We start from the raw sequence: 52,312 nt of genomic DNA on the forward strand, positions 1-52,312 counted from the left end.
CTCGCCGGCTCCCGGCACGCTGCCGAGACGGAAGACGTGCAGGTGTGAGTGGAGCCGATCCACGGCATCGGCGAGCAGCGGACGGCGCGCCGCCTGAGTGATCGCCGCGTGGAAGCGCTGGTCGAGTGCCGCGAAGTCCCGGTAGGTGGCGTACCGGCCGGTCGGCCCCGGGTGGGCCTGCATCTCGTCCACGATCCGCTCCATGGCGTCGAGCTGCGCGTCGTCGGCGTGCGACGCCGCGAACGCTGTGGCCGGGGGCTCCAGCAGCATCCGCATCTCGAACAACTCCTCGAGCGCCTCCCGCGTGAGGAGTTCCGTCGCGCGGTACCCGGACAGCGACCGCTTGACCACGAGCCCGTCCGACTCGAGCCGGGCGAGCGCCTCGCGAACCGGAGTGGGTGAGACACCGAGCCGACGCGCCAGACCGTCGATGCTCACACGGGCGCCAGGAGCGATCTCGTGGTCCATGACCATGGCCTTGATGTGCTCGTACACGCTCTCGGAGAGCATCTGACGCCCCGGACCGGCGTCCGGCAGCCCGTGCTCCGGCGCAGGTGCAGACCCGAAGGCATCCCGCGGCGGCATCCGCCTGTCCTCCACTCCCGTGACAACGTCCACAAGTCTGCCTCGTCCCCGCCGACCGGTGCGACCCCCGTGCGCTCTCGCTGGGTATGTGCCCGCCGCGGGGTGGTTCGCCCTTCCTGGCGCCGACGTGCTCCGTCGGGTGAACGAGCGGCATCGGCCGCCGCCGGGGCCGTTGACCAGCCCATCTCGGGGCGCCCCCGGCAGGACTCGAACCTGCGGCCAAGCGCTTAGAAGGCGCCTGCTCTATCCGCTGAGCTACGGGGGCCGGACGGTGGCCGCAGTGGCATCCGCCCCCGGCGGTGGTGACGGTGCCGACCGAGCGGGCCGTGGGCTGGCGGGCGCGGCGGTTCCGTGACCTTGCCGGGGACAAGGATAAGGGCCGGCGGTACCGATACCGGTTGCTTCACCTCCATGTCACGATGTGGAGGTTCCGTGAAGCGGTCCGATAATCGCAGGTGCGTACGAGACGTGCAGCGTTTTTTGCCGAGCCGGACGCGGGCGTTGTGGACTCGTTATGCCTGGAGTGACAAAGCGGACTCATCCGGGCGGGTCGATCGGGTGTCGGTTGCCCGGCAAAGGCATGTGAAGCTTTCATAATGTCTCAAGAGTGGGCATTCTTCGTATGTGTCGATCATGGAAGTGGAGCCCTGGCTGCTCGAGGCGTTGTCCGCGCTGAGGGACCGCGTTGCCACCGCACGCTTCCCGCTCGCCGTGCCCGACGCGCCCCGGGCCCAGCGCACCCGACAGGAGCTGATCGCGCAGTTCGACGACTACCTCCTGCCTCGACTGCGCGCCCCGCACGCCCCCCTGCTCGCGGTCGTCGCCGGATGCACCGGGGCGGGCAAGTCCACCCTGGTGAACTCCCTGGTCGGCGGCGAGGTGTCGCCGGCCGGGTTCCTTCGTCCCACCACCAGGAGACCGGTGCTGGTGTGCCACCCCAACGACCGCGGGTGGTTCTCCGGACGGTGGGTGCTGCCCCGGCTGCCCCGCGGCGACGTACTGCGGGTGGTTGACGCCGCGGCGCTGCCCAGCGGCCTCGCCCTGCTGGACGCCCCCGACCTGGACTCCCTCGAGCCGTCGGGGAGGGAGCTCGCCGCCGAGCTGGTGTGCGCCGCGGACATCTGGCTCTTCGTCACCAGCGCCGCCCGCTACGCCGACGCCGTCCCCTGGTGCCTGCTGCGGACCGCCAGGGAGTACGACGTCACCCTGGCCACCGTGCTGGACCGGGTGCCGCACCGGGTGGTGCGCGAGCTGTCCGACCACCACGCGTCGCTGCTCGCCGCCGCCGGACTCGGAGACGTCCCCCGGTTCACCGTCCCCGAGCTGCCCGAGTCGGTGGCCCACGGCGGGCTGCTGCCGATGACCGCCGTCGCCGGGGTCCGGGAGTGGCTGTGGCGGCGGGCGCAACGGCCGATGGCCCGTGCCGCTGCCGCGCGGACCGCGCACGGGGTGCTGCGGTCGCTGCGGTCCCGGGTCCCGGAGCTCGCCGCGGCGTCGGCCGCGCAGCACGCGGCGGTGCTCCGGCTGGTCCGGGGGGTGGACGCGGCCTACGACCGGGCGGCCGAGCGGATCGACCGGGGAATCCGGGGCGGCCACCTGGTCGGCGGCGAGATGCTCGGGCGCTGGCGGCAGTACTGCGCGACCGGGGATGACGAGGGGCTGTGGCAGGCCCTGCGGGAGGGCCTGGTGGTGCTGTTGCGTGCGGAGCTCGAGGACGCGGCGGACGCCACCGTCCGCGCCTGGCGGGCCGACCCGGCGGGGCGGGCGCCCGCCGACTCCTTCGATCCCGGCTGGCACGCCGGGCGGCTCCGCCGGCGGGTGGCCATGCTGGTGGAGCGGTGGCTGGACCACGCCGCGGCCCTCGCGGGCGAACCCGGGGCGGTCGTGGGCCTGGTGGCGGGGGTGCTGGGGGCGCCGGAGGCGGGGCGGCACCGCGGGCTGGTCGAGGCGGCGTGCTCGCTGCACGAGCGGGTCGCCGAGTTGGTGCGCGACGAACGCGAGTGGTGGCTGGCCGCCCTGGACGACCTCGAGGTGACGCCGGGCCAGCAGATGGCGTTGATCGCGGCACTGTCCACGGTGTGCCGGGACCTGGAGCGCTGGGCCACGGCGGGGCCGGGGGAGTGGGACCGGGTGGACCGGGACGCGGACGGGGCACGGGGGGCCGGGCGCCGGACGGCGGCGTCCCCCGCGGCCAGGGCCCCTGGTCCCGGCGCCCCTGGTGCCCAGGCCACGGGGACCCCAGCAACGGGGACCGCGGCAACGGGAACAGGAACGGGGTCGGCGGACGACGCGGGGCGCGGCGTGGGGAGCGACCCCGTGGACGGGGACGGCGCCGACCGGGCCGTGGCGGGCGTCGCCCTGGCCGGTGGGGTCGTCGCAGGTACGGGGGATCGCGCGAGGGAGAGGTGAACGTCGGTGGAGGCCCTGGACGAACGGTTGTCCGCGTTCGAGGAACTGCTGCGGCTGTCCGCGCCGCGGGTGCCGGGGGAGACCCTGAGCCCCGCCCGTGACGTGCTGCGCCGGGCCGGTGAACGGCGACGCATGTCCCTGGCGCACACCGTGGTGGCGCTCGCCGGGACCACCGGCAGCGGCAAGTCGTCGCTGTTCAACGCGGTCTGTGGACTCGACCTTTCGGTGACCGGCGTGCGCCGGCCGACGACCAGCACGCCGGTGGCGTGTGTGTGGCGGTCCCAGGGAGCCGGGGAGCTGCTGGACCGGCTCGGGGTGCCGGAACGTTCACGGTTCTCCGGGCACGGGGCGCTGGACACCGGGCGGTTGGCCCCGCCGGACGGTCTGCCCGGCCTGGTCCTGCTGGACCTGCCGGACCTGGACTCGGCCGACCGCAGGCAACGCGAGCAGATGGACCGGATGCTCGGCCTGGTGGACGCGATGGTCTGGGTGCTCGACCCGGAGAAGTACGCGGACGCCAGTGTGCACGAGCGCTGTCTGCGACCGCTCGTCGGGCACGCCGAGGTGATGGTCGTGGTGCTCAACCAGATCGACCGTCTCCCCCAGGACGCGGTCCTGCCCTGCCTGACCGACCTGCGGCGGCTGCTCGACGAGGACGGGCTGGCGTCCGGGGAACACGGTGAGGACGGCACGCAGGTCTTCGCCACCTCGGCGCTGACCGGCCAGGGTGTGGGGGAACTGCGGGCGGCGCTGGGACGGATGGTGCGGGAGCGCCGGGCGGCCGAACGCAGGCTCCGTGCCGAGCTGGACCGGGTCGCCCGGCGGCTGCGACCGGTGTACGTCGGGGGAGGGCCGGTGCCGGGGCTCGGGGGCGGAGCTCGGGAGCGGTTCGCCGACCGGCTGGCCGAGGCGGTGGGCGCCCGGGCGGCGGGGCGTGCGGCGGAACGTGACTGGATCCAGGGGATCGCCGCGGCCTGTGCCCCGCCGTACGGACGGTTCCTGACGCGTTCGTCCCGGGGGCGGGGAACCGAAGTGGGACCCGTGCCGGCGCACCGTCCGCTGGTGGCGGAGGCGGTGCGCGAGGTGGTGCGGGTGGCGTCGTCCGGGCTGCCCGAGCCCTGGGCCACGGGGGTGCGGACGGCAGGGGAACGCGGGGGGCGGGCGCTGGCGTGGGAGCTGGACGACGTCGGGCGCTGGACAGCGGTCAGCCCCTGGCCGCACCCCCTGGCCCCCGACCCGGTTCCCGCGTCGGGGGCGGGCGCCGAGCAGGGGGCGGAGGCCGCACCCGTGGGCCAGCCGACGGCCTGCCCGCGGCAGTGGTGGAGGCCGGTGGCGGTGGTCCAGTGGCTGCTGGCCGGTGTGGTGCTGCTCGGGCTGCTGGGTCTGCTGGCGCGGGCGGCGGCGGTGGCGGGGATCGGCCGGGTGACCCCGGGTGACTGGACCGCGGGCACGGGATGGCGGGACGGGGGCCCCTGGTGGTTGCCCGGACTGCTCCTCGGCACCGGCCTGACGCTCGGCCTCCTGCTGACCTGGTTGGGGCGGTGGGCGGCGGGCAGCGTCGCACGGCACTGTGGTCAGGAGGTGGAGCGGCGGATCGGGGAGGCGGCCGAGGAACGAGGGCACGCCCTGGTCATCGAGCCCATCGAGGCGGAGCTGCGGTGTTACCACGAGGTGCGGCAACGCTACGGGGCGGTGGCTGCCGGCAGCGGACCGATCTGGAGTTGAACTGACCGTTCGGCGACACGACGGTGGATGCCCGGGGATGCTCGGGGACGCCGTTCCCCTGCCCATGGAAAAGGCGTCACTCGTTCGAGTGATCGAGTTATTCACATGTGCTGGGTTGTGCACACTTTTCGGCTGCCTTGTCGTACGGCGTGGACGAGTGCGGCACTCTGGACCCGCAGGCGGAAAGTGGTGAGACGCAGGGGGAGTGTCCGCATATGAACGAGACCACGGTCACGCTGGTGGGGAACGCCGCGACAGAGGTGAGGTACCGGCAGTCGGCCTCCGGAATTCCGGTGGCGAGTTTCCGCATGGCCTCCACGACGCGGCGGTGGGACCGCGAACGGGGGGCCTGGTCGGACGGGCACACCAGTTTCTACACCGTGTGGGCCTGGCGCCACCTCGCCGGGAACGTGGCGGCGTCCGTCGGCCGGGGAGACCCGTTGGTCGTGCAGGGACGGATGCGGGTGCGGGAGTGGGAGAGCGGAGGTCAGCGGCACACCTCGGTGGAGATCGACGCGGGGGTGGTCGGACACGACCTGTCCCGGGGGACGTCCGCGTTCCGCCGGGCGGTGCGGGCCGCGGCCGGCGCGGTTCACCCCCAGCCGTTACCGCCCCACCAGTTCCCTGACCCGCAGTTCCCTGACGCCGGGTTCGCTGACTCCCAGCCCCCCGCGCAGCGGTTCCCAGCCCGGCACGTCGCGGTTCAGCCGTTCCCGCCGGGCCCCGCGCCCGCTCTCCCGGCCCGGGTGGAGCCGGGTCCTGTGCGGCCCGCGCCCCGGGCGGAAGGGGAGGTCGCCGGCGTGACTCCAGGGGTGCCGGAGGCGGTCCCGCCTCCTGGTTCACCGGCCGGTTCCCCTGCCCCGCCCGAGCCGGAGCGGGTGGGGTGACCCGGGGGCGGGCCCGTGGAGCCGGGGTGTCGGGAAAATGGCTTGTTAGGCACATCTCGGGGCCATTCGGCCCGGGATGAAAGCCATTCCATTGCTCGTCGAACAGATTTGTCGACAAATTTTGGAATCATGCATGCAGACGGTAACGATTCGAAATCGAAAGGTGATCCCTTAGGCGTTCCCCAGTGCCGCCCCGGAGCCGTTCCCTAGGATTCCTCCAGTCATACGGGGGTCTCCAGGCATTGGCGGGGCGTGTTCACCGTCCGCTCCGCACAGAGGAGTTAGAGATATGTTCCGTGTACAGAGGCGGGGGGGAACGCGGCTCTCGGCCGTGCTCGCCGCAAGCAGTCTCGCCGCGATCACCGCGATAGCCGCCGCTGCTCCGGCTCAGGCGGAGGACAACCCCGGTGGGGCCACGGCCGTCCTCGGCGGCCTCGTGAAGTCCGGCAAGGCGGTCATCCACAAGGACGGCGGGGAGGACCAGAAGCTCTCCGCGGGGCTGTTCAGCCTCTCCGGGGCCAACGGCGGAGAACTGACGACCTACTGCATCGACATCTTCAACCCCACCCAGGCGAAGGCCGAGTACCGGGAGACTCCCTGGGACGAGTCCTCGCTCCACGACAACGAGAACGCCGGCAAGATCCTGTGGATCCTGCAGAACTCGTACCCGCAGAAGAGTGACCTCGCCCAGCTCAGCAAGGACGCGGGGATCGACGGCACCATCTCCGAGGACGAGGCCGCGGCCGGCACCCAGGTTGCCATCTGGCGCTTCTCGGACAACGTGAACGTCGAGGCCGACGACGCCAAGGCCGAGAAGCTCGCCGACTACCTCGAGACCAACGCCAAGGCCCTCGAGGAGCCCAAGCCCTCGCTGTCCCTGAGCCCGTCCGCGGTCTCCGGCAAGGCCGGCGAGAAGCTGGGGCCGATCAAGGTCGCCACCAGTGCGGGCCAGGTGAACGTGGCCCTCAACCCGGGCGCGCCGGCCGGCGTCAAGGTGGTCAACAAGGACGGCCAGGCCATGTCCACCGCCAAGGACGGTGAGGACCTGTACGTGGACGTCCCCGCGGACGCCGAGGCGGGCGAGGCCGGGCTGACCGTCAAGGGCAGCACGGTGATCCCGATCGGTCGCGTGTTCACCGGCTTCGGCAAGAGCGAGGGCAGCCAGACCCAGATCCTCGCCGGTTCCAGCGAGGCGTCGGTCGAGGCGGGAGCCTCGGTCACCTGGACGGGCGCGGACACCAGCGGCCCGGCCCCGGCGATCTCCACCAAGAACAACTGTGCCGAGGGCGGCGTGGACATCACCGTCGCCAACGAGGGCGACAAGGAGTTCGTCTTCGAACTCGCCGGCAAGAAGTACGAGATCGGCGCAGGCAAGACCGAGACCGTCCTGTTCCCGGTCGAGGAGGACCAGGCCTACGAGATCAAGATCGCGATGCCCGACGGCAGCGAGAAGGTCTTCACCGGCATGCTGGACTGCAAGACCGACAGCACCAACGGCGGGGCCACTGGTGGTTCCGAGCCCAGCAACGCACCGTCCCCGGCTTCCGTCGGCGGCTCCGAGGGCACTGACACCACGGGCACCAGCGGCTCGACCGGCAACACCGAGGGCGACCTGGCCGAGACCGGCAGCAGCAGCTCCACGCCGGTGATCGCGGGCGTCGCGGTGGCGCTCCTGGTGGTCGGTGGCGCCACGGTGTTCTTCGTCCGCAGGCGCAAGGCGGGCACCCCGGCGGCCTGATCAGCCCCGCTGATCTCCACGGGCACCTGACGTACACGGGCACCGGCCCCGTTGCTCCCCGAGGAGCAACGGGGCCGGTGCCCGTTCGGCCTCTGGTGCGGTGTCCGCGGCGCCCCGGCCCGGTCTGACCCTCCGGCCGGCCTCGGCGGGGCCGTGGGGCTCCGCACGGCTCCCGGCGCGCCCCGCCAGCGGGGGCGGCCATGTGACCGGTGCGTCAGGCGTACGGCAAGATGGAGGTATCCGACCACCCTCCCTTGATCAGACGCCGGACGGTTTCCTTTGGCTGAGTACATCTACACCATGCGCAAGGCACGCAAGGCGCACGGCGACAAGGTGATCCTTGACGACGTGACGCTGAGCTTCCTGCCCGGGGCGAAGATCGGCGTCGTCGGCCCGAACGGCGCGGGCAAGTCCACCGTGTTGAAGATCATGGCCGGCCTGGAGCAGCCGTCGAACGGCGACGCCTTCCTGTCCCCCGGGTACACGGTCGGCATGCTCCTCCAGGAGCCGCCGCTGGACGAGTCCAAGACCGTCCTGGAGAACGTCCAGGAGGGGGTCGCCGAGACCAAGGGCAAGCTCGACCGCTTCAACGAGATCGCCGAACAGATGGCGACCGACTACTCCGACGCGTTGCTCGAGGAGATGGGCCGGCTCCAGGAGGACCTGGACCACGCGAACGCCTGGGACCTGGACTCCCAGCTCGAGCAGGCGATGGACGCCCTCGGCTGCCCGCCCGGGGACTGGCCGGTCACCAACCTCTCCGGTGGCGAGCGCCGCCGGGTCGCCCTGTGCAAGCTGTTGCTCGAGCAGCCCGACCTGCTGCTGCTCGACGAGCCCACCAACCACCTGGACGCCGAGTCGGTGCAGTGGCTCGAGCAGCACCTGGCCAAGTACCCCGGCACGGTGGTCGCCGTCACCCACGACCGGTACTTCCTCGACCACGTCGCCCAGTGGATCCTCGAGCTGGACCGCGGCCGTGCCTTCCCCTACGAGGGCAACTACTCCACCTACCTGGAGACCAAGCAGACCCGGCTGAAGGTCGAGGGACAGAAGGACGCCAAGCGCGCCCGCCGGCTCAAGGAGGAGCTGGAGTGGGTCCGGTCCAACGCCAAGGGCCGTCAGGCGAAGTCCAAGGCCCGACTGGCCCGCTACGAGGAGATGGCGGCCGAGGCCGAGAAGATGCGGAAGCTGGACTTCGAGGAGATCCAGATCCCCCCGGGCCCCCGCCTCGGCAACCAGGTCGTCGAGGTGCGCAACCTCACCAAGGCGTTCGGCGACAAGGTCCTCATCGACGACCTGTCCTTCACGCTGCCCCGCAACGGCATCGTCGGCATCATCGGCCCCAACGGCGCCGGCAAGACCACGCTGTTCAAGATGATCACGGGTGAGGAGAGCCCGGACAGCGGGGAGATCAAGGTCGGCGAAACCGTCCGGATCTCCTACGTCGACCAGTCCCGCGCCGGCATCGACCCCAAGAAGACCCTGTGGGCCGTGGTCTCCGACGAACTGGACTACATCAACGTGGGACAGGTCGAGATGCCGTCCCGCGCCTACGTCAGCGCCTTCGGCTTCAAGGGCCCGGACCAGCAGAAGCCCGCGGGCGTGCTCTCCGGCGGTGAGCGCAACCGGCTGAACCTCGCCCTCACCCTGAAGCTGGGCGGCAACCTGCTGCTGCTCGACGAGCCCACCAACGACCTGGACGTGGAGACCCTGTCGTCGCTGGAGAACGCGCTGCTGGAGTTCCCCGGCTGCGCCGTGGTGGTCTCCCACGACCGCTGGTTCCTGGACCGGGTGGCCACGCACATCCTGGCCTACGAGGGCGACTCCAAGTGGTTCTGGTTCGAGGGGAACTTCGAGTCCTACGAGAAGAACAAGATCGAGCGCCTGGGTGCCGAGGCCGCGCGCCCGCACCGCGCCACCCACAGGAAGCTGACCCGCGACTGATGGCGCGCCACCGCTACGCCTGCCCGCTGCGCTGGTCCGACATGGACGCGTTCGGGCACGTCAACAACGTCGTGTACCTGAGGTACCTGGAAGAAGCCCGGATAGACCTGATGTTCCGGCTGGCACCGGGCAACGGCAGTGAAGCGCTGTCCGGGGGCAGTGTGGTGGCCCGGCACGAGATCAGCTACCTGCGGCCCCTGGTGCACCGCCACGAACCGGTGATCGTCGAGAGCTGGATCACAGACATCGGCGCCGCGTCGCTGACCATCGCCTACGAGGTCAAGGACGACGAGCAGGTCTACGCCCGGGCCTCCACCGTCGTGGTGCCGTACGACCTTGCCAGGGGCAGGCCGCGGCGGATCACCGAGGAGGAGCGGGGTTTCCTCGAGCGGTACCTGGAGGTCGGGGCCGCCGCGGCATGACCACGTTCCGACTGGCCGAGCCCAGGGAGACGGCGGCGCTCGCCGTCTTCCTGACCAGGCTGCTGCGCTACGACAGGGCGGCGGTCGTGCGCCTGAAGGCCCACGGCCCCGCCCTGGCGGTGTTCGGCCGTCCGCCGTTCGACGTGCTGGCGGTCCGCACCGTGGAACTCGCCGAGCCGGCGGAGGCGGACGCCACGGTGTCGGCCGGCCGGCTGCTCGACGGACTGGACGAGGCCGGTGGGGCCGTCCCGGTGCCCGAGGCGGTGACCGGGCCGCCGTGGGCGGGACTGCTGCCGCCGCGCGCCGGCTGGCGCCGGGTGGCGGAGCTGTCACCGGAGGCCGTCCACCGGGCGGTGGCCGAGGGCGTCGCGGAGTTCAGGGCACGCACCGAGCAGCTCGGCCCCGACCAGCGAACCCGGGCGGAGCTGGACCGGATAGCCGGCGAGATCTGGTCCCGGCCGCTGCCCACCGCCGACGGCCTGCCCCTGCGCGCCGTGCACGCGGCGCACTCGCTGGGATTCCTGCGCCCCTTGGGAGTCGCGTCGCAGGGCTCCCGGAGCACGCCGTCCCCGCGGCCGGCCGGGCAGGCCGACGCCGTGGTGGTGCTGTCCTGTGCGAGCTGGCTGCGGGTGCGCACCGCCCACGGTTCGATCGCGCTGCGCCGCGGCGCGGGTCCTGGGATCGCCGTCACCCCGCTGTCCTGACGGGCTGCCCGAGTCCGCCCGTCACGGCCGGTGCGGTGGGTCGCGGGGTCGCCGCACCCGCGCGGTCTCACCGGGCCGCGGTGACCTGGCGGTCGAGTTCCGCGGCGGTCCTCGTGACGGACACCGGGGTGTCGCCGATGCTCTGGACGCGCACCAGGACACTGGCCCGGGTGAACACGACGAAGCCGATCGGGTCGGCCGACCCGCAGAAGCAGACGTCCCCGACCGGTTCCATGCCCCGTTCCGCGCAGCTCGGCAGCCGCAGCAGCATCGACCGCTCCAGCACGTTGACCAGCCCTTCCTGGGCGTCCGCCGGTGTCGGGTACTGGTGCACCCACACCGCGACGCGCGTTCCCGCCGCCCCGGTGAGCTTGTCGACGAAGGCGTGGCGCGTGTTGGGCATCCGTCCGCGGTGCTCCAGGGCGAGGTCGTCGAGCACCCCGTAGTCGGGCAGGAACGGAGCCGGCAGCGCGGGGGCGTCGCGACCGGGCCAGTCGTCGAACCCGTGGACCTCCTTGGCGGTGCGGCGGATGGAGCTGACGTGGTCCGGTTGCCCGGACTCGGGCGGGGGTTGGGTCACTGCACCCTCCGGCAGCCGTTCTGGGTCCCCATCCAGGGGCCGAGGGGGCGGCACTGGGGGATGCCGCCCAGGTTGTTCGCGGCCAGCCGCTCCCGGTACGAGGACGCGGTGAACGGCGCTGGGATCGGCAGGTCGGGGGCGAGTTCCCCGGCTTCGAACGTCATCCGGAGCGGGAGGGTCGGCAGGTGCTGGACCGATGCGGTCGTCCAGTCCCAGGGGGCGGTACCGCCGTCGACCTTCAGACAGGCGTCGTACAGTGGGTCGTCAAAGCATCCCTTCCCGTCCCAGGCGACCTCGTGGTAGGCGAAGGCGTGGTTCGCGAAGGGGTACGCCCAGTCCTGGTGTCCGATGGCCTGGATCTTGTTGCACCCGAAACCAGTCCGACTGCCGGACCCCATGACGAACGCCTTGAGGTTGCAGCCGAGGACGTTGGCGAACGCCGTCACGATCGAGGCGCAGTCGGTGCAGTTGACCTTCTTGCCCTGCCCGCCGGGCCGGTTGCCGAGCTCGTTGAGGAACGCCGTGCACGAGAAGACCTGCCCGTAGCCGTCGTCGCTGGTGTACACCGACGTCCCGGAGTCGGTGTCGTAGGTCAGTCCCAACGAGCCGTTGACCCGTGTGGTGATCGCGGCCGCGGCGTCGCCGGGGGTCGTCGCCCCGCCCGCCCACTGGCAGGCGAGGTCGAGCACGTCGGTCCACGGCTGTTGGGTGCCGCCGTTCGGTTCCGGCCGCCACGGCAGTGACGGGGTGTCCAGGACGGCGTAGACCCGGTGCGCCGTGGTGGCCATCGGCTGCCAGGACCCCTCGGGGACCCGGTACGACCAGGTCCACGTGATGTCCTGGCGCCGCACGCCCCCACTGGCGAGCGCGTGGTGGTTGAGCGGGATCGTGACGTAGGCGGGTTTCGACGTGCCGTTCTCGAAGGTGACGGTGAACGGGTCGATCGGACCGAGCAACCCGCCGCCGTCCGCCTTGACCTGGACGGACGTCGCCGCATCGGCGGGGCCGGTCGCCGCGAACCCGGCCTGGATGTTGATCGCCCGGTTGGCCACCCGGGTCACGGCGTAGGCCGCCGGTGACTCCTCCGGCTTGGTCAGGTCCTTCGTCCACTGCACCTGCGGCACCGGTGTGTCGCGGTCGCGGCGGATGGTGAGCGCGTCGGCGGCGGTCCCCGTCGGGTCGTGGTCGAACTTGATCCCGGTGAGTTCGACCTTTGGCAGGGGCGTGCAGGAGGCGGGTTTGTTGGAGTAGTGGAGGATGAACGTGGCCGTGGTCGCGACCAGGGAGGCGATCACGTCCGCGGCGCCCACTCCGAGGAGCGTCAGTCCAAGCCGCACCGCGATCCTGATCAGCGCCCAGAAGCCCAGTTCCAGCACCATGTTCAGGAGCTGGCGCAGGATGCCGTGGGCGTACAGCTCCGCTGCCAACGCGAAGATCTCGGCCGCGGTCGCCGCCGTTCCCACGGCCAGGAGCACCCTGAGTTTGGGCAGACCCAGAACGGTGTTGCTGATGTACCGCACCGCGTTCGGGCTCAGGTACGCGCGGACGGCGAAGAGGGCGTCGAGCACCCCGGCCACCACGATGAAGACCAGCACGACCTTCCACATGGTGCACTCGTCGATCTCGGTGACCGGCATCTGCAGCGCGACATGGGTCTCACCCCGCCGGTGGCAGAGGACGACATGGTGACCGTCGACCAGATGGGTGGTCAGGAAGAACGGCAGTGCGGTGGGGTCCCGGCCGATCTGATCCAGCACCTCCTGCCAGGCGTCGTGGACCCGCTGCCGGTCCTCGGCACCGGGCACCGCCGCGGTGTCGGCCTCCATGGCGCGCCGCAGGTCGGCCCCGTGCTCCCGCAGGAGCGCCGCGGGGTCGATCGACGCGCGCAGTGCCTCCAGCTCGACCCGGGAGAGCGGTTCGGGCGACGCGGTGAGCGCCGGGCGGCCGGTGGGTGCCGGGCCACCGGCGGTCGCGGGTTCCGTGTGCTCGCCCACGGTCGCTCCGTCGGCCAGCCCGACGGGGTGGTCGCCGAGGTCGTCACGCATCCGCTCCGTGGTGAAGTCGTAGTTGGCCTCCAGCCCCGGCGCGTCGTCGGCGGGGGGCGTGTGGAGGTGGGTGAGCACCTCGGCGGCGGTCAGTGCCCGGCTCCAGACCTCCAACCGGGACACGTGCCCCTGGAGCGGCATCGTGGCGAACGGCTGGTCGACGGTGAACCCCGCGCCGATCTGCACCTCCCCGTGGGCGCTGTCGAGCGGAACGGGACCGAAGGCGGCGGCGCCCGCGGGCTGGCCGTCCACATAGACGGTGAGCAGCACCCCGTCGAACGTGGTCGCGATGTTCGTCCACTTGTCGGGTTTCACCAGTGAGGTGGACCGTAGCGAGGAGGTGGGGCTCAGGCTCGAGCCCCGTTGCGACACCACACGGAACCCCCCGGCCGCCGGGTCGTGCTCCAGGTACAGCGCCATCCCGGTCATGCCCTCGAGGTCACCGTTGACGAGGACGGCCTGTTCCGGCTGCGCCGTGGACTCCACGCACAACCAGGCCTGGACGGTGTACGGATCGACCTGCGCCCCGCCCGGGTTGACCCGGTGTTCTCCCAACGGCTCGGCGAACGCCGTTCCGGTCAGTGCCAGCGCGGGGGTGCAGCGGGTCATCCGCACGCCGGGCCCGGGCCTGAGCGGCAGGTGGCCGGGTCCCCGGTCCACCGGGGGAGTCACCGAGAAGTCGAGGTCGGCGACGACCGTCGCCGGGTCGGCTCCCCCGAACATCACGGCCCGGACCGCGTCCAGGGACAGGTCCGTGTTGTGGACGCGCAACGACCTCAGGTGCGCCTGGAGGTCCTTGCCGATGAGGAAGGGCGCGCCGGTGGGCCGTCCCGTGCCGGACACCGCCTGCAACGCGTTGAACCGGCCGTCGATGTAGAAGCGGAACGTGCCGCTGGCGTGGGTGACGGCGACGTGGTGCCAGTCGCTGCTGGTGAGCGGCTGCACCCTGGGGTTGGAGGTGACGGACGGCAGTCCGCTGACCGACAGCACCAGGCTGGGCCCGGCGACGCCGAAGGAGAAGGCGCCTTCCTGGGAGAGGAGCGACGCGGTCGCGGTGACGTCGAGCTTGATCCAGGCCTCGACGGTGAACGGTGCGCTCCCGTCGAGCCGGACGCCGAGGTCGGCAGCCGTCTCGACATGGGACGTGCCGTCCAGGTCGAGGACCACGTACGTCGCGTCGTTGGCGGTTGCCGTGCTCACCGGGCCTCCCGCGACGAGACGAAGACCGTGCCGCTGTTGCCGAGCCTCACCAGCACACCGGCGTCCCCGAGGCCCTCCACCGCCGTGCGGCTGACCCCCAGCCTCTCCAGGGGGGTGTGGTACGCCGCCGCCTGGCTCTCCGGCCGGATCCCCACCCACACGGTGGTGTCCACGCTGGCCCCCCGGGGCCATGCCGCGCCGGTGGGCAGGAGCGCCCAGGTGGTGACGGCGCCGTCGAAGCTCGGCGGAGTCATCGTGGACTCGGTCTGCACCGGCCCCTCGCTGGTCGGCCAGTTGGTGCTGATGCCGAGCGCGACGCACTGGATGCCGAACCGCGAACCCGCGGGGAGCGCGCCACTGACGGTGACCTCGAACAGAGTGGGCACGTGCTCGCTGCTCGAGGGGTTGGAGAAGGTGTCGAGCCGCTCGAAGGCGCGGTTGGGGTAGTCCCGCACCAGGTTGAGGTTGCGCCCGCAGACGTTCTGGTTCTGCCTGACCCACAGGATGTACGCGTCGTAACTGGGGAAGTCCGCCGGGATGGTGGGGTGTGGCGTCTCGCTCACCATGCCGACGCAGCAGAACTCGTTGCTGCTGATGGCGTCGAGGAGGAAGTAGTCCTGTCCGACGCCGACCGCCCCCGGTGCCACCGTGGGCGGCAGGGCCACCGAGGTGGCGCCGCTCGCCGTGCGCAGCGGGTGGCCGCTCCACACGCTGGGTCGGAGGAACAACGAGGTGTTCGCCCGGAAGACGGAGACGTGGTACCCCGTCAGCGGTCTGCTGCTGAGGTTCTTCGCCCGCACGTACACCGGGTTGAGCCGACTGCCCAGCTCCACGGGCTGCGTGGGGTCGCGGTCGTAGGTGTCGGTGAGGAACCGACCGGGGTCGGAGACCTGGGAGTGCGAGACGATGTCGGGCGAGTGGTAGGGGTATCCGGGCGAGGGAACGGTGCCGGTGTCACTCAGGGAGTCCCGCATGAGGAAACCGTCGTAGAGCGTCACTCCGCGCCTCCGCCGTGTGCACTGGTCCGTCGTGGCTCAGTGCTCACGTACCGCGGACGGGACCGCGGGACGCACCCGAGGGGCGGGCTTCACCCGGGAGGACCAGACCCGTCGAGGTCCGGCCGCCGGAGGCGGGGCAGCGCGGGCCGAGGGGCGGCGCCGCCCCCGCTCCGGGGCGTCAGGGAGAATTGATCATGGAGCCGGCGGCGAACACCAGGTAGTCCCAGAGCTCGCGCTCGCGGTCCTCGGGCAGCTCGAGGGACTCCACGGCCTCGCGCATCAGGCGCAGCCAGGCGTCGTGCGCCGCGCGGTCCACCCGGAACGGGGCGTGCCGCATCCGCAGCCGGGGGTGGCCGCGCTGCTCGCTGTAGGTGCGCGGCCCGCCCCAGTACTGGATGAGGAACAGGGCCAGCCGCTCCTCGGCCGGGCCCAGGTCCTCCTCGGGGTACATCGGCCGCAGCAGCGGGTCCTCGGCGACCCCCTGGTAGAAACGGTGCACCAGGCGGCGGAAGGTCTCCTCACCGCCCACGGCCTCGTAGAACGTTTCCCTGCGCACTGTGCCGCGCCGAATCTCCATCACCCCTCCATGGTCGCAGACCGGCCGTGCCCCGCCCCGCCAGGGCCGGGGCACGGCCGGCTACGGACGGGACGGGTCGAGGCGGTGCACGGTGATCGTGGTCCACGCCCCCACGTGGACCCGGTCGCCCTCGGCGAGGGGGACCGGGACGAACGGCGTGATCGGTTCCTCCGCGCCGTTGATCGTGGTGCCGTTGGTGGAGCCCTGGTCCATCACCGCCCAGGCCCCGTCGGGCTGCTGCACCAGCACCGCGTGCTTGTGCGAGACGCCGGGGTCCTCTGGCGGCCGGGACAGGTCGATCTCCGGGACCTCCTCCGACGGGCGGTGCCGGGTCCGTCCGATCCGGAGCTGGCCCCCGCTGAGCTCGAAACGGCGCTCGGGGCAGTACGGCGGGAAGAACAGGCTCTGTGCCTCGGGGCCGCTGCGGCCCATCATCGCGGTGTAGTACTCGCGGTCGGCGATGACCGTGACGTACCACGGGGACGGGGCCCGGCGCGGCCCGGGCAGGGGCCCGGGGTGCGGCGTCGGGGGCTGCAACGGATAACTGGTCTGCCCGGTGTCCGGGGCGGGGTCACCCCACCCGCCCCCACCCGAGTGCCCCACCGGCGCGGGCCGCACCGGGACCGGAGCCGCGGGTCCGGGCGGCATCCCCCCGTGCGCGGCGACCGGGGGCGCGGGCACCGGCGCGGGCGGTGGCATTCCCGGCCCCGGCGGCATGCCCCCGCCCGACGCCTGGAAGTTCCAGCGGCACCCCTCACAGAACGGCTCGCCGTTCTCCCGCGGGGTCCGGCACCGGGGACAGAGCTCGACGGCGGCCGTGCTCTCCGGGTCCGGGTCCGGGTCCCAGTGCTCCGGGCCGGTCTCCGGGTACTGGCCACCGGCGGGGCGAGGCGTCGGGCGCGGCCGACCGGTCATCATAGGCCGCCCGCACACCTCGCAGTAGTCGGCGGTCCTCGACTCGTGGCCGACAGGACAGGTCGGCATGCGCATCCCCCTCCGCCCTCGTGCTTACTTCTTAACGCGTACGGTCTTGGTGGAACGCGTCTCGAGGGTCATCTCGTCCGCTTCCGTCACACCTGGTCTGATGCGAACAGTACCCCTGGCGGCGTCCACCACGTCCACGACCTTAGCCAGCAGTTTTGCGGTGTTCTCGTTGCCGGAGGCGTTCGCGAGCTGCACGGCCCGACCCAGTTTGGCCGTGGCGGAGTCCAGGTTGCCGGCCTTGCGGTCCTCGAGGCCCTGTTTGATCATCTGTGCCAGTTCGGCCTGGCCGGTGTAGTGCGCGACCTGGGGGTTGATCCGGGTGGAGGCTGCCGTGTCGTCGGTCCACACGGCCCGCACCAGGCCCTGTGCGAGCACCGAGACACCGCCGTCGGGTTGACCGAGGACCAGGCTCACCCGTGCGGCCAGCATCTCGTCGCCCACCGAGGCCGACGGGACCCGGACGCACAGGTGGTAGTCGCGGCTCTCGTCGCCCCAGGAGCCGGTCGGGTAGTCGCCGGTCCTGGGGGCGGCCTCGGTGCGCCGTGCGGTCAGGTCCTCCACGGTCGGGGCCACCTGCTTGAGGAACACCACCTCGGCGTTCTGCGGCGTCCACAGGCGCAGCCCGACGTCCGCGACCTCCTTGCCCATGGCGGTCTCCATCATGGAGCGGAAGTCCGCCTCGAGACCCGACGGGTCGGCGACGATGTCCACCGAACCCAGGAACGCGGAGGAGATCCGGGTGAGCTCCTCGACCTCCCAGTCGGTGCCCACCCCGCGGCAGTCGCAGGTGAAGCGGCCGGACAGGTCGCCGAGCGTGTCGAGGAGGGTGGCCGGCTTCTCGTGCTCGTTCCGTCCGTCGGTGAGCAGGATGCCGTGCCGTATCGCCACGTCCTGGGAGTGCAGCAACTGGTCGGTCAGGCGCAACCAGGAGCTGATCGCGGTTCCGCCGCCGGCGGTCAGCCGGCGCAGGGACTCCTTGGCGTCGCGCCTGGTGAACTGGTCGGCCACGGCGAGCCCACCGTTGCCGGGGTAGATCTCCCGGGCCACGTGGGTGCCGGCGACGACGGCGAACGAGACCCCGTCGCGGACGGTGTCGATCGCCGCGGCGGTCGCCTGCCGGGCGGCCCTCATCTTCTCCGACGGGTAGTCCATGGAACCCGAGCAGTCCACCATCAGCACCACGGCCGCGTCGGGCCGCCCGCCGTCAGCCGTGCCGACGGCGGTCAGCGGCATCCCGCCGGTGGTCCCACCGCCGGTCGCGGTGACCGTGACCACGGCGTTGACCTCCCGACCTCCCTCCGGAAGGAACTCGTTCTGGTACACCTCGACGCTGAACTCGGGCAGGTGTGACTTCGCGAGCCTGGCCAATGTGGGGACTCCTTCTGGGCAACGGGTTCTGACTGGGGGCGGCGGCGCGGCGTCAGGGCCTGGGTGCCGCGGGTTCGGTGCCGCGTCCGGCAGCCGGGGGGAACGGCAGCACGGCCACCGTCACGTTGTCGTGCCCGCCGCCGTCGAGGGCGATGCCGACCAGGTGCCGGGCGGAGCGCAGGGGGTCGGTGCGCGCGTCGGGGGGCACCGCCGCGGCCAGTTCCACGGCGGACTCGGCGTAGTTCCACAGCCCGTCGGTGCAGACCACCACGACCCCGGGGCCCTCGGGGCGGAACGACAGGGTGTGCGGGTCGATCTCCACGGCGTCGGCGCCCAACCACCCGGTGATGGCGTGCGCCCGTTCGTCCGCGTAGGCGTCGGCGGCCGACATCAGCCCGGCGGAGACCATCCTGGCCGCCCAGGAGTCGTCCTCGGTCAGCCGCCGCGGGTCCACGCGGTCGTCCGGTATCCAGTAGGCGCGGCTGTCACCGATCCAGCCGACGGTGACCGCGTCGGGAGCGGCGACCGCGCTGACGCAGGTGCAGGCCGGGGCGTTGTAGTCACGGCTCGGACCGTCGGACAGCGCGGCCACCGCCTCAGCCGCCGTCAGCAGTGCGTCGTGCATCGCCCGTTGCGGGTCGGCGCCTGACTCCAGGGCGTCGAGCAGCGCGTCGGTCGCCGCCTCAGCGGCGGCGGCCGAGGCCTCGTCCGGACGGGTCGCCGAGGAAACGCCGTCGCACACCACGGCGGCGACGGCGGGGGCGCCGCTGGGCAGGATGGTCGCGGACACCTGGAAGGCGTCCTCGTTGCGGTGGTGCCTCAGGCCGCGGTCACTGACCCCGGCGACGCCTTCGAGCTCGCGCTCCATGTGATCCCGTTCTCGCGGCTGGGCGTGGCCGCAGTTCTCGCAGTAGCCGTCGTTGTCGATTCCGCCGGTGTGGCAGGACACACAGGTCCTGTCCGGGTGACCGCGGGGCGCGGGGGCCGGTGACCGGCGGACCCCCGCGGTCCCGCGGGGGTCCGCCGCGCCCGGCGCCGCCGGGCCCGTTCCCCGTGCCCCCGGTGGTGCCGGCACCGTTCGCACGGCACTCGACGGCACGGGGCCCCGTCCGCCGCCGGGCGGGCCCGCCCGGCGGGCCGCCGAGCCGTGCGGCGGGGCGTTGCCGGCCAGCGCGGCGAGCTCCACGCCGCACCCGCCGCAGTAGTGGTCGTCCGGTTCGCACGGCTCCGCGCAGATCGGGCACGCGGTCAACTGCGGCATCGCTTCACACCCATGTCCGGGGACGCACCTGGTTCGCCCTGTCCACCAGCTCTATCCGTTTCTCGCTTCGTTGCGCCAGCCGTGCCAGCACCCGGTAGGAGCGCTCGAGCCCGAACCGCAGGCCCCGTTCGGACAACTCGCTGCCGAGCAGCGAGCCGGCGGCCGTCGCCCCGACGCCGCCGGGGCCTCCCGTCCCGCCGAGCACCAGCCACTCCAGCGCGGTTCCCAGCACCTCGATGGTGAGGGCCTCGCGGCGCCGCGGGTCCAGCTCGAGCCGGGCTATCTGTGCGGCGGACGCGGTCAGGTCCGGCAGCAACGGCTCGGCGGCGGAGCGCTTCCTCAACCGGGCGCGTACCGCGGCCACCCTTGCCGCCGTGTAGTGGGTCGACGCCTCCGGTATCGACTCCAGGGCGCGCACCGCGCCGCCCCGGTCGCCGACGGCCAGCCGCACCCGGGCCAGGCCGAACGCCGCACTGACGAACGAGCGGTCGGTGGACCACACCAACCGGTAGTACTCGGCGGCGTTGTCCCACTGGTCCAGCAGCTCGGCACAGACCCCGAGGGCCAGCTTGGGGGCGGGTTCGCCGGGGAACGCGTCGTAGACCGCGTCGAAGGACAGGGCGGCCGTCCCGTGGTCGCCGCGGCTCAGCGCGACCAGGCCCCGGTACCAGACGACCCGCCAGTCGTCGGGACAGTCCGCCTCCAGCGCCGTCATGCCCTGCTCCGCCGCCGCCAGGTCGTTCGCCTCCAGCCTGGCGCGCAGCTCGTGGATCCGCCGTTCCACCGACTCGGGCGGCACCGACTCGAGGGCCGCGTCCGGTGTGGTCGCACCGGTGGCGGCCAGCGCGGCGAGGAAACCCGCGCTGGGCCGGGGCACGGGCAGCGCCAGCGCGGTGGCGGCGGCCGGGAGCGTGACCACCGGCGGCGGCCCGCCGGCCGGCGCCGCGGCGGCCGGGGCACCGCCGCCGGACGCGGCGCGGCCCGAACGGCGAGCCCCGCGCAACGCCGGGGCGGGCACCTGCGGGTCCTCCTCGACCGGCAGCAGGTCGGTGTCCACCACCCGCGTCTCCGGGCCGAACAGCGTGGACGCCGCAGGTCGTGGCTGTCCCGTCTGGAGCGCAACCACCTCGCGGAGCACCCCGGTGAGTTGTTCGGCCATCTCGTCGGCTGAGGCGAAACGGCGCTGGGGATCGGGGTCGGTGGCGCGGACCAACAACCGGTAGAACGACTCGTAGCGGGAGAAGACCTCCACGGTGTCCGGCTCGGGGAGGCTGTGCACGTGGGTGGTGGTGTAGGTGCTGAAGTCGAAGGTCAGCACGGCGAGGGTCCGCGCCACCGTGTACAGGTCGGAGGAGACCGAGGGACCCGCCTCGGCGATCTCGGGTGCCTGGTACCCCACCGTGCCGTAGATCGCACCGCCCTGGTCGTCCAGCCGCCGGACCGCTCCGAGGTCGATCAGTTTGAGCCGGTCCTCCTGCTGGATCACGTTGTCGATCTTGAAGTCGCAGTACACGAGGCCGCGGTCGTGGAGGTAGCCCAACGCGTCCAGGACCTCGAGGGCGTACGCGATGGCCTGTTCCACCGGCATCGGCTCGCGGCGTCCCCCGCTGGTGCGCCGCTCGTTGGCGATGTCCTTGAGCGACTTGCCGCCGACGTAGTCCATCACGATGTACCCGTCGAGGCTGCCGGAACCGGGGTCCCGGTGCTCGACGAAGTTGATGATGCCGACGATGTTCGGGTGGTCGATCTGGGCCAGGAACCGGCGCTCGGCGACCGCCACGGCCAGCGCGTCCGGGTCCCCGGTGTCCAGCAGGCCCTTGAGCACCACCCACTTGTCGTCCACCGCGTGGTCCACCGCCAGGTAGATCCACCCCAGACCGCCGTGCGCCAGACAGCCCACCACCTCGTACTGCCCGTGCACGACGTCGCCGGGCCGGAGCCTGGGCACGAAGGAGTAGGGGTTGCCGCACTTGGTGCAGAAGCCCTCGGTGCGGCCCGGCCGGCCCGCCCGCCCCCGGCCCACCGGCGCCTCGCAGGAACCGCAGAACCGGCTGCGCTCGCGGACCTCGGGGTTCTCCAGCACCGCGGCGCGCGGATCGGGCCGCGGCACCGCGGGGACGCTGACCAGGCCGGCACCCAACCGGCGGCGCGCCGCGGCGCCGCTGCTCGACCGGGCGCTGCGCACGGACACCGAGTGCGAGGCACGCCCCGAGAGCCGGCCGGGGACCGAACGGGACGACGCCGAACCCCGCGACGGGACACTGCCCGACGGGGCACTCGGCACGGCCCCCGCGGAGACGGAACCGGCAGCAGCCGCGGTCGCCGCCGCGACCGGACTCCGGGGCCCGGCAGCGGCGGCCTCCGGGGCCATGCCACAGGTGTCGCAGTACAGGTTGCCGAGGCCGTCGTCCTCGAGGGTCCCTGAGCAGTTGGGGCGTTGACAGGCGCTCATGTTCTCCCCCAGTGGTTCTGGTTCGCGTTCCGGACCGGCGTCGGGGCCAGCGCCTCGGCGACCGACTCCTGGTAGCGCCGCACCGCCTGCCCCGCGGCCCGCAGGTCGCACGGGGCGCTCCACAGCAGCCGCCGCGCGATGTCGTGGCGCTCCAGCAGCTCCGGGTCCTCGGCCAGGCCGAGCCTGGCGGCCTTGGCCTTGTAGGCGTCCAGCCTCCCCCGCAGTTCGGCCCGGACCGCCAGCGGCTCGGTGACCGCGGTCAACGACTCGCGGGCCCTGGCCAGTTCCTCGTCCACGCCCTGCTCCAACGCGTCGAGCAGCGGGGACAGCCGCTGCCACTGCGCCGCCCTGCGGTACGTCACCGCGAGGGCGACCCGCTCGCGCAGCCCGGTGGCCGGTCCGCTGACCGCGGGCACCTCAACAGCGGCGATCTTCGCCAGCACCTCACCCCGGGCACCCCTGGCCTCGGCCAGGGTGGCGTCGGCCCTGGCCAGCACGTCATGCACCCGGTAGAGGCGTTCGTCGGCCTCGTCCCGCACCCGCAGCACCGCCTCCACCTCCCGCCTGACCTCCTCCAACTCCCGGGCCAGGCGGTCGTACCCGGCGGTGTCGGGCCGCCCGGGGCGGCTCCCCCCGGACGTGGTGGACGCGTCCGTGGACCAGAACGCCAGCGGGTCGGCGACCACCCGATCGCGCAGCGCCGCCACCTCGTCCACGATCCGTTCGAGGTCGTCGCCCGCCGGGTGCTCGCCCGGCCGGACCCCCACCGAGCCGGCCAGCGAACGCACCCGCCGCACCTCGGCGGTGAGCAGGTCGATCCTGGCCGGCAGCGCGGACCACACCGCGTCGGCGGCCGTCACCACCTCGAGTGCCTGCGCGTACCAACCGTTCATCCGGTCCACCAGGTCCTGGAGGCTCACCTGCTCGGTGAGCCGGGCCGGCCCGGTGAGCGCACGGGCGCCGTCCGGCACCCTGCCCCCGGCCACGGTGACCCCGGAGCCGCTGAGCAGCTCGGTGAGTTCGGCCAGGTCCGTGACGCTGGGCCGGTTGCGGCGGGCCCGCACCGCCCGCGCCTCGGCCAGCGCCTCGGTGTAGGCGTCGAAGTGCACCCACAGCAGGGATATGGCCTGTTCGGCGAAGGTCCAGCGGTCCCTGGTCAGGCCGGTGAGGTCGGCGCCCTCGAGCAGCCTGCGTCCGGCGTGGTCCTGCAACGCCAGCAGCGACGACTCGATCGCCTCGTACTCGGAGGCGAGCCGTGCCAGCGCACGGTCCACCTCATCCCGGCTCATCACCATGGAACCCCCTCCTCGCAGCGGAACGCCCGCGCCGACGCCCTGACGTCATCCCCTTCGAGACTGCTCAGCCCCGGCCCCGTCCACTCCTGTCACCCACCCGGGCCGACCGGACCCGCTCAGTCCCGGTAGTTGGCCTCCGGGGGGAGGGGCGGGCGCTCGAGGTGGTCACCCAGCCACGTGTCGAACGACCGCATCCACTCGCTGTCCACCCCGCCGGCACGGTAGTCCTCGAGCACCTTGTTGACCCGGCGCACCAGGTCGGTGTCGCCCCGGTGCATGGCGATCCCGTAGTACTCATCGGTGACCCGGTCACCCACCAGGTGCACCTGCGGGTCCTGCGCCGCCTGCCCGGCGCCGAGGGCGTTGTCGGTCAGGACCGCGTCCACCTCGCCGAGTTGCAGCCGCACCAGGCAGTCCAACTGGTTGTCGACCAGCACCAACCGGGCCCCGTGCCCGTCCAGGCGCAGCTTGTCCTCGCCGGTGGACTTCCTGGCCGTGCAGACCCGTTTCCCAGCGAGCCCGGCGTCGTACTCCCGGATGCCGGACGACTTCGGCACCAGCAGTTGCTGGCCGGCCTCGAAGTACGCGGTCGAGAACGCCACGCGGTCCATCCGGTCACAGGTGATCGACATGGTGCGGACCACCATGTCCACGTTCCGCGCCTCGATCTGCGACTCACGCTGGTCGGTGGGGACCATCTTGAAGATGATCGCGTCCTCGTCGTCCAGGATGTCACGGGCGATCGCCTTGGCCAGGGCGATGTCAAAACCGACGAGCTCGCCGGACGCCGGGTCGCGGTACCCCCACAGGTAGCTGTTCTGGTCGACCCCCACCACCAGCTTGCGGCGCTTCCTGATGCGTTCCAGGGCGGCCCCTGACTCCTCGAAGCCCGTCGGGCGAAGGCTGGCCGTGTCGCAGTCCTCGTCGGCGGCGCGGTTGGCGTGCACCACCCTGGGTCCGCGCGCGGTCGGGTCCGCCGACCCCGGCTCGTCGCCGAGCAACGGCATCGCCGTCGCCGTCAGCGCGAGCGCGCAGGCGCAGACCATGCCGCTGACCCCGCCCCATCCCCGAAGCCCACGCCGACCACGTCCGGGACGCGTCCTCGTTCTCATCCGCAGGCACCTCCTCGCATGCACGAGCTTGCCACTACCGGGCCCCCGCCGGGGCACCCACGCGCCGTACCTGCCGGCTGCTGGCCGCTCACCGGTACTCCGCCCGTCGCTGCCCCACGCCGCGGACGACGGCGCCCGCCGCCAGCAGCGCCACCGCGGCCCCGCCGACGGGCAGACCGGTGTAGGCGTCGTCCGCGTCCCGCGCCGCCCGCCTGAGCTGTTTCTTCTCGAGCGCGACGGCTTCCTTCAGGCGGTCGCTGACCATGTCGAAGGACTTCCCCGTGGTCTCGGTGACCTGACGGCCCCGCTGGTCCTCGCCGCCGATCACCAGGGCCACGGCGTCGTCGTAGTCGCCCCCGTCGTCCTTGGCCCTGGCCGCGGTGTGACGTTCCTTCCACTGGGCCAGCCCGGTCCGGGCCTGTTCCACCGCCGTCCGGCCCCGGTCGTCGTCGGCCAGCCGCAACGCCTCGTCCAGCAGGGGGGCGGCGTCGCGGGTACCGGTGCTGAGCGAGGCCATCTCGTCCTGGTACGACCTCTCGTGGGCCTCTCCCGAGCCACGGGCGACCAGGGTCAGGTTCTCGTCACCCCGCGCCTTCAGCGCGGCGATCTGCGCCTCACTGAGCACCCCGAGGGACCGGGCGGCGTTGGCGTTGCTCTCCCGGAGGTGCTGCCGGGCCACCAGGTGCCCCACCGAGGTCCACAGCAACAGCACCACCACGCCCCCCGAAGCGGCCACCAGGCCCACGTTGAACACCCGGTTGGTGCGGCGGTACAGCCGGCGCTGGACCCACAGCAGGCCACCCAGCGCCACCACACCGCAGCCCAGGGCCAGCCACGGGAACGCCTCCGCGTCGTCGTAGTCCCTCTGCAGCCGTGCCGTCTCCACGTCGTGGAGCCTCTCCGCCGCGGGCAGCAGCTTGTCACGCATCCGCTTCGAGGCGTGCCGCAGGTAGGCCCCGCCGAGCGGCAGGCCCTGCCGGTTGTTGGCCCGTGCCGTCTCGACCAGGCCGGTGTAGAACGGGAGTTCCCGGCTGAGCAGGGTGATCTCCCGCTCGCCGGCGCTGCCCGGGGTGGAGTTGCTGGCGGCCTTCACCAACCGGTTGGAGGCCTCCCTGATGGAGAGGTCGTACCGGTTCCGGGTGGTCCTGGGTTCCTCCCCACCGGCGAGGAACCCGCTGGCCGCGGTGGCGTCTGCGTCGGCGAGGTACCGGTAGATCTCGGCGGCGTCGGTGCTCAGCGGCTGACTGTGGTCCGTCACGTTGGTGACGGTGTCCCGGCGTTGCGACACCTGCCAGGTCACGCTGGCGCCCGACACCAGCACCAGCAGCACCAGCGCCGCGCTGATCAGGCGCAGCCGGCCGGGCTCGGTCCGGGTGGCGGCGCGGAACTCCAGCCACCACTGCCGGCCGGTCGGAACCCGCGTCGCCGCCCGCCCACCGGCCCCGGTCGAGCCGCCGGTGGCTGTCCGTCCGGTGCCCGTTGGCGTCGCAGCCACTACCCCTCCCCCCAGGTGGCGATCCCCTCAGCCGACGTCGCGGCGGCGGGGACCGACATCTGTCGGCCTGTTGTCCACGTCCTGGACCCGTGTGCGCCCCCACGGTGACGAACCCGCCCCGCGAACACGGTCCCTTGACTCTTTCACGCGGCGCGTCCGTTGCTGGTTCCGCGGTGGGGACGGCACCAGCAGCTCCCCGGCCGCGGGCCGGGGTCACCAGCCGGCGGTCACGGCCGGGGAAGTCGGGCCGGGGCAGCCCCGACGGTGCCGGCGCCTCGGTGTGGACCCTCCCCGGGGCGGATCAGGGTCTGCCCACCACGAACCCGCCGGACATCCCTCCGGCGTTCCACAGGGTCGAGCCCATCTGGTGGTAGGCGTCGAAGTACGCGACCGCGCCGGGACGGGTGTCCACGGGCACCTCGACCCTCAGGTTCGCCGTCCAGGAACCGGCCGGGGTGGCACAGCGGAACCCGGTGCCGGTCCCGATCCGCTCCGGGTCGGTGAAGGAGTCGCAGTCCTGGTCGATGGAGGCGGTGAGGCCGGGCAACGGGCCGTTCGCCCACTGATGGCCGAACCTCCCCTCCTCGGTGCGGTCGAGGTAGATCCACAGGTGGCCGGGGTCCGGGGCCTCCACCCGCACGGTGATGGTGGTCCGGCTGCCCGGGGGCACCGGCTCCGCCTTGCGGGTGACCCGCACCCTCGACCGGGGCACGTCGGTGGCGCTGCGGACCGGCGTCGTCCGGGCGGCGCGCGGGTCGTCCAGGAACGTTTCCGCCACCGGTCCCGAGGAGGGCCCCGCCGGCCCGGACGTGGCCCGTGAGCCGCCGGGGAGCGCGACGAGCCCCAGTAACAGGGCGCCGGCACCGACCAGGGCACCCAGACGTGGCCGGGGTCGTTCCGCCAGTGCGGTGCGCAGCCGTCGTGCCAGGGGGAACATCCGCATGATGACACCTTCCTCGTGGGTGGGGGATCGCCCGGGGAGCCGGCGGGGCCCGGTGCGGACCGGGCCCGGTTCCGCACCGGGAGCCAGGGACCCGCCACGAGCACGCAGGGACAGCCGGTTGGCGGCTCACTGCCGGACCACGGCAGCGGGAGAGGCCGGGAACGACCGGTCAGGCTCGCGCGGTAGTCGTCCTCCGGCAGCCGGCCGTGTGTGCCCCGGTCCTCTCCCCTCGCTCGCCGCGAAGGAACGTAACGCCGCCGCGACGGGTCGCGGTCGCGAATCGCGGGCCTTCCCCCAAACGGGGGATAGAGCGGTGGGACGGGCACGTCCGCGCACGGGCCGTAAGGGAGGTGGCCGGGGTGCCCCCCTCCCGGTGGCGGGTGGGGCCACCGCCGCCGCGGGCGGCTACTTCTGCTGGCCGGGGCTGCCGGGGCCCTGCTGTGCCCCGGGCAGCGGGGAGGCCGCGAGCGACTGGGGCGACATGGGGTTCCCCAGCGCCGAGGGCGGGGCCACGGCGGAGGAGGGGTCGGACACGGGGGACTGGTCCTGGGCGGGGGCGACGACCGTGCCGACGATGCGGATGCCGGCCTCGTCGAACGCCCGCTTGATCCGCCAGCGCAGCTCGCGCGCCGCGGCGAGGGCCTTGCCGGGCATGGTCCTGGCCTGGACCTGGACCACCATCATGTCGCCGGTGACCGATTCCAGACCCAGCACCTGCACGGGCTCCCACAGCGTCTCGTTCCACGGCTCCTCGGAGCCCATCCGCTCGGCCGCGGTCAGGATGACCTTGCGCACCCGGTCCAGGTCCTCCTGGTAGCCCACCTGGATGTCGATCAGGGCGGTGGCCCAGCCCTGGCTCATGTTGCCGATCCGCTTGACCTCGCCGTTGCGCACGTACCAGATCTCCCCGTCGTCCCCGCGGAGCTTGGTCACCCGCAGGCCGACCTCGATCACCGTCCCGGTGGCCACTCCGGCGTCGATCACGTCTCCGACGCCGTACTGGTCCTCCAGGATCATGAAGACGCCGGAGAGGAAGTCGGTGACCAGGTTCCTGGCACCGAACCCGATCGCCACGCCGGCGACCCCCGCGCTGGCCAGCAGCGGGGCGAGGTCGATCCGCAGCACCGAGAGCACGGTGAGCGCGGCTGTGCCCAGGATGATGAAGGACGCCATGCTGCGCAGCACGGACCCGATCGCCTCGGACCGCTGCCGCCTGCGCTCGGCGTTGACCAGCAGCCCGTCCAGCGCGCGCCCGGGCCCGGTCACGGCACCGCGGGCCATCCTGGCGATCAGCCTGGTGATCATCCGCCGGACGACGAACCGCAGCACCAGGGCGACCACCAGGATGAAGGCGATCCTCAGCCCGGCGGCCAGCCACTCCTGCCAGTTCTCATCCACCCACTCGGCGGCGTTGGACATCGAGGTCTGCGCGTCCTCCAGCTCCCGTCCGCTCTCGGGCGGCGACGGGGAGGGGGAAGGGGAGGGGGCAACGGCGAGAAACGCGGTTCGAGCGGACCAGAACACAACGCATCCTTCCGATCACGGCCTCGGGCGTGTGCTGGGGGGACGAGGCCCTGCGGCGTTCCGGAGCGGCCGGTTCACCGAGTCCCACACTAACCGGACCCGCCGCTGGCCTCGGCAGGGCGTTCGAGTGGGATCGAAAGGGTGTGGCCCAAAACACTTCAGATCCGTTACCCGGTCATGGTGGCGCCACCACCAGGGACAAGGACACACTGGAGGAGATCGTCCCGGCGCGAGCCACGCGCCGCCGGCGTTAAGGGAGGCACCTGTGCCGCATGTCCTTGTCCTCAACGCGTCGTACGAGCCACTGGGCGTCGTGCCGACGCGACGCGCGCTCGTCCTGGTCCTCAACAAGAAGGCCGTGTGCCTCGAGGAGTCCGGCGTACTGATGCACAGCGCGACCCGTGCCGTCCCGGCACCCAGCGTGGTCCGGCTGACCCGCTTCGTGCGGGTTCCCTTTCGTGGTCCCGTCCCGCTCACCCGGCGCGCGCTGTTCGCCCGCGACGGCGGCCGGTGCGTGTACTGCGGAGGCGTCGCCACCAGCGTCGATCACGTGATCCCGCGCAGTCGGGGGGGCGCCCACTCCTGGGACAACGTGGTGGCGGCCTGCCGCCGCTGCAACCACGTCAAGGCCGACCGCCACGTCTCCGAACTCGGCTGGCGCATGCGCCACCAACCAGCCCCGCCCAGCGGTCTGGCCTGGAGGATCATCGGCACGGGCCATAGGGACCCACGCTGGATGCCATACCTCCAACCGTATGGCGCCGAGCACGCGGTGGCCCGGATCGACGGCATATCTGCCTAGATCCGGGCCCCTGTGTGTTCGGGGCCGAGCCGGCCCCCGGCCGGCGTACCGGCCCGTCGGTGCTCGCGCCGGCGGGTCCCTCCGGGTTGCCCCGGGCCGAGCCCACCGGCCCCGTACCGGCCGCCCCCGTTGGCGGTACGCCCGGTGGTCCTCAGAGGTCGATGCGCAGGCGCCGTGCGATCGACTCGGACACCGGGAACACCTGTTCGGGTGGGAGTAGGCGCTGGGCCTTGGCGGCCCGGTGGGTCCTCACCAGCTCCGCGATCTTGCGGGCCTTCGGGGTGATGTCGGTGAGGTCGATGACCCACTCCTCGACGAACGCGCGGATCAATGCCCGGCTGACCCCGACCTGGATGCTGTAGTGGTTCAGCGGCGCTCCGCGCAGGGAGCGCTCGGGATCCCACTGGACGTGGACCGGGGCCCGGGCCACCGCGGCCGGGTCGGCGGTCGTCAGGACGGCATGGGAGAGTGCCTCCTGCCAGCCCTCCCGGGTGATCCGCACCGCGAGCACACGTTCCTGGCCGGGCTTGCCGGCCCAGTTGCTGCGGTGCATCAGCCAGAGGAAGGACGGCTTGAGCCAGGTCATGCGCTGGAGCGAGAAGGGCGGCACGAACCGCTGGGCGCGCAGGGCCGGATCGGCGATCGCCGGCGGGTACGCCTGGTAGACCGTGATCGACCGGGCGTCGTACCGGGCACGGATCTGGCGCATCGGCATGACCGCACGGTGCCATCCACCAGCCGCTTCGGCGAGCGGTTTTCCCCCTGGGCTCGTTCCCCTCCCGCGCCCCGGCTCAGGCCATCAACTCGAACCAGACCTCCTTGGCGCGCGGCGAAGCGCCCAGCTCGCCCACCCCCCAGCGGTGGGCGAGCTGACTGACCAGGGCCAGCCCCCGACCGTGGTCCTCCGGCCCGGAGCGCACTGTGAAGTGGCCCGCGGTGCTGTCCAAAAAAGCGGCCCACGAGGGCGACGCGCAGGACGGGGCATCAGCCCTGCCAGGCCGTCCGGAGACGCCGTGATCAGCGTCGCCGTGATTGCGACGGCTGAACGCGCTGGTTGAGGCCGCCGACGAGAAGCAGTTGAACGAGACCATCGCCCGCCACGGCCGCCAAGGCGGGTTAGCATCCAAAGCCCCACCTGACACACAAGGCGGTGTCAGCCTGCTGTACGAGACCGAGGCGGAAGCGCGTGTACTCCTCGAAATCGGCCACCGGCTCGAAGCCCAAGCGCCTGAGCAGGACTGTGCTCTTGTCATTGCCGTGGGTGACGCCGGCGAAGATGTCGATCGCCCCGAGCTCGCGTGCCGCATGGGAGTACAGGGCGGCGCACGCGGCTGTCGCGTGACCCACACCGACACGGGACTCGCAGAGCCAGTAGCCCGTGCCGTAGCGCGGTGGGGCAACGGCGATCAGATCGACCGGCCGATCAGTTCGCTGTTCAGTCGAATCCCACAGCGTCGGCTGAGGCCGAAGACCTCGCTCAGATGTTCGCGAACCCAGGCCGGGGTGGCCTCGCTCTCCGCCCGGTAGTTGCCCAGTCGGCTCAGGCGCTCACGGTTTCGGTCCAGCAGCGCGTAGTACGCGTCTGCGTCGTCCAGCGTCAACTCACCCAGAACCAGGCCCGGGACCTGCGTCGGAACGTCCGGAACCGGGCTTTGAGGCACCGCGGATGCAGCCACACACTGAACCTAGGGCATCAACGGCGATCAACCCCACTGGGCGCGGGTCCTGGGGACACCGCACTGATGTCACTTCCTGCGGACTCCGCGATTCGGCTGATCACCAACTGCTGTGGAAAGCGGTCGACAAACGCTGTCGCGTGATCTCATCCGTGCCATCGCACGCCAACTCTGAGAGGTACAAGTGAGCGAGATCCACTGGCAGAAGTCCTCGTTCTGCGGGAACGGCGGCAACTCGTGCCTGGAACTGGCCAGGGCTGCCGACGCCGTCCTCATACGGGAGAGCGAGGTCCCGGACGCCGTGCTGGCGACGAGTCCGCCGGTTCTCCGTGCGCTGCTCCTCGGGCTGAAGGCCGGCGAGTTCGACCTGGGGTGACCCGGTGGGGCCCGGGGCGGTCTTGTGCCCCGGTCCCCACCGGCCTTCCGGGAAGGGCCCCCGGTCACCTCCCGGCCAGGTCCAGCCGCAGGTAGTCCAGGTTGAAGTTCTGGTACGCGTCGGTGTCCATGCTGATCCGCACCCGGTGCACGCCGGCCTCGAGGTACTGCCGCACACCCGTGGGCTGCGTGGCGAACGCGCGGTGGCTGGTGGTGTTCCGCACGGGGACGGCGGTGCCGGGTTGACCGTCGTCGAAGGTGAGGCGGTAGGTGCCGGCGGGGGAGTAGGGGGAGGAGACCCGGGCGGAGACGTCGTAGTACCCGGAGGTGTCCACCTCGACGTCGTAGGTGAGCCACTCCCCACCGCGAATCCAGCAGACCACCACGGCACCGTCCTGGTCACAGACGTCCACGCCCTCGTCGTGCCGGGCGACGTTCTTGCCGCGGTTCTCCGGGTCGTTGTCGTGGTAGGCGACGCCCTCGCCGCCCTCGCGGAAGTCCTCGCCCTGGATGCGCACGCTGTGCGGGGGCAGCTTCTCCTCCGCGCGGCCGGTCCGCAGCCACGACTCCAGCGTCTCGACGTTGTCGGTCTGGATCACCGAGGCACCGAAGGTGTCGATCAGTGCCCCCCAACCCCGGCGCGGGTCGATCAGGGACCGCTCGTCGGTGTGGTGGTCGGCGAGGCCGAACCACATGGAGTTGATCCAGACCCGGCCGGTGGAGCGCATCCGCTCCAGCACCTGCGGCCGGACCACCGCGTCCTCGGCGCTGTCGAAGACGACCTCGTAGGCGACCGGCTGGTCGTCCCCGAACTCGTCGACGGAGCCGATGTTGGAGTCGGAGACGACGTGCATGTAGACGGCGTCCGGGTGCTGCTTCCGGAACGCCTGGACCTCCGCCACCGGGGCGCTGCTCTTGAACAGGCCGTTGCGGACGGTTCCGGTCTCCTTCAGGACCCGGTACATCTCCTCGCGGACGTCCCAGCCCTTGTCGAGGTTGACCAGGCCGCGGCCCCTGACGGTCCGCATGGCCTCGTCCAGCGTGGGCACGCGCTCGTCGGTCAGGTCCGCCTGGGCACCGCCGAGGCCCTCCTTGAGCCGGAGGTCCCTGACCTGCCGCAGGGTGAGGTCCGCGACGCGACCCGTGCCGTTGGTGGTGCGGTCCACGGTCTCGTCGTGCATGAGCACCAGGTGGCCGTCCCTGGTCCTGCGGACGTCGGTCTCGACGATCTCGGCGCCGTCGTCCAGGGCGGCCTCGATGGCGGGCAGGCTGTTCTCCGGGGCCTCGCGCCACTGGCCGCGGTGAGCCGCGGTCAGGACCCTGGCGTTGGGACGGTGGTCCATCAGGTCCCGGTAGGCCCGATCGGAGCCGGGGCCCGAGGTGGACGTCGGGGACGGTGACGGCGTGGACGCGGACTCCGCGGCGACGGCGACACTCGCCGAGACGGCGAGGACGAGGCCCGCGGCGACGCTGGTGACGAGGTGCTTTCTCACAGGGGCAGCCTCCCGGCCCGGCGTGGCGAAAGCCCGTACCGGGCGTGTATGACGGCTGAACACCTGGCACGCGGTCCGGGGCGACCAGGTCACTCCTGGATGGCGTACACCTCCATCCCGAACAGCGAGTAGCCGTAGGGAGTGGCGCGCCGCACCCCCTGGACCCGGATGTAGCGGGCGTTCGGCGCGTCCATGCGGACGGTCTCGGTGCCGCCGGTGCCCCGGTGGACGGTGGCCGCGGTGCGCCACTGCTCGCCGTCGAGGGAGACCTCGACCCGGTAGGCGGCGGCGTGGGCGTCCTGCCAGTGCAGGACGAGCTGGCCGATCCTGGCGGTGTCGGCGAGCTGGAGCTGGACCCAGGCGTCGTCCTCCGCGGGGGAGGACCAGCGGGTGTTCGGGTCACCGTCGGTGACGGCTGAGGCGGGCAGGTCGGGGGTCTCGTCGCCCGAGGAACTGGCGGTGGCGTCACGGGCCAGATCGGGGCCCGCGGTCGCGGGGAACGCGCGGACGGTGAGGTCCTGACGCACGACGCGACCGTCGACCTGGAGGGTGACGGGGACGGAGTGCTTCCCCGGGGTGGTGCCCGCGGGCACGCTGATCTCCACCGGGACGGTGCGCTGTCCACCGCGGGGCAGGGGGACCTGACCGGGTGCGGACACCGTGACGCCGGCCGGGGCCTCGGCGGTGAGCGTGCCGGTGGTGGAGGTGGGGCGGGTGGCGCCCACGGTGGCCTCGACGGTGGTGGGGGCGCCGCCGATCACCGCGTCGAGCTCGCCGTGCTGCACCAGCAGCCTGGCCGCGGGGGAGTCCTGGAACCACGGGATGACCTCGTGGACCACCGGGGCCGGGGAGCCCTCCGTCCAGGAGAGCCGGACCGCGTCGGCCTTGGCGCCACCCCCGTCGAGCTCGGTCCAGCCGGTGCCGAGACGGCCGAGGTCCTCCCAGCCCCAGCCGGGGATGTGCGCCTGCACGGTGGCCTTCGCCCGGACCTGGGGATCGGTGAGCAGGGTGACCCGGTCCAGTGGGCGGGTGGCGCCGAACCGCACGGTGAGCGCCCCGGGGCCGGCCGAGCCGTCCGCGGTGGGGGCCGCCGCCGCCCGGTAGGTCGTGGCCGGGTCGCCGTCCGCCGCGGCGGCCAGCGGGTGGTCCGCGCCGGCGGCTGGCCCGCCGGTGACCTCGGGCCGCACGGTGTCCGGGGTGTTTACGATGAACGCCCGCACGGAGACCCTGGTGGGCTGCGGGCTGGTGGCGCGGAGCCGGATCTCCTTCGCCCGGGCGCCGCGCGGGAACGTCGCGGTGATGGTGCGCTTCCCGGTGCGGGCGGGCACCTGCCGCCAGCCGCTGCCGTCGTCGGCGTCGTACTCCAGCACGGCGTCCCGCAGGAAGTCGTCGGCCGCCGTTCCCCGGCCGCCCATCGCGATCCGCACGTCGGTCACCGGCTGGGCCACGCCGAGGTCCACGCCGAACGTGTCGCCGGGCTGCGGCGCGGTGTCGGTCCAGTAGGCCGTGTCGTCGGAGGAGTCCACCATCAGCGGCGGCTCGTGGTCACGCGCCGCGCCCATGCTGGTGGTGGGGGTGCGGACGTCGGCGCGGGCCCCGGTCCAGCGGTCCGCGGTGTCCAGGGCCCGGTCGAGGAACGGGTCGAGGACCCCCTCGCCGACCGTGGCGGTGCCGTGCCGCAGCTCCTTGCGCAACCGCTCGACGGTCACCTGCTCGGTCCAGGCCCCGGTGCCGTCGTCCCGCCCCTGCGCGGTGAGCATGTCCACGGCGGACCGGCCGGCGGTCCCGTACCGCCCCAACTGGTCCAGCCAGGGGCGCAGCTCGCGGGCCAACGCCCCGTCGGCGACCTGCTCCACGCGCCGCGGGGCGTCGGCCATGTCGTCGAAGGCGCTGCGCAGGTCGGCGACCTCCGTCCGGTGGGTGGCTCCGGCCGGGTCCTCGTCGAGCGCCTGCCAGAACGCGTCGATCACGGGCTGCAGGTAGGCCGACTCCCGCCGGTCGAGCGCGGAAGAGGCGCTGTTGCGGGCCAGGGTGGTGAGCCCGCGCAGCGCGGCCGGGTCACCGCCGGCCAGGTCGCGCAGGGCGGCGTGCCAGGAGTCCTGGGCGCGGTAGGCCCGCGGGTTCCAGGCGAAGTCCGCGGAGGTGAACAGCGCGATGCGGGACGCCACCGGCTGTCTCCCGGCGTTGGCCAGCACCTGTGTGGAGGTCGTGGCCACCGCCGGCTCCCGCCCGGTGGTGGGGCCGAGGAAGACCCGGTCGTCGGCGAAGTCGTTGACCGGGTAGTTGTCCATGGTGACCAGCGGGTGGCCGAACGTCTCGCGCGCGTCGGCGAGCTCCTGACCGGTGATGGTGCGTGGAACGACGCCGACGCCGGTCCAGGCGACCTCGATGTCGTCGTCCAGGGCGTCGGCCAGCGCGGCCCGGTACTCGCTGCTTCCGTCCTGGTAGTACTCGGTGGGCAGCACGGACAGGGCGCCGGGGGCGGACCCGTACCGGTCGTTGAGCCAGGTGGCGACCGCGTTGGCCACCCTGGCCTGTGCCTTCGCGGCGGCCTCGGGGCCGGTGCCGAAGGCGTCCCGGTCCGCCCCGCAGTGCCACTCGTCGTAGGCCACGTCCTGGAACTGGAGCTGGAAGCCGCGCACCCCCAGCTCCCACATCGCCTCCAGCTTGGAGGTGAGCGCGGTGATGTCCTTGGCGGAGGAGAAGCACAGCGACTGGCCGGGGGAGACCGCCCACGCGAGCACCACGTGGTTGCGGCGGGCCCGCTCGGCGAGCGCCTCGAACTGGACGGCCTGGGCCCGTGGGTACGCCTGCCGCCAGCGGGTCTGCCGGTAGGGGTCGGCGCCGGGGGCGTAGAGGTACCGGTTCTGTTTGGTGCGGCCCAGGAAGTCGAGTTGGGCCAGCCGCTGGGCGTGGGTCCACGGAGCCCCGTAGAACCCCTCGACGGTGCCCCGCACCGGGGCGGTCGGCCAGTCCCGCACGACCACCCCGGGGACCTCGCCGTCCGCGGCGAGCTGCCGCAGGGTCTGCGCGGCGTGGAACGCGCCGTCCGGGTCGCGTCCGGCGAACGCGACGACCTCGCGCGGGACGCCGTCGAGCGTCGCCTGGCCGGACGCCAACACGTATCCCCCCGCGGGCAGTCTGATCGCTGAGGGGGCGTCGAGCGACCGCAGTGCCCGGGCGGCCTCGGTGCCGCCGGCGTACACCAGCAGCCCGCTGGCCGGCGCCGACCCGGGACGGACCACGTCCACCCGGCGGGCTCCGGCGTCCGTCAGGGCCTCGCGGACCGGGTCCAGGACCGTGCCGTCCACGCCCTCTCCCGCGACGACCGTGACCACCTGGGTGACCCGCACCGCGGGGCCCTGTTGGTGCAGCGACTGCGGACGCGGGTAAACCGACAACGACCCGTCGGAGCTCGGGGCGTCCGCGGCGGTCGAGGGGTCGGTGCTGCTGGTGCCCGGGGTGGGCCGGGGGGCGGCGACCGCCCCGGTGGGTACGCCGATGACACTGCCGATGACAGCGGCGGCGAGCGCAGCGGCGCCCGCGACCGCGGACTTGGACCGCCGGGGGTGCACATGGCCTCCTTGCAGCCGAGCACGAGGGGGACGGGACTCGGGGAGGACGAACGTCAAGGGAGGTCTAGAGCCCACCATTTGGGCGTCGCGGTGTCAACGAGCCGGAGCGGTTTGTCCGATCACGGGGCTGGGATCGTTCGGTGGACGGCGCGGCGCGAGCCGGAAGTGAACCCCCTCAGCACACCGCGGGACGCGTGGCCGGCACCCGGGGTGGCCCGCGGGGCGTTCCGGACCCCCAGGGCCCGAACCTACGCTGGGCGCATGCCGGAACCCCATGAGTTGACGATGCTGGAACAGGCCGCGGCGATCAGGGCCGGGGACCTGTCCCCGACGGAGCTGACGGAGCACTACCTCGAGCGGATCGACCGGCACGACGACGCCCTCGGCGCCTACCTGACCCTCACACCGGAACGGGCCCGCCAGGACGCGCGGCGCGCGGAACAGGCCCTGCGCGCGGGAGGGGACCTCCCCCCGCTGCTCGGCGTCCCGATCCCGGTCAAGGACCTCAGCGCGGTCGCCGGGGTCAGGTTCACCCTCGGTTCGGCCGCGCTGGCCGACCGGGTCGCCGAGACGGACAGCGGCGTGGCCCGGCTGCTCAGGGAGGCGGGCACGGTACTCCTGGGCAAGACCAACACCCCGGAGTTCGGCCTCAACGCCTACACCGAGTCCCTGGTGGGGCCCCCGGCGCGCACCCCGTACGACCTGTCCAGGGGGGCCGGGGGTTCCAGTGGGGGAGCCGCCGCCGCGGTGGCGGCCGGCCTGGCGCCCGCCGCGCACGGCAGCGACGGGGGCGGCTCCCTCCGCATCCCGGCGAGCTGCTGCGGCCTGGTCGGCTTCAAACCCACCCGGGGCCGGGTCACCCCCGACCCGACCGGGGACGCCAGCGGACTCGTCGTGGACGGACCGCTGGCCCGCACCGTGCGGGACGCCGCGGCCCTGCTCGACGTGCTGGCCCAGCCGGTGGCGGGCGACCCGTTCCCGCAACCGCCACCCGACCCCTCGTTCCTGGGTTGGGCCGACCGGGACCCCGGGAGGCTGAGGATCGCCCGCTGGGCGGAGCCCGACGTCGTCGGCGGCACCGTCGACCCCGAGGTGCGCCAGGCGTACGAGGAGACCTCCCGGCTCCTCGCGGACCTCGGCCACGAGGTGGTGGAGGTGCCCCGGCCGCTGGAGCCCGGGGAGCGCAAGGTCTTCGGGCCGGTCTGGGCGGTGCTGGCCGCGCTCGCTCCGGTGCCGCCCGAGCGCGAGGGGGAGCTCACCGGGATCGCCCGGTGGCTGCGCGAACGCGGCCGGGAGGTCAGCGGTCCCGGGTACGCCGAGGCGCTGATGGCCATGCAGGCGGTGGGCCGTCGCATCGCCCGCGCCGTGGACGGGTACGACGCCGTGCTCACCCCGACCCTGGCCAAGCTGCCCGTGCCGGTGGGCGCGCTGCGCAACGACGAGGAGCCGTGGGAGGACTTCGCCGCCCAGTTGGCGTTCACCCCGTTCACCGCCCTGTGGAACATCGCGGGCAACCCCGCGGTGTCCCTGCCGCTGTGCTGGACCCCGCAGGGGCTGCCGATCGGGATGATGCTCGCCGGCCGGTTCGGGGGCGAGGGGCCGCTGCTGGCCCTGGCCGCCCAACTGGAGCAGGCCAGGCCCTGGCACGGGCACCATCCCGAGTGCTGGTGGGTCTGAGACCCGGGCGGCGCGCCGGTGACGGGGTAACGGTGGGGTGAACCCCCGCCCGACGGCGGGCCGGGACCCGGCCGCCCGGTCACCCGGGTGCCGGAGGCCGCCGCGGTGGGGGCGCCGCCCCGCCACAGGTCCACCGTCGAGCCCTCCGGAGTTCCCCGTGTCCCACGCCGCAGCCCCCACCCCGGCAGCCAACCCCGCACTCGCCGAGCTCGCCGTCCGGTACGGCGTGGACACCACCCACCGGCCGGCGCCGGGCACCACGGTGCGGGTGCCGGACTCCACCCTGGTGGCGGTGCTCGCCGCACTGGGCGTGGACGCCGGCAGCCCCGGCGCCGTCCGCCGGGCGCTTGCCGCGCACAGGCGGCGCCAGGACGAGCGGTTGCTGCCGGACTGCGCGGTGGTCCGGGCGGGGCGGACGCCGCGCCTGACGGTGCCGGACGGCACCCGGCTGAGGGTGCGCACCGAGGGCGGGGAGGACCGCCCGCTCGCCCCGGACCTGCCGTTGGGCCAGCACACCGTGCACGCCTGCCGGGACGGCGCCAGCGCCACCGCGCCGCTGCTCGTCGTGCCGGACCGGGCACCCGCGGCCCCGGCCCGCTGCTGGGGGCTGCTCGTCCAGGTCTACTCGGTGCTGTCCGGTCGCTCCTGGGGCATGGGCGACCTGGGCGACCTGGGCGAGCTCGCGGAGTGGGCGGGGCGGACCCTGAAGGCGGGCTTCGTCCAGGTCAACCCGCTGCACACGGCGGTCCGCGGCGCGGTGGCCGCGCCGGGCGACGCCGCGTCGGACCGCGCGCCGGTACGGGGCCCGTCCGACCCGTCCCCGTACCGCCCGTCCTCCCGGCTCTTCCCCGACCCGATCTACCTGCGGGTCGAGGAGGTGCCGGAGTACGCGCACCTCGACGCCGACGACCGCGCCCACGCTGACCGGCTGGCGGCCCGGGCCGCGGAGCTGCGCGCGGCGACGCTCCGCCCGGACGGCCTCATCGACCGCGACGCGGTGTGGGCGCTGAAGCGCGCCGCCCTGGAACTGGTGCACAGGGTGCCGCTGACCCCGGCCCGGCGGAGCGCGTTCCGGGACTTCGTCACCGCACGGGGGAGGGCCCTCGACGACCACGCCACCTGGTGCGCCCTGGCCGAACGCCACGGGCCGAACTGGCGTTCCTGGCCTTCCGGGCTGCGCCACCCCCGCGGCCCCGCCGTGGCCGCCGCCCGCGCCGACCACGGCGAACTGGTGGACTTCCACCGGTGGCTGGCCTGGCTGACCGACACCCAGCTCGCCGCCGCCCAGCGCGCCGCCCGGGACGCCGGGATGCCCGTCGGGATCGTCCACGACCTGGCCGTGGGCGCACACCCGGAGGGCTCGGACGCCTGGGTGTGGCAGGACGTGCTGGCGTCCGGGATCTCGGTGGGGGCGCCCCCGGACGCGTTCAACGCCAGGGGCCAGGACTGGGGCCTCCCGCCGTGGCGCCCGGACGCCCTGGCCGCCGCCGGGTACGCCCCCTTCCGGGAGCTGCTCCGAGGCCCGCTGCGACACGCCGGGGCCCTGCGGCTGGACCACGTGATGGGCCTGTTCCGGCTCTGGTGGGTGCCACGGGGGCGGCCCCCGCAGGAGGGCACCTACGTGCGCCACGACGCCGAGGCGATGCTGGGGGTGCTGGCGCTGGAGGCCCACCGCGCCGGAGCCGTGGTGATCGGCGAGGACCTCGGCACGGTCGAGTCCGGGGTGCGGGAGCGGCTCGCCGAGCGCGGGGTGCTCGGCACCTCGGTGCTGTGGTTCGAACACGACCCGGACGGCGACGGGGCGCCGCTGCCACCAGGACGGTGGCGCACCGGCTGCCTGGCCACCGCCACCACCCATGACCTGCCGAGCACCGCCGCCCACCTCACCGGGGAGCACGTGGACCTCCGGGACCGGCTGGGGCTGCTGACCCGGCCCGCGGAGCAGGTGCGCGCCGAGGCCGAGCGGGAGGTGGCCGGGTGGCTGGCCCTGCTCGAGCGGCAGGGACTGCTGCCGGAGGGGGTGCGGGACGAGGAGACGGTGATCGCCGCCGTGTACCGCTTCCTGCTGCGCACCCCGGCGACCCTGGTGGGGGTGTGGCTGCCGGACGCGGTCGGGGACCGCAGACCCCAGAACGTGCCGGGCACCTGCGCCGAGTACCCCAACTGGCGGCTGCCCGTCGCCGACGCCTCGGGCCGTCCGCGCACGCTGGAGCAGCTCGCCTCCGCGTCCCGCCTCCATGCCCTTGTCAACGCGCTGACCAGCGATTCTTCCCCGGACTAGACCGAACGTCGGCCCCGCTCGCGCGTGGTTGGGAGGCGTTCGCTACGTTTGGTCCGTGGTCAACAAGAACGCCCTGCGGGCCGGTGCGGTGGCTGCCGGCACAATCACGATGCTGCTGGTCTCGTCTCCCGCCTTCGCGCTGACGCGTGACGACGGCGACGACCCCGGGTCCGGCCTGAGCGTCGCCGAGACCCTCGGCCTGTACGTGGGCCTGCCGCTGCTGGCCTTCGCGGTCATCGCCGGCCTGGTGATGCTGCCGTCCATGGGCAAGCGCAGGTAACCGGTCCGACGCACCCGCGGCGCCCGCGGACGGCAGCCGGTCAGGCGCCGTGCCGCGGCGCCGCCGTGACACCGGCCACGTCGATCCTGCCCAGCGACACCGTCGGGCTGGGGGAGTACTCGTCGCAGTCGCCGTCGTGGTGCCCGGAGGACACCCCCGACCTGCCCCGGTGGGACCCCCCGCCGCCCCGGCCGCCCTTGCCGGGCGCCGCCGCGGCCAAGACGGTGGTGCCGGTCGCGGCGCCCGCCGCGCAGTCGCTCTCCTCGTCGTCCCCGCAGGCGGTCAGCAGCCCCGCGGCCAGCACCGCGGTGACGCAGGCGGCCAGGGCGCGGGTGCTCCTCTTGATCGTTTCCCCCTCGGGGCGGTGCGGGGCGCGCGCTGCCGCGCCCCGCACGTGGACAGCCGGAGTCGGGCGGCCGGACCGCGAACGAACGCGGCCCGGCCGCCGAACCCGTTGAGGATACTGGTCAGTACTCTCCGTGTTCCCCGGCGGCCCGGTCCACCGCCTGCGCGCGCAGCGCACGGGCCACCCCGTCCCTGGCCTCCACCACCAGCCGGCGCAGCGCGGGCACCGGCTGCGCCGACTCCAGCCAGGCGTCGGTGGCGTCCAGCGTCTGCTGCGAGACCTGCAACGTCGGGAAGAGACCGATCACCACCTGCTGGGCCATCTCGGGGCTGCGGGTGTCCCACACACCCCGCACCGCCTCGAAGTACCGCGCGGCGTAAGGAGCGAGCAGGTCCCGCTGGTCCGTCTGGACGAACCCGGCGATGGCCGCTTCCTGCAGGGCGTTGGGCAGCTCCTCCCGCTCCACCACCGCGGCCCACACCTCGTCCTTGGCCTGCGCGGTGGGAAGGGCGGCGCGGCAGGTCCTGGCGTGCCGCTCACCGGCGGAGGTGGCGTCCCGGCGCAACTCGGCGGCGATGGCCTCCTCGCTGGCCCTGCCGGTGGCGGCGAGCCGGCCGAGCAGCGCCCAGCGCAACTCGTCGTCGACGGCGAGCCCGGCCAGCGTCTCGCTGCCGTCCAGCAGCCCACCCAGCAGGTCGAGCTGGGCGGGGGTGCGGGCGCAGGCGGCCAGCGCCCGCACCCAGGCCAACTGGTGGTCGCTGCCCGGGATGGCCGTACGGGCCCGCGCGTACGCGGCCTCGCTCCACCGCAGCAGCCCCTGCTCGCGCCACCCGGGGTCGGCGTACAGGTCCAGGGCGAGCTTGACCTGGCGGTGCAGCGACTGCACCACGCCGATGTCGGACTCCCGGTCGATGCCGTGCAGCACCAGCTCGAGGTAGTCCCGGGTGGCCAGCTCCCCGTCCCGGGTCATGTCCCAGGCCGACGCCCAGCACAGGGCGCGCGGCAACGAGTCCGTGAAGTCCCCCAGGTGCTCGGTGACCACGGCGAGTGACTCCGGGTCGAGGCGGACCTTGGCGTAGGTCAGGTCGTCGTCGTTGAGCAGCACCACGTCCGGTCGGGGCCGGCCGACCAGCTCGGGGACCTCGGTGAGCTCGCCGTCCACGTCCAGCTCGAACCGGTCGGTGCGCACCAGCGACCCGTCAGTGAGCCGGTAGGCGCCGACGGCGATCCGGTGGGGGCGCAGGGTGGGGGTCCCCTTGGCCCCGGCGGGCAGCGCCGGCGCCTCCTGCCGCACCGCGAACGAGGTGACGGTGCCGTCGGGGCCCGTCTCGACCACCGGCCTGAGCACGTTGATCCCGGCCGTCTCCAACCAGGCCTTGGACCACGCCGACAGGTCCCGGCCCGAGGTCTCCTCGAGGGCGACGAGCAGGTCGGACAGCCGGGTGTTGGCGTAGGCGTGCCGCTTGAAGTAGGCGCGCACCCCCTGGAAGAACTGGTCGGTCCCCACGTAGGCGACGAGCTGCTTGAGCACCGAGGCGCCCTTGGCGTACGTGATGCCGTCGAAGTTGACCAGGACGTCGTCCAGGTCACGGATGTCCGCCATGATCGGGTGGGTGGACGGGAGCTGGTCCTGCCGGTACGCCCAGGTCTTCATGGAGTTGGCGAACGTCGTCCAGGCGTGCGGCCACCGGCTGTCCGGGGCGTGTGCCTGGCAGGCGACCGAGGTGTAGGTGGCGAACGACTCGTTCAGCCACAGGTCGTTCCACCACTCCATGGTCACCAGGTCGCCGAACCACATGTGGGCCAGCTCGTGCAGGATGGTCTCGGCCCGCGTCTCGTACGCGGCGTCGGTCACCTTCGAACGGAAGACGTACTGGTCGCGGATGGTCACCGCGCCGGCGTTCTCCATCGCGCCGGCGTTGAACTCCGGGACGAAGAGCTGGTCGTACTTGGCGAACGGGTACGGGTAGCCGAACTTCTCCTGGAACCAGTCGAACCCCTGCCGGGTCACCTCGAAGATGGCGTCGGCGTCCAGGTACTCGGCGAGCGAGGGCCGGCAGTACAGGCCCAGCGGCACCACCTGCTCGCCGCGCCGGTACTCGCTGTGCACCGCGTGGTACGGGCCGGCGACCAGCGCGGTGACGTAGCCGGAGAGGCGCGGCGTGGGGGCGAACCGCCACACCCCGTCCACGGGCTCCGGGGACGGCGAGTTGGACACCACCGTCCAGCCCTCCGGGGCCCGCACGGTGAACTGGAACGTGGCCTTCAGGTTCGGCTGCTCGAAGCTGGCGAAGACCCGGCGCGCGTCCGGCACCTCGAACTGGGTGTACAGGTACGCCTGCTGGTCCACCGGGTCCACGAAGCGGTGCAGCCCCTCACCGGTGTTGGTGTAGGCGCAGTCGGCGACGACCGTCAGCTCGTTGATCTCGGCGAGCTCCGGCAGGGTGATCCTGCTGTCCTGGAACACCTCCGCGGGGTCCAGGGAGGCGCCGTTGAGGACGACCTCGTGGACGGTCGGCGCGATCAGGTCGATGAAGGTGGAGGCGCCGGTCTGACGGGACCGGAAACCGACCCGGGTGGTGGAGCGGAAGGTCCCTCCCTCCTGGGCCCCGGTCAGGTCGAGCTCGATCTGGTACGAGTCCACGGACAGCAGGCTGGCACGCGCCTGCGCCTCTTCACGGGTGAGATTCGTGCCTGGCACGTCGGCAACTCCTTAGTCTGGCTTCCCGGCCATCCTTACACCCCGTGGGGGGAGCGGCGGCTCGCCCCGGTGGATGTCGGGCGCGGCGCCCCCGGGGGCGCCGGCACACGGGTGTCGGGCGCCAGGGGGCTCACCGGGGCAGCGCCACCACCAGCCGTGAGGGCCGGGCCCGCTCCGGCGCCGAACGCAGCGCGGTGCTCAGTACCGCGGCCTGGGTCCGCCGGGCGTCCCGCAGCTTCTCCGGCGTCATGTACAGCACCTCGAGGCCGAGGCGTTCCAACTGGTCCCGGCGGGCCACCTCCTCCGCCCAGTCCCGCTCGTCGAACCCCGGCCACCGCACGTCGATGTCGAGCACCACCCGCTGCTCCGGCCAGTACGCGTCCACCGCGGCGAGGAAGGAGCCGTCCGGCCGGTGCAGCGCGACGTTCCACACCGGGTCGGGCAGCCCGCACTCCCGGACCAGCCGGTAGGCCCGACCCTCGGCCAGCGCCCGGCCCTCGGCGAGAGCCGCCTCCGCCGTCTCGGTCACCCCCGGCCGCTCCAGCAGGGCCGCCCGCCGCAGCTCGTCCACCAGCGCGGCACAGCCGCACGCCCCCACCCGCACCGCCTCCACCAGCAGCGTCCGCACCGCCCGCGGGTCCTGGAGCACCGCCACCGCGTCGGTCAGGGCCCGCACCAGCGGGGCGCAGGGCAGCCCGTCGACCCACACCGGCTCCGGCAGCGTCCGGGAGCGCCGAATCCTGACGTGCCCGGCGTCCCGCAGCCGGCGCTGCCGCGGGACCAGCACGTCCACCGCGCGCGGGCCTTCCGGGCCCGGAACGCCCGGGAAGCCATGCAGGGCGAGCGCGGCGAGCCCGGTGACGACCGCGGGGCGGCGCCGGGCGACGGGACCCGCGGCCCCCGGCACCGCGGGCCGCGGGTCCCGCCCCGCACCGGGCCGCCGTGGAGCGCGGGACGCGGGCTGACGGGTGGTGACCCAGCCGGCGTACAGCACCGCCGACCGCAGGAGCTGCTCCGCGGTGGCCGGCTCGGGGTGGAGCAGGTACACCCCGGGGAGCAACCGCTGCCACGGTCCCCCGGGGCGGCACCGCTCGGCGATCCGGCGTGCCGGCACACCGTGTTCGCGCAACTCGTCCCCGGTCACGACCCCGTGCCGGCCGGTGCCGCACCGCGGGAGGGGAAGGGCGCCAGGAGAAGTGTCGTGTCCCATGGTGGTACCCTTCCTCGCCCGCGGCCGGGCGGGGACCACTGTTACAGGTCCGTGGAGAATCCCCTACGCACCCGCGGCACGCCGGGGTCCTTCACGAAGCGGTGTCCGCCGCGACCCCCGGCCCCGGAGCCGCACCCCCGTCCCGGTCGTTCGCCCGCGCGTCCAGGGCTCGGGACAGCTCGTCACGGGCTTCGAGCACCAGCCGGCGCAGCGCGGGGACGTCCGGGGCCTGAGCGAGCCAGGCGTCCGTGCGTCGCAGCGTCTCGGGGGAGACCTGGGACGCCGGGTAGAGGCCGGAGACGATCCGCATCGCGATCTCGATGCTCCTGGTGGCCCAGACCTCCTCGATCACCTCGAAGTACCGGGTGGTGTACGGGGCGAGCAGCTCCTCCTGCCCGGGCTGGCCGAAACCGGCGATCACCGCGTCCACCATGGCGTTCGGCAACGCCTCCGACTCCACCACGTCCCGCCACGCCTGTGCCTTGACCGCCGCGTCGGGGCGGGCGGCCAGGCAGCGGGCCTGGTGGCGCCGGCCCGAGGCGGTGTCGTCCCGCCGCAGCTCCGCCTCGAGCGCGTCGGCGTCGGCGACGCCGTGCGCGGCCAGCGGCTCGAGGAACGCCCAGCGCAGCTCCTGGTCGATGGCCAGGCCCTCCAGCACGCTGGTGCCGTCGAGCAGCTCCCGCAGCAGCCCCAGCTCCGCCTCGTCCGCCGCGACCTGGGCGAAGCACCGGGCCCAGGCGAGCTGGTGACCGCTGCCCGGCTCGGCCGCGCGCAGCTCCCGCAGGGCGCCCTCGGCCAGCAGCCGGCGCCCCCGGGGCCGCCAGTCGGGGTCGGCGTACCGCTCCACCGTCAGACGGGCCTGCTGCTGCAGGCTCTGCAACACCCCGATGTCCGTCTCCTGCCCGGCGAACCGCAGCACCAGGTCCAGGTAGGTGCGCGCCGGCAGCAGACCGTCCCGGGTCAGGTTCCACACCGCGGACCAGCACAGAGCCCTGGCCAGTGGGTCGGCGACGTCACCGAGGTGGGCGTGGAGCGTGGCCAGCGAGTCCTGGTCGAGCCGCACCTTGCAGTACGTCAGGTCCTCGTCGTTGAGCAGGATCAGGTCCGGACGGGCCGCACCGGCCAGCCCGGGCACCACGGTGGTGGCGCCGGTGATGTCGGCCTCCACCCGCTCGGCGCGGCGCAGCAGCCCGTCGTCCCCCTTCCGGTACAGGCCCACGGCGATCCGGTGGGGGCGCAGTGTGCCGTCAGGCGCAGGTTCCTGGACGACGGTCAGCTCACTGATCCGCCCGTCCTCGTCGTGGGTGGCCCGGGGGGTGAGCACGTTGACCCCCGCGGTCTGGAGCCAGGCCCTGGACCAGGAGGCCATGTCCCGCCCGGACGTCTCCTGGAGCACCTCCAGCAGGTCCCGCAGGGTCGTGTTGCCGTAGGCGTGGCGCCGGAAGTAGCGGCGGGCTCCCTCAAGGAAGGCGTCCTGACCGACGTAGGCCACCAACTGCTTGAGCACGGACGCGCCCTTGGAGTAGGTGATGCCGTCGAAGTTGAGCTTGGCGTCCTCCAGGTCCCGGATGTCCGCGGTGATCGGGTGGGTGGTCGGGTACTGGTCCTGGCGGTAGGCCCAGGACTTGCGCCGGTTGGCGAAGGTGATCCAGCCGTCCCGGTAGCGGGTCGCCTCCACCAGCGCGAGCGAGCCCATGTAGTCGGCGAAGGACTCCTTCAGCCACAGGTCGTCCCACCACTCCATGGTGACCAGGTCCCCGAACCACATGTGGGCCATCTCGTGCAGCACCACACAGGCCCGACCCTCGTAGGAGGCCTCCGTCACCTTGCCGCGGAACACGAAGTCCTCGCGGAAGGTGACCAGACCCGGGTTCTCCATCGCGCCCAGGTTGTACTCGGGCACGAACGCCTGGTCGTACTTGCCGAAGGGGTACGGGTAGTCGAAGTGGTCGTGGAAGAAGTCCAGGCCCTGCTTGGTGACGGTGAAGATCTCGTCCGCGTCGAAGTACTCGGCGAGCGACGACCGGCACAGCGCGCCGAGCGGGATGGTCAGGCAGGTGCCGTCCTCCAGGGTCCTGCGGTACTCGTCCCGCACCTGGTGGTAGGGGCCGGCGACGACCGCGGTGATGTAGGTGGAGATGGGTTTGGTCGGGGCGAACCGCCAGGTCGCCGAGGTGTCGTCCACGGGCTGTGGGTCGCCGGTGGGCGACTCGTTGCTCAGCACCGTCCAGTGCGCCGGCGCGGTGACCTGGAAGGTGTACGGGGCCTTGAGGTCGGGCTGCTCGAAGTTGGCGAACACCCGTCGGGCGTCCGCCGGTTCGTACTGGGTGTAGAGGTACGTGGTGTCGTCCACCGGGTCGTGGAAGCGGTGCAGGCCCTCGCCGGTGCGGCTGTAGGCGCACTCGGCGTCCACCGTCACCTCGTTCTCCTCGGCGAGTCCGGTCAGGGTGACCCGGGAGCCGTCGAACGCGGTGCCCGGGTCCACCGCCCGCCCGTTGAGGGTCACCGAGTGCACCGCGGGCGCCAGCAGGTCCAGGAAGGTGGTCGCGCCGGGTTCGGCGCACCGGAAGCGGACGGTGGTCACCGAGCGGAAGGTGCCGGTGCTGCCGTCCGTGGTGGGCCGCGCCGCGGAGCGCAGGTCCAGGTCCACCCGGTACCCGTCGACGGAGATCAGACGGGACCGGGTTCGGGCCTCGTCGATGGTCAGGTTCTGTCCCGGCACTGCGGTGCTCCCTTGCGCTGCGGTGGGGTCTTGGGTGCGGTGCGGGGGTCTCCCGCGCTCCGGGACATGCTGTCATCCGTGGGCTGGCACGGACATATGGACATTCCCACCAGCGAGGGGAATGGGGGCGCCGCGGGGTGCTGTTGTCGTCGTTGCGGGCGCTCGCCCGCGACGACGACCGATCCTTCGCCAAGGAGCCGCTGTGACCGCAGCTCACGAACAGCAGACCAAGACCGCAGACTTCTGGTTCGACCCGGTGTGTCCCTGGGCGTGGCTCACCTCCCGGTGGATGCTCGAGGTGGAGAAGCAGCGGCCGGTCTCCGTGCGCTGGCATGTGATGAGCCTGTCCGTGTTGAACGAGAAGCGCCTGGACGAGATGCCGGAGCACTACCGGGACCTGATGCAGCAGGCGTGGGGGCCGGTGCGGGTCGCCATCGCCGCAGAACAGAAGTACGGCAACGGCGTGCTCGCCGACCTCTACACGGCGCTCGGCACCCGGTACCACCTCCAGGAGAGGCCGAAGGACCGGGCGACCCTGGTGGACGCGCTGACCGAGGCCGGCCTCCCGGTGGAGCTCGCCGACGCCGCGGAGTCCACCGAGTACGACGAGGCGCTCCGGGCCTCGCACGCCGAGGGCATCGGCCTGGTCGGTGAGGAGGTGGGCACCCCGGTGATCGCCGTCGAGGGCGCCGAGGGGGAACGCATCGCGTTCTTCGGCCCGGTGGTCACCCCGGCGCCGAAGGGTGAGGCCGCCGCGCGGCTCTGGGACGGGGTGGTGGCCGTGGGATCGACCCCGGGGTTCTTCGAGATCAAGCGGACCAGGACCCAGCCGCCGATCTTCGAGTGACCGGGCCGCGGGAACGGTCCCACGCCGCGGGGCGCGGGACCGTTCCCGCGTCCCCCGCGTCCGGAGCGGGACCGCAGTGGTCCGTCTGGTGAGGAAGCTCCAACTCCCGGCGCCGAGCCTTGGCACGGATCTCCCTGCAGGACGGCCGTCTCCGTGGGCTACCGTCGCTTCGTCCCCACTGTCCCCGACTCACCCGCTTTGAGGACCACGATGACCCTCGCTGCTCCCCTCCGCACCGGCCACGGCCCCGTCCTGGCCGACCTGCTGCCCGCCGCGACCACCACCCGGGCCCGGGTACGTGACATCGCCCTGGTCGTGGGTGGTGCCGCGCTCACCGGTCTGGCCGCCCAGCTCTCGGTGCCGGTTCCCGGCTCCCCGGTCCCGGTCACCGGGCAGACCTTCGCCGCCTTGCTGGTGGGAACCGCGCTCGGGACCCGCAGAGGCCTCCTGTCGCTGGCCCTGTACCTGCTGCTCGGCGCGGCCGGAACCCCGTGGTTCGCGGGCGGCACCTCCGGCTTCGGAGCGACCTTCGGCTACGTGGTGGGTTTCGTGGTCGCCGCCGGGATGGTCGGCGCGCTGGCCGAACGGGGCGGTGACCGCGGCCCGCTGCGGATGCTGGGCACCATGGCCGTGGGCAGCGCCGCGATCTACGCGGTCGGGGTGCCGTGGCTGGCGGTGAGCCTGGACCTGTCGCTGTCCGAGGCGGCCTCGCTCGGCCTGGTGCCGTACCTGCTGGGCGACGCGGTCAAGGCCGCGCTGGCCATGGGGGCGCTGCCCGCCGCCTGGCGGCTCGCCGGCAACGGCCGGGACTGAACCGACCCACGGGAACGCGCGGTGGCGTCCGGGGCCCGCCCCCGGACGCCGCTTCGCTCACCGCGGTGGCACGCCCACGCCGGTCCTCGACCCCCGGCGCTGCCTGACCACGCCGACGACCAGCACCAGCGCGCCCACCAGGACCGACATGGTCATCTGCTCGCGCCCGGCCTCCTCGGTGAACATGTAGGCCACCACGAACAGGATCAGTCCGATGGTGGCCCACGTCAGGTAGGGGAACAGCCACATCCGCACGGTCAGCCGGTGCGGCGCCTCCCGCTCCAGGATGCGTCGCATCCTGAGCTGTGACAGGCAGATCACCAGCCAGACGAACAGCGCCACCGCCCCGGAGGAGTTCAGCAGGAACTCGAAGACGGTGTCCGGCGAGGTGTAGTTGAAGACCACCGCGACGAAGCCGAAGGCGACGGACGCCCAGATCGCCGCCGCCGGCACCCCCCGGCGGTTGACCCTGCCGAACGCCGCCGGGGCGTCGCCCCGCCGCCCCAGTGAGAAGGCCATGCGGGACGCGGTGAACAGGCCGGAGTTCAGGCAGGAGAGCACCGCGGTCAGCACGATGACGTCCATCACCCGGGCGGCGCCGGGTATGCCCACCTCCTCGAGCACCGCCACGTAGGGACTCGTGCGCACCTCCTGGGAGTCCCAGGGCAGCAACGTCACCACGATCAGGATCGAGCCGAGGTAGAAGACGGCGATCCGCCAGATCACACTGTTGGTGGCCCGGCTCACCGCCTTCTCCGGTTCGGCGGACTCGCCCGCCGCCAGGGTGACGATCTCGCTGCCCATGAAGGAGAAGACCACCAGCAGCATCCCGGAGAGCACCGCTCCGTAACCGTCCGGCAGGAACCCGCCGTGGTCCAGCAGGTTGGCGGTGCCGACCGCCTCGGTGTCCGGCAGCACCCCGAACACGGCCAGCCCGCCCACCACGATGAACGCCGCGATGGCCACCACCTTGATGCCGGCGAACCAGAACTCGAACTCCCCGTAGGAGCCGACCGAGAACAGGTTGGTGCCGGTCAGCAGCACCATCACCGCCAGCGCGAACGCCCACTGCGGTACGGCCGGGACCCAGTCGGTGAGGATGGCCGCGCCCGCGGTGGCCTCCACCGCCAGCACCACCACCCAGAAGAACCAGTACAGCCAGCCGATGGTGAACCCGGCCCAGCGGCCGAGCGCCCGGTCCGCGTAGGCGGAGAACGAACCGCTGGTGGGATGGGCGGCGGCCATCTCGCCGAGCATCCGCATGACGAGCACGACCAGCAGTCCGGCGAGTGCGTACGACAGGAGGATGCCGGGACCGGCGGCCCTGATCCCGGCCCCGGAGCCCACGAACAGACCGGCTCCGATCACCCCGCCGATGGCGATCATGGACAGGTGGCGGCTCTTCAGCCCGGGCCGCAGACCGACGTCCTCCGGGCCGGCACCCTCCGGCGAACCAGGACCCTGCGACGGGCCAGGACCCTCCGGCGAACCGGGACCCTGCGACGGGCCAGGACCTTCCGGCGAACCGGGGTCCTCGGCCGGACCGGGCTGTTCGGGTAAGCGGGCGTCCCCGGGCGAACCGGGGCCTTCGGGTAAGCCGGGACCGCCGGCTGGGTCGGGGCCACCAGGGGGCCCGGAGCCGTCGGCCGGGGGCGAGCCCCCGTTCCCCTTCGGTGATGCGTGCGGATTCATTGTGACCGGAGATCCAACCGTGTCGGGGGCAAGGACAGGAGCGCCAGGTTCCAGTTTCCCGCGCCCGGCTCAAGCAGGGCTCGCGCCGGCTCGCCCGGCCCCGGTACGACGGGGCGGCCGGGGCGTGCGAAACTGCCCGCATGCGCGTGTACCTCGGCTCGGACCACGCCGGCTTCGAGCTCAAGAACCATCTCGTCAACTGGCTGACCGCCAACGGGCACGAGCCCGTGGACTGCGGGCCGCTCATCCACGACCCCGCCGACGACTACCCGCCGTTCTGCCTGCGGGCCGCCGAGCGGACCGCCGCCGACCCCGACGCCCTGGGCATCGTCATCGGCGGTTCCGGCAACGGCGAGGCCATCGCGGCCAACAAGGTCAAGGGCGTGCGTGCCGCGCTGGCCTGGAGCGAGCAGACAGCGGTCCTCGCCCGCACGCACAACGACGCCAACGTGGTCAGCATCGGCGCCCGGATGCACTCCGAGGCCGACGCCACCCGCTTCGTGGAGCTCTTCCTGACCACCGAGTACTCCGGGGACGAGCGGCACACCCGCCGCATCGACATGCTCACCGCCTACGAGAACACCGGGGAACTGCCCCCACTGCCCGAGGGACACCCGCAGAGCTGATGCCCGAAGGACACACCGTCCACCGGCTGGCCGCCGAGCACCTGCGGGAGTTCGGCGGTCGGGCGGTGCGCGCCAGCAGCCCCCAGGGACGGTTCGCCGCCGGGGCCAGCGTCATCGACGGACGGGTCCTGGACGGGGTGGACGCCCACGGGAAGCACCTCTTCCTGGGTTTCGACACCGCCGGAGGGCACTGGCTCCACGTGCACCTCGGCCTCTACGGCACCGTCCGGTTCGGCCGGGGGCCGGCGCCGGACCCGGTCGGCGCGGTGAGGCTGCGACTGGCCAACGACACCGCCCACGCCGACCTGCGCGGCCCCACCGCCTGCGAACTGCTGACCCCCGAGGAGAAGCAGGCCCTGCACGCCCGCCTCGGACCTGACCCGCTGCGCCCCGGCGACGACGGGGAACGGGCCTGGCAACGGATATCGCGCAGCCGCAGCACCGTCGCCGTGCTGCTGATGGACCAGAAGGTCCTCGCCGGGGTCGGCAACATCTACCGGGCCGAAGTGCTGTTCCGGCACGGAATCGACCCCCGCCGCCCGGGCCGGGAACTGCGGCGCACCGAGTGGGACGCCGTCTGGGCCGACCTGGTCGCGTTGATGAACGAGGGGGTCAGGGGCGGACGCATCGACACCGTGCGCCCGGAACACACCCCGGAGGCGATGGGCCGACCGCCGCGGGTGGACGACCACGGCGGCGAGGTCTACGTCTACCGCCGCGCCGGGCAGCCCTGCCTGGTCTGCTCCACCGAGGTCAGCACCGAGCCGGTGGCGGCCCGCAACCTCTTCTGGTGCCCCACCTGCCAGAAGGCCTGAGCCCCTTCGCCGCAGGGAGCAGGCGCCCCCGTTCCCCTCGCGACGGCGGTGCGGCCCCTAGGGCCTGTCTGATGAGTAGCGTCGTCCGCCCGGAGGGCGGGGGTCGCGGCGTCTGGTGCGTGCGATCGCAAGG

Annotated in this window: 41 protein-coding genes and 1 tRNA gene (1 of these 42 cut by a window edge); 16 read left to right on the forward strand and 26 right to left on the reverse strand. The window is 73.0% G+C overall.

Annotated features, from left to right (window positions below; translation table 11 throughout):
- Positions 1-510, reverse strand: the 5' portion of a protein-coding gene (locus A3IG_RS0107935; RefSeq protein ID WP_018383018.1) for a GntR family transcriptional regulator. It extends 135 nt beyond the left edge of the window; 510 of the gene's 645 nt are visible here — the first part of the coding sequence; the start codon lies at positions 508-510; its stop codon lies beyond the left edge, outside the window.
- A gap of 267 nt (positions 511-777) precedes the next feature.
- Positions 778-850: transfer RNA gene (locus tag A3IG_RS0107940), tRNA-Arg, on the reverse strand.
- A gap of 368 nt (positions 851-1,218) precedes the next feature.
- Here A3IG_RS0107940 and A3IG_RS28945 point away from each other — a divergent pair.
- The 7 genes from A3IG_RS28945 to A3IG_RS0107975 all read left to right on the forward strand — a co-directional run bounded on the left by A3IG_RS28945 (position 1,219) and on the right by A3IG_RS0107975 (position 10,414).
- Positions 1,219-2,994 carry a hypothetical protein gene (locus tag A3IG_RS28945; protein WP_078500186.1) on the forward strand — a complete coding sequence of 592 codons (1,776 nt, stop codon included), beginning with the start codon at positions 1,219-1,221 and terminating at the stop codon, positions 2,992-2,994.
- Positions 2,995-3,000: 6 nt separating this feature from the next.
- Entirely contained in the window at positions 3,001-4,719 is a 1,719-nt protein-coding gene (locus tag A3IG_RS28950) for a GTPase (protein WP_018383020.1), read from the forward strand.
- Between the two features lie 215 nt (positions 4,720-4,934).
- Complete coding sequence (locus A3IG_RS32405) at positions 4,935-5,606, forward strand: single-stranded DNA-binding protein (protein ID WP_018383021.1); 672 nt, start codon at positions 4,935-4,937, stop codon at positions 5,604-5,606.
- A 289-nt stretch (positions 5,607-5,895) separates the two neighbouring features.
- The gene (locus A3IG_RS0107960; protein WP_018383022.1) at positions 5,896-7,344 is read left to right on the forward strand and encodes a thioester domain-containing protein; all 1,449 of its coding nucleotides are present in this window, start codon (positions 5,896-5,898) and stop codon (positions 7,342-7,344) included.
- A 279-nt stretch (positions 7,345-7,623) separates the two neighbouring features.
- A complete protein-coding gene (ettA, locus tag A3IG_RS0107965) occupies positions 7,624-9,288 on the forward strand; it encodes an energy-dependent translational throttle protein EttA (RefSeq protein WP_018383023.1) in 1,665 nt (554 codons plus the stop codon).
- Positions 9,288-9,710, forward strand: a complete 423-nt coding sequence (locus tag A3IG_RS0107970; protein ID WP_018383024.1) for an acyl-CoA thioesterase — start codon at positions 9,288-9,290, stop codon at positions 9,708-9,710. Before ettA ends, A3IG_RS0107970 begins: the two co-directional genes overlap by 1 nt.
- A complete protein-coding gene (locus tag A3IG_RS0107975; protein WP_018383025.1) occupies positions 9,707-10,414 on the forward strand; it encodes a hypothetical protein in 708 nt (235 codons plus the stop codon). Before A3IG_RS0107970 ends, A3IG_RS0107975 begins: the two co-directional genes overlap by 4 nt.
- 67 nt (positions 10,415-10,481) lie before the next feature.
- Here the strand turns inward: A3IG_RS0107975 and A3IG_RS0107980 are convergent, their stop codons facing one another.
- From A3IG_RS0107980 to A3IG_RS0108045, 13 genes are all read right to left on the reverse strand, one after another.
- Complete coding sequence (locus A3IG_RS0107980; protein ID WP_018383026.1) at positions 10,482-10,994, reverse strand: hypothetical protein; 513 nt, start codon at positions 10,992-10,994, stop codon at positions 10,482-10,484.
- Positions 10,991-14,239, reverse strand: a complete 3,249-nt coding sequence (locus A3IG_RS0107985; RefSeq protein ID WP_018383027.1) for a LamG domain-containing protein — start codon at positions 14,237-14,239, stop codon at positions 10,991-10,993. The genes A3IG_RS0107980 and A3IG_RS0107985 overlap by 4 nt, the downstream gene beginning before the upstream one ends.
- Positions 14,236-15,237, reverse strand: a complete 1,002-nt coding sequence (locus A3IG_RS33585) for a hypothetical protein (protein WP_018383028.1) — start codon at positions 15,235-15,237, stop codon at positions 14,236-14,238. Before A3IG_RS33585 ends, A3IG_RS0107985 begins: the two co-directional genes overlap by 4 nt.
- Before the next feature lie 178 nt (positions 15,238-15,415).
- Positions 15,416-15,814 carry a globin gene (locus A3IG_RS0107995; protein WP_018383029.1) on the reverse strand — a complete coding sequence of 133 codons (399 nt, stop codon included), beginning with the start codon at positions 15,812-15,814 and terminating at the stop codon, positions 15,416-15,418.
- 60 nt (positions 15,815-15,874) lie between these two features.
- Positions 15,875-16,798: an FHA domain-containing protein gene (locus tag A3IG_RS0108000; RefSeq protein WP_026220014.1), complete on the reverse strand. Its 924-nt coding sequence runs from the start codon at positions 16,796-16,798 to the stop codon at positions 15,875-15,877.
- 24 nt (positions 16,799-16,822) lie between these two features.
- Positions 16,823-18,166, reverse strand: a complete 1,344-nt coding sequence (locus A3IG_RS0108005; RefSeq protein WP_018383031.1) for a vWA domain-containing protein — start codon at positions 18,164-18,166, stop codon at positions 16,823-16,825.
- 52 nt (positions 18,167-18,218) lie between these two features.
- Positions 18,219-19,427, reverse strand: a complete 1,209-nt coding sequence (locus A3IG_RS0108010; RefSeq protein WP_018383032.1) for a PP2C family protein-serine/threonine phosphatase — start codon at positions 19,425-19,427, stop codon at positions 18,219-18,221.
- A gap of 4 nt (positions 19,428-19,431) precedes the next feature.
- A complete protein-coding gene (locus tag A3IG_RS0108015) occupies positions 19,432-21,879 on the reverse strand; it encodes a serine/threonine-protein kinase (RefSeq protein ID WP_078500175.1) in 2,448 nt (815 codons plus the stop codon).
- Positions 21,876-23,168, reverse strand: coding sequence for a hypothetical protein (locus A3IG_RS0108025; RefSeq protein ID WP_051087421.1), 1,293 nt, complete (start codon positions 23,166-23,168; stop codon positions 21,876-21,878). The genes A3IG_RS0108015 and A3IG_RS0108025 overlap by 4 nt, the downstream gene beginning before the upstream one ends.
- A 122-nt stretch (positions 23,169-23,290) precedes the next feature.
- Positions 23,291-24,286, reverse strand: a complete 996-nt coding sequence (locus A3IG_RS0108030; protein WP_040911015.1) for a glutamate ABC transporter substrate-binding protein — start codon at positions 24,284-24,286, stop codon at positions 23,291-23,293.
- Positions 24,287-24,374: 88 nt separating this feature from the next.
- Entirely contained in the window at positions 24,375-25,781 is a 1,407-nt protein-coding gene (locus A3IG_RS0108035) for a hypothetical protein (protein ID WP_018383037.1), read from the reverse strand.
- Between the two features lie 301 nt (positions 25,782-26,082).
- Positions 26,083-26,724, reverse strand: a complete 642-nt coding sequence (locus A3IG_RS0108040; protein WP_018383038.1) for a hypothetical protein — start codon at positions 26,722-26,724, stop codon at positions 26,083-26,085.
- Positions 26,725-27,129: 405 nt separating this feature from the next.
- On the reverse strand, positions 27,130-28,248 hold the full coding sequence (locus A3IG_RS0108045; protein ID WP_026220018.1) for a mechanosensitive ion channel family protein: 1,119 nt from the start codon (positions 28,246-28,248) through the stop codon (positions 27,130-27,132).
- A gap of 265 nt (positions 28,249-28,513) precedes the next feature.
- Between A3IG_RS0108045 and A3IG_RS0108050 the strand changes: the two genes are divergently transcribed.
- Positions 28,514-29,050: an HNH endonuclease gene (locus A3IG_RS0108050; protein WP_018383040.1), complete on the forward strand. Its 537-nt coding sequence runs from the start codon at positions 28,514-28,516 to the stop codon at positions 29,048-29,050.
- 151 nt (positions 29,051-29,201) lie between these two features.
- Here the strand turns inward: A3IG_RS0108050 and A3IG_RS0108055 are convergent, their stop codons facing one another.
- From A3IG_RS0108055 to A3IG_RS35025, 4 genes are all read right to left on the reverse strand, one after another.
- Entirely contained in the window at positions 29,202-29,765 is a 564-nt protein-coding gene (locus A3IG_RS0108055) for a DUF4291 domain-containing protein (RefSeq protein ID WP_018383041.1), read from the reverse strand.
- 76 nt (positions 29,766-29,841) lie between these two features.
- Positions 29,842-29,997: an ATP-binding protein gene (locus A3IG_RS34140; RefSeq protein WP_018383042.1), complete on the reverse strand. Its 156-nt coding sequence runs from the start codon at positions 29,995-29,997 to the stop codon at positions 29,842-29,844.
- A 169-nt stretch (positions 29,998-30,166) separates the two neighbouring features.
- Entirely contained in the window at positions 30,167-30,397 is a 231-nt protein-coding gene (locus tag A3IG_RS35020) for a GNAT family N-acetyltransferase (protein WP_018383043.1), read from the reverse strand.
- 59 nt (positions 30,398-30,456) lie between these two features.
- Positions 30,457-30,726 carry a hypothetical protein gene (locus tag A3IG_RS35025; protein ID WP_236719231.1) on the reverse strand — a complete coding sequence of 90 codons (270 nt, stop codon included), beginning with the start codon at positions 30,724-30,726 and terminating at the stop codon, positions 30,457-30,459.
- A 184-nt stretch (positions 30,727-30,910) separates the two neighbouring features.
- Between A3IG_RS35025 and A3IG_RS0108075 the strand changes: the two genes are divergently transcribed.
- On the forward strand, positions 30,911-31,102 hold the full coding sequence (locus A3IG_RS0108075; RefSeq protein WP_018383045.1) for a DUF397 domain-containing protein: 192 nt from the start codon (positions 30,911-30,913) through the stop codon (positions 31,100-31,102).
- 64 nt (positions 31,103-31,166) lie between these two features.
- Here the strand turns inward: A3IG_RS0108075 and A3IG_RS0108080 are convergent, their stop codons facing one another.
- Complete coding sequence (locus A3IG_RS0108080) at positions 31,167-32,594, reverse strand: glycerophosphodiester phosphodiesterase family protein (RefSeq protein ID WP_018383046.1); 1,428 nt, start codon at positions 32,592-32,594, stop codon at positions 31,167-31,169.
- Between the two features lie 89 nt (positions 32,595-32,683).
- Positions 32,684-36,169 carry a beta-N-acetylglucosaminidase domain-containing protein gene (locus tag A3IG_RS0108085; protein ID WP_018383047.1) on the reverse strand — a complete coding sequence of 1,162 codons (3,486 nt, stop codon included), beginning with the start codon at positions 36,167-36,169 and terminating at the stop codon, positions 32,684-32,686.
- Between the two features lie 261 nt (positions 36,170-36,430).
- On the opposite strand from A3IG_RS0108085, the gene A3IG_RS0108090 reads away from it, so the two are divergent.
- The 3 genes from A3IG_RS0108090 to A3IG_RS0108100 all read left to right on the forward strand — a co-directional run bounded on the left by A3IG_RS0108090 (position 36,431) and on the right by A3IG_RS0108100 (position 40,407).
- Complete coding sequence (locus A3IG_RS0108090; protein ID WP_026220019.1) at positions 36,431-37,846, forward strand: amidase; 1,416 nt, start codon at positions 36,431-36,433, stop codon at positions 37,844-37,846.
- 157 nt (positions 37,847-38,003) lie between these two features.
- The gene (gene malQ, locus A3IG_RS0108095) at positions 38,004-40,127 is read left to right on the forward strand and encodes a 4-alpha-glucanotransferase (RefSeq protein WP_018383049.1); all 2,124 of its coding nucleotides are present in this window, start codon (positions 38,004-38,006) and stop codon (positions 40,125-40,127) included.
- Between the two features lie 55 nt (positions 40,128-40,182).
- Positions 40,183-40,407: a hypothetical protein gene (locus A3IG_RS0108100; protein WP_018383050.1), complete on the forward strand. Its 225-nt coding sequence runs from the start codon at positions 40,183-40,185 to the stop codon at positions 40,405-40,407.
- 40 nt (positions 40,408-40,447) lie between these two features.
- Here the strand turns inward: A3IG_RS0108100 and A3IG_RS0108105 are convergent, their stop codons facing one another.
- The 4 genes from A3IG_RS0108105 to pepN (A3IG_RS0108120) form a co-directional block, all read right to left on the reverse strand.
- Positions 40,448-40,801: a hypothetical protein gene (locus A3IG_RS0108105; protein ID WP_157862355.1), complete on the reverse strand. Its 354-nt coding sequence runs from the start codon at positions 40,799-40,801 to the stop codon at positions 40,448-40,450.
- 73 nt (positions 40,802-40,874) lie between these two features.
- Complete coding sequence (pepN, locus tag A3IG_RS0108110; RefSeq protein WP_018383052.1) at positions 40,875-43,454, reverse strand: aminopeptidase N; 2,580 nt, start codon at positions 43,452-43,454, stop codon at positions 40,875-40,877.
- Positions 43,455-43,584: 130 nt separating this feature from the next.
- Positions 43,585-44,664 (reverse strand): hypothetical protein, encoded by a 1,080-nt coding sequence (locus A3IG_RS0108115; RefSeq protein ID WP_018383053.1) that lies wholly within the window; start codon positions 44,662-44,664, stop codon positions 43,585-43,587.
- Positions 44,665-44,755: 91 nt separating this feature from the next.
- A complete protein-coding gene (gene pepN, locus A3IG_RS0108120; RefSeq protein ID WP_018383054.1) occupies positions 44,756-47,386 on the reverse strand; it encodes an aminopeptidase N in 2,631 nt (876 codons plus the stop codon).
- A gap of 202 nt (positions 47,387-47,588) precedes the next feature.
- Here pepN (A3IG_RS0108120) and A3IG_RS0108125 point away from each other — a divergent pair, with 202 nt between their 5' ends.
- Together A3IG_RS0108125 and A3IG_RS0108130 are read left to right on the forward strand one after the other, a co-directional pair.
- On the forward strand, positions 47,589-48,233 hold the full coding sequence (locus A3IG_RS0108125) for a DsbA family oxidoreductase (RefSeq protein WP_018383055.1): 645 nt from the start codon (positions 47,589-47,591) through the stop codon (positions 48,231-48,233).
- A 210-nt stretch (positions 48,234-48,443) separates the two neighbouring features.
- Entirely contained in the window at positions 48,444-49,046 is a 603-nt protein-coding gene (locus tag A3IG_RS0108130; protein ID WP_018383056.1) for a biotin transporter BioY, read from the forward strand.
- A gap of 57 nt (positions 49,047-49,103) precedes the next feature.
- On the opposite strand, the gene A3IG_RS0108135 is transcribed toward A3IG_RS0108130, so the two are convergent.
- Positions 49,104-50,432: an amino acid permease gene (locus A3IG_RS0108135; protein WP_018383057.1), complete on the reverse strand. Its 1,329-nt coding sequence runs from the start codon at positions 50,430-50,432 to the stop codon at positions 49,104-49,106.
- A gap of 446 nt (positions 50,433-50,878) precedes the next feature.
- Here A3IG_RS0108135 and A3IG_RS0108145 point away from each other — a divergent pair, with 446 nt between their 5' ends.
- Positions 50,879-51,364, forward strand: coding sequence for a ribose-5-phosphate isomerase (locus tag A3IG_RS0108145; RefSeq protein ID WP_018383059.1), 486 nt, complete (start codon positions 50,879-50,881; stop codon positions 51,362-51,364).
- A complete protein-coding gene (locus A3IG_RS0108150; protein ID WP_018383060.1) occupies positions 51,364-52,179 on the forward strand; it encodes an Fpg/Nei family DNA glycosylase in 816 nt (271 codons plus the stop codon). Before A3IG_RS0108145 ends, A3IG_RS0108150 begins: the two co-directional genes overlap by 1 nt.
- Positions 52,180-52,312: the final 133 nt, after the last annotated feature.

This window comes from Wenjunlia vitaminophila DSM 41686, assembly GCF_000380165.1.
Taxonomy (GTDB): domain Bacteria; phylum Actinomycetota; class Actinomycetes; order Streptomycetales; family Streptomycetaceae; genus Wenjunlia; species Wenjunlia vitaminophila.

Coding starts and splice junctions, on each gene's coding strand:
- A3IG_RS0108030 (WP_040911015.1), bottom strand. CDS start 24,286: ATGAGAACGAGGACGCGTCCCGGACGTGGTCGGCGTGGGCTTCGGGGA.
- A3IG_RS0108135 (WP_018383057.1), bottom strand. CDS start 50,432: ATGATCGCCATCGGCGGGGTGATCGGAGCCGGTCTGTTCGTGGGCTCC.
- A3IG_RS0108090 (WP_026220019.1), top strand. CDS start 36,431: ATGCCGGAACCCCATGAGTTGACGATGCTGGAACAGGCCGCGGCGATC.
- A3IG_RS32405 (WP_018383021.1), top strand. CDS start 4,935: ATGAACGAGACCACGGTCACGCTGGTGGGGAACGCCGCGACAGAGGTG.
- A3IG_RS28945 (WP_078500186.1), top strand. CDS start 1,219: ATGGAAGTGGAGCCCTGGCTGCTCGAGGCGTTGTCCGCGCTGAGGGAC.
- A3IG_RS0107960 (WP_018383022.1), top strand. CDS start 5,896: ATGTTCCGTGTACAGAGGCGGGGGGGAACGCGGCTCTCGGCCGTGCTC.
- A3IG_RS0108150 (WP_018383060.1), top strand. CDS start 51,364: ATGCCCGAAGGACACACCGTCCACCGGCTGGCCGCCGAGCACCTGCGG.
- A3IG_RS0108000 (WP_026220014.1), bottom strand. CDS start 16,798: ATGCCGACCTGTCCTGTCGGCCACGAGTCGAGGACCGCCGACTACTGC.
- A3IG_RS0108040 (WP_018383038.1), bottom strand. CDS start 26,724: ATGCGGATGTTCCCCCTGGCACGACGGCTGCGCACCGCACTGGCGGAA.
- A3IG_RS0108025 (WP_051087421.1), bottom strand. CDS start 23,168: ATGAGCCGGGATGAGGTGGACCGTGCGCTGGCACGGCTCGCCTCCGAG.
- A3IG_RS0107975 (WP_018383025.1), top strand. CDS start 9,707: ATGACCACGTTCCGACTGGCCGAGCCCAGGGAGACGGCGGCGCTCGCC.
- A3IG_RS0108010 (WP_018383032.1), bottom strand. CDS start 19,427: ATGCCGCAGTTGACCGCGTGCCCGATCTGCGCGGAGCCGTGCGAACCG.
- A3IG_RS0107970 (WP_018383024.1), top strand. CDS start 9,288: ATGGCGCGCCACCGCTACGCCTGCCCGCTGCGCTGGTCCGACATGGAC.
- A3IG_RS0108130 (WP_018383056.1), top strand. CDS start 48,444: ATGACCCTCGCTGCTCCCCTCCGCACCGGCCACGGCCCCGTCCTGGCC.
- A3IG_RS0107995 (WP_018383029.1), bottom strand. CDS start 15,814: ATGGAGATTCGGCGCGGCACAGTGCGCAGGGAAACGTTCTACGAGGCC.
- A3IG_RS0108055 (WP_018383041.1), bottom strand. CDS start 29,765: ATGCCGATGCGCCAGATCCGTGCCCGGTACGACGCCCGGTCGATCACG.
- A3IG_RS0108145 (WP_018383059.1), top strand. CDS start 50,879: ATGCGCGTGTACCTCGGCTCGGACCACGCCGGCTTCGAGCTCAAGAAC.
- A3IG_RS0108115 (WP_018383053.1), bottom strand. CDS start 44,664: ATGGGACACGACACTTCTCCTGGCGCCCTTCCCCTCCCGCGGTGCGGC.
- A3IG_RS0108015 (WP_078500175.1), bottom strand. CDS start 21,879: ATGAGCGCCTGTCAACGCCCCAACTGCTCAGGGACCCTCGAGGACGAC.